The sequence below is a fragment of the Kocuria sp. genome (assembly GCF_030538595.1).
In the GTDB taxonomy this organism is placed as follows: domain Bacteria; phylum Actinomycetota; class Actinomycetes; order Actinomycetales; family Micrococcaceae; genus Kocuria.
Genome location: NZ_JAUNTS010000011.1, coordinates 57,672 through 115,342, shown reverse-complemented (window position 1 = coordinate 115,342; position 57,671 = coordinate 57,672). Strand labels below are relative to the sequence as shown.

The window sequence follows — 57,671 nt, the reverse complement described above, 5'->3', positions numbered from 1 at the left end:
AATCGCCCGTAGCGAGTTCGGCAGTGCTCCAAAATCTTCTGCCCGGCGTCCTGGGCCGTGACGTCCAGGCTCAAAGAAGCAGTCTCCAGCTCATTGGCCAGGGTGGACAGTGCTTGACCTGCGGCGGGAACGTCCACAGGCACCACGTGGGCACCCTGAGTGTGCAGCAGACGCGCAATTTGTTCGCCGATGCCGCGGGCCGCACCCGTGACCACCACAACCTTGCCGGCCAGCGGAGTCTCCCCCTGGGGTGCTTGGGCCAGCGACTCAGGACCGTCCTGCGTGCCCACCACCAGGAATTGGCCGTCCACAAACGCGCTACGGCCTGACAGCAGGAAGTCCAGGCTGCCCGCCACGGACGGTGCCGTGACGCTGACGCCATTCGCCACCACCACACCGTTGGCGGTGGCGCCGCCGCGCATTTCCTGGGCCGTGGAGCGCAGGAACCCCACCACCCCTTGTCGTGCGGCATTGACTGCCACCGCGGCGTAGTCCATCCCGGAGGCCTCCACCTCGGTCTGGGGCAGATTGGCAGCTGAGCCCAGCGCCACTCCTGCCGCGGGCCGCGACACCGTGATCACCCGACCCCCCGGCACCAGTTTGCGCAACACGGCACCCAGTTCCAGCGCGGGCGCCGTGAGATCGGCGGGGCTGCGAATCTCCGTCAAGCACAGTACGACGGCGCCCACCTTCCGCACGTCATCTCCGTGCCGGTGGACTTCAAGGCCTCTGCCCAGAAGATGGGTTGCCAGCTGGTCAGCCTCCGTGACCGATGACTGGCCGGAAGCCTGACTGGTCTGAGCACTCACAGCTGGGCCCAGCACCACCACGGGAGCGGTCACGGTGGGGCGTGCGGGATCGTGCCGACGCAGTTCCACGGGGGCCGGCAGCCCCAAAGCTGTTGCCACTTTCCGGCCGGGCCCCTGGGAGACCAGTCCCAGGTAAGCATCGTCAGAGGCCGTGACGGGACGCATGGTGGTTGAAATTTTGGCTGGGAATTTGGGAAGTGACGGGCTCATGGACAGGTCCTTTCGCGCGGTGCCGCCGGTGCGGCCCGGTGAGGTGAATCAACGGGCCGCACGCTGCGACGTCGTGAATGGTGAAGGTGCGGGTTGGAAACAAACTGCCAGAAGATCAGTCTTGGGGGTAAGCGCGCAGCAGAGCCACCGCACCCTGCCCGCCTGCGGCACACACTGAGATCAGGCCGGTTACGGGACGGTTTTCTGCGACGGCGCGCGCCTTGAGTTCCTTGGACAAGGTGGCAACAATGCGGGTTCCGGTGGCAGCAAAGGGATGCCCGGCCGCCAACGACGATCCGTGCACATTCAGACGGCTCCGATCCAGCGTGCCCACGGCGGCTTCAAGGCCCAACCGGTCACGGCAGAAGTCCGGGTCCTCCCACGCCGCCAGAATGCTCAAGACCGTGGAGGCAAAGGCTTCGTGAATCTCCACCAGGTCAATGTCCTGCAGGCTCAGCCCATTGCGAGCCAGCAACCGCGGGGCGCCGTAGGCCGGAGCCATCAGCAGGCCCTCTTCCCCGTCCACAAAGTCGACGGCGGCCGACTCCGTGTCCACCACCTCAGCCAGCAGGGGCAACTTGTGTTCGTTGGCCCACTCTTCGGTGGCGATCAGAATGGCGGAGGCGCCATCTGTCAACGGGGTGGAGTTACCGGCGGTCATGGTGGCCTCAGCCTCCAGAGATTTGCCGAACACGGGGTTGAGCCCGGCCAGCTTCTCCGTGGAGGTGTCCGGGCGGAGGTTGTTGTCCTTGGTCAACCCGCGGAAAGGGGTCACCAGGTCGTCCAAAAAGCCCGAATCCCAGGCCTTGGCCAAGTTGTGGTGGCTGTTGGCTGCAAGTTCGTCCTGAGCCTCACGGGTGATACCCCAACGGGCCGTGGTGATGGCCTGGTGCTCGCCCATGGACAACCCGGTCCGGGGCTCAGCCACCCCGGGAGCCACCGGCGCAAGATCGGCCGGGCGCAGCTTGGACAGCGCCATCAGCTTGTCCTTGGGGGACTTGGCGTGGTTGAGCTTCAACAGCACCTTGCGCAGCCCTTCACCCACCACGATCGGGGCATCCGAGGCGGAATCCACACCGCCGGCAATGCCCGCCTGGATCTGACCGCACTTGATCTTGTTGGCAATCAGAGAGGTGGTTTCCATGCCCGTGGCGCAAGCCTGCTGAACGTCAATTCCCGGCGTGTGGGGATCAAGAGCAGAGCCCAGAACGGACTCACGGACCAGGTTGAAGGACTTGGGCTGCTTCAACACAGCTCCACCTGCCACAGCACCCAGCCGCTCCCCGGCAATGCCGGTCCGGGCCACCAGTCCATCCAGCGCAGCGGTGAACAGTTCCTGTACGGAGGTGGAGGCATAAGGACCACCTGCGCGGGCAAACGGCGTGCGGTTGCCTGCCACCACCCATGCGGTGGTCTGCTGGCGGACTTGCGGGCGATCGGCGTTGGCTGCGGCCTGCTGGGGGGTGGTTTCAGAAGTCATGGATGAAGCTCCTTCGAGTGGGGCTGATCGGAATGATGTGGCTGATCCGGCGCATGTGGCCGATCGGGTACTTGGAGTCGATTGCATGGGACTGATCAAGCCTGAGCCGATCAGGTGACTGGTATCACTTTTTCCAAGAGTAACTGATACTCTCGGTATCGTGAACACGACGAGCACTTCACTGGCGCACGCAGTCCGCCATGACAAGGACCGGACAGATGGACGGTCTCGCCGGTGGCGCCTGCACCGTGAGAAGCGCCGTACCGAGTTGCTCAAACTCGCGCGTGGCGCCATTGCGGAATGCGGAGCCACGGCCTCCATGTCTGAGATAGCCACACATTGCCGCACGTCAAAGTCGGTTTTTTATCGGTACTTCGATGACAAGGACGGGCTCAAACGCCAACTGGGCGAGTACGTGGTGGCCCGTATGGGTCAGCGCATGACAGAGGCGGTGGCAGAGGCCGGTTCCTTCCAGGAAACCGTGCGGGCCCTGGTGACCCAGTACCTCTGGCAAATTGAGAACTCCCCGGAGGTGTATCTGTTCGTGGTTTCAGAAACCGCCCCGGCAGATGAAAGCCCCGTGGACCGGTTCTGCCAGGCCGTGGCCCAACTACTGGTCAATGCGCACCAGCAGCACGCCCCCACCGACCTTCAGATTCCAGAGACCACCGCCGGGTACTGGGCCGCCGGAGTGGTGGGGCTGGTCCGCGGTGCCGGTGAAGCGTGGATGGCACCCCGCAACGGGACCACCGCCAACCGGCCCAGTCTTGACGAGTTCGTGGACACGGTCACGGCCTGGGTGGTCAGCGGTTCCAGACCTCCCCAATCACCATGAAACCCCACCCGCAACAACCCCGCTGCCCGCATGACCGCAGCACCGCGGAACCTCCCTACGGAGGCCTTGCGCCACGGCAGCACGTGAACATCCCAGAAACCCGAATGATCCGGGCACCCCGGACCCAACCAGCACAGGAGGACACAGACCATGGCTACCTCAACGCCCAACACTTCACCCCGCAACCGGCTGAGCCGCCGCGCGGGACGCGCCCAGACTCACCAGGACACCCGCACCGTGGACCAGGAATTTGCCGGTGAATCTCACGATCAGGTGCAGCTTGACGTTGCCGAGCTGCGTGACCTTCTGATGGGTTCCTACGCCCAGGAGCGCCGCGCCTCCCGTGAGTTGATCAAGGAGAGCAAGTTCCACCACGTGCCCGGGCGCACCAAGGAGGAACAGCGCGAACGGACTTTTGAAGCCCTGAAGGCCCTGGCCGGAAGCGATGCCGTCATGGCGGGTCTGCCCACCTCCCAGGGTGGCGGCGGGGAGCCCGGTGCCTACGTGGCTTCCTTTGAGGAGTTCGTCCTGGCGGATGCCTCCCTCCAGATCAAGGCCGGCGTCCAGTGGGGTCTGTTTGGTTCGGCCGTGTTGAATCTGGGCACCGAACATCACCACAACAAGTGGCTGGCGGACATCTGGTCCCTGAAAATCCCGGGCTCCTTTGCCATGACGGAAATTGGCCACGGGTCAGATGTGGCTTCCATCGCCACCACCGCCACGTACCACCCCGAAACCCAGGAGTTCGAGATCCACACGCCCTTCCGCGCGGCGTGGAAGGACTACCTGGGCAATGCGGCGGTACACGGGCGGGCCGCCGTCGTCTTTGCCCAGCTCATCACCGGTGGGGTGAATCACGGGGTCCATGCCCTCTACGTCCCCATCAGGGATGACAACGGCGATTTCCTCCCCGGTGTGGCCGGTGAGGACGATGGCTACAAGGGCGGCCTCAACGGCGTGGACAACGGGCGCTTGTGCTTCACCAACGTGCGCGTTCCGCGGGAGAACCTGCTGGATCGCTACGGGCATGTGGACCCGGACGGCACCTACAGTTCCCCCATCGCGTCCCCGGGCCGCCGGTTCTTCACCATGTTGGGCACGCTGGTCCAAGGCCGTGTGTCCCTGGACGGCTCGGCCGTGGTGGCCACTCGCGCAGGTCTTGCCATCGCCCTGACCTACGCCAACGAGCGCCGCCAGTTTGCACCCGTCCCCGGCCAGCCCGAACGCGTGCTGCTGGACTACACGCGCCACCGCCGTCGTCTGTTCCCTTACGTTGCCCGCGCCCTTGCCGCAGGATTCGCGCACGAAGAGCTGCTGGAAGCCTACGACGACGTCTTCTCCGGGCGCACCGACAACGACGACGCCCGCCAAGACTTGGAGACGCTGGCTGCGGCCATGAAGGCCACCTCCACCCGCCTGGCGTTGGACTCCCTACAGGAGTGCCGGGAGGCCTGCGGCGGTGCAGGGTTCCTCTCCGCCAACCGCATCACCGATCTGCGTCAGGACATGGATGTCTACGCCACCTTTGAGGGCGACAACACCGTGCTGATGCAGCTGGTGGCCAAGCGCCTCCTGGGGGACCACGCCAAGGAGTTTGCCCGCATGGATGTGGGCGTCATGGCGCGGTGGGTGGCCGACCGCGCAACGGAAACCGCCGTCAACCGGTCCGGGCTGCGTGGCCTCTCCCAGGTCTTCCGGGACTCGGCCGATCCGCGCCGTTCGGTCAATGCTCTGCGTGATCCGGAAACTCAGCGGACGTTGTTGACGGATCGTGTGCGCTCCATGATCGGCGAGGTGGCCGAAAACATGCGAGGTGCGGGCAAGGGATCACCGGAGGCCACTGCGGAGGCTTTTGATCGCAACCAGCACCGCCTCATTGAAGCCGCCAAGGCACATGCCCATCTGCTGCAGTGGGAGGCTTTCACTCGCGCACTGGAGAAGGTTGAGGATCCCGGAACCCACCAGGTCATGCTGTGGCTGCGGGATCTGTTCGGACTGTCCGTGATCGAAGCTGACCTGGACTGGTACCTGTCCCACGGTCGGATGTCACTGATGCGTGGCCGCATGGTGGAGTCTTATGTGGACCGGCTGGTCACCCGCCTGCGGCCCCACATCATGGATGTGGTGGAAGCCTTTGACTTTGCCCCCGAGCATCTGCGGGCAGAGATTGCCACGGGAGTTGAGGCGCAACGTCAGACGGAAGCCGCGCAGTGGATTGCTGCGGAGCGTGCCGCCGGACGTTGGCCCCGCAGCGAGAAGAACTGACCCTCCCGGTCCCCCGCACAGCCGTCGCCGCGTCCGCCGTCGCACCCACCGTCGGCGCGAGTGCGGCCCGCCGCCCGCCACCCCGCGTGAGATCACCGGTTGTTGTTGAGAGCACCTGTTTTAGGCGGTGCTCTCAACAACAACCGGTGATCTCACGTATCGGGGTGCGCATCGCGGGGTTCACGACGGCGCTCCGCGTGGGTCGCTGGGACGTTCAGGAACCCAGATCGTGGCGCATGTCGATGGGGACGAACGTGGTGGTGTCCTCATCCGCCGGGCGGGAAGCCACGGCGTCGGCCACGATCACAGTGACGTTGTCCCGCCCACCGGCGCGCAGTGCAGCGTTGACCAGGACATCTGCGGCTTCCTTGGGATGCGGCACGGAATGCAGGACTCGGGCGATATGGGCGGTGGCCACCTCCCCGGTCAAACCGTCGGAGCACAGCAGAAGGCGATCACCGGGTTCCGCCGGCACCACCCAGATGTCCGGCTCCCAAACCTGCCCGGTCCCCAACGCGCGGGTGATCACGTTACGGCGTGGATGCACCAAAGCCTGCGCGGGTGTGATCTGACCGATGGACACCAAATACTGCACCTCAGAATGGTCCACCGTGATCTGCTGGACCTCCGGCTGAGGACCGTCCTTGGGGGTGGGTGCCACGGGAAGTGGCCGTGTGGTGGTCACCTCAAGACCTGGGGAGTCGGCATCCGCGACTGCTTCATGGGCCGGCTCCACCGGCTCATCCGTTGCCACATGAGCGGTGAACTCCCCGGTGGGGTGATGTGCCACGGAGGCGTGATCCGGGGCGGGGGCTGATCCCTGCGGACGCACCAGCCGGTAGGTCCGGGAATCCCCCACGTTGAACACCAACCACAGGCGCGTACCCTCAACATCCACCAGCCAGGCGCCTGTGACCGTGGTACCTGCCCGGCCCCCCAGATTCTCCTGAATCGCGGTGTCTGCAGCACTCAAAACCGCGCGCAACTTGGCAAGCAACAGCAGTGTGGCGTCTGGAATCTCAGGATCGAGTTTGAGTTCGCGCTCCACCCGCGCCCGAAAACGAGCGACGTCTTCCAACGGCGCAGGCTCCGTGGGAACTTCCACGCTCCAGGGGTCCATGGCCGTGAAAAGCTGCGAGCTGCCCAGCGTGCGCACCGCCAAGGCGGAGGCCACTTCACCGGCCTCATGACCACCCATACCGTCGGCCACCGCGCACATGGTGCGGGTGACCACCAGGGAGTCCTCGTTGGTTTCGCGTCGCAATCCACGGTCCGTGGCTGCTCCTGCGCGAATCACCAGTTCAACGCTCACGCGTAATCCACCTCAAGTTGTGGGCCGGGCCCTTGCGAAAGTTCAACGGGTTGCACGTCTCCAAACCCCCGAACATTGTGCGTTTGCTTGGGAGTCAACACAAAACGGTCATCACCCCGGAGGACCGATGCGGTCGACGCATCCACCAGGACGCTGCCCGGCGGGGTCAATGCAACCAGGCGCGAAGCCAAATTAACAGTTGGACCGTACAAATCGCCCAAACGTGGCAACACACGACCCCACACGAACGCAACACGCGATTGAGGAAGGTCCGTGTCATCTTGAATGATGCGGGCCAGTGCCAACGCCATCAAGGCTCCTTCCTGCGGGGTTTCGGCCATGAACATGACTTCATCACCGATGGTTTTGATCAATCGTCCGCGCCCCACGGCAATGACTTCTGCGCACCGCTGTTCAAACCGCTGGACCAGGGCGGCCAGAGTTCGTTCATTCATCTGCCGCGACAGGGAGGTGTAGGAAACCATGTCCGCAAACCCAATGCCCCGGGCCAGCGGGAGGTTCTTGGAGTCATCCTCCTGGGAGGCGTCCCGCAGTCCGCTCATGGTGGAGCCATCGGGGCGTTCCTGGCGCATGGCCAACCGTTGCACGGCCGCGTTGAGCTGGCGCCGCCACGAGTAGATCAGCAACTTCTCCAGGACGGGCATCAGCTTGGGCAGTAGGTTGAGCAGTTCCCGCCGGGCTTGTGCATCCGTGTGCTGGCTGTTGGCCACAAGGTCCTCCACCAGCGCCTCAACCTGCCACACCACCATGCGATCCGTCATCTGGGCCATGGAACGCACCAGGGACAGTGCGCCTTCTTCCGTGACGTCCCCGCCAACCACCAGCGCGGAGATTTCCCGCAGCGCCTCCGCGTCCTGTTCGGTGAAGTACACCTCCTCATCAGAGAGGTTGGGAAAGCCCATTGCCCGCCATATCTTGCGGGCATTGAGCAGAGACAAATCCCCTTCACGTGCTGCTTCACGCCGGGTCATGCTCCGTTCGGAGCCCAGTAGCAAATCCTCCAAGGCGTGAAAGGCATCCTGTGACTCCGCCGAGCCATACACATTGGATTGGACCGGGTTACGCAGATTGAGGTTGATCTGCGCCGTCTGGGGTCCTACTTCCGGATTTTCGACGACGCCGTGGTCCGGTACCTGCCCACCGTTCGCCTGTTGCTCGCCCGAGTTCTCCAATTCACCCCTGTTTGATCTGTCTCTTGCCGGATCAGCGCGCTTTCTTGGCAGATCAGCATTCTCTTGCCGATTTTCGCGTTCCTGCGGGAACAGTCGCCACGGTGTCATGACCGGCCCACCCAGCTTCCGGGGACTTGGCCGTGGTGGAAGGCTCCGTAGGCTGCATAACCCTGAGAGCCAGAACCTTGCGAGAGAGGCCGTTGGTTTGCCGCTTTGCTGTCAATGAGCTCGGCGAACTGTTCCACTCTGGGCGCGTGATGTAGCCGCAAGACCCCGGATTGACCAAAGTCAGCACTCAACGTACCAATTCCAGCTCGCCCCAGGGGACCGCGAGCACGCTGGGCATCCACGCGGAGCAACCAGGCCAAGTTGATCCGTACACCACCGCGGGGTGCCGCACCACCCACCAACATCAGTCGCCTGTTGGTGAGGACAAAGCGGGTCAGTGCCCAACGAATCACGGGGCGGATCACAGCCAGAACCACCACCAAGAGCAGCAAGAGGGACAACCCCGTGCCCAGCACCGAATGAACCGTGGTCCACGGTTGGTCCATGGGCCGCCACCGCACCTCCAGCATGCGCTGCAAGAGCCCGTGGACAAAGACTGCAATCACCAGGATGACAGCAGGTTTCAACAGCTTGGAGGGATGGGCCAGCGTGGAGACCACCACGTGCTCGCCGGGTTCAAGGCGCAGTTTCTTGCTCACACATCCTCCTGGGCACCGCGCAGGTGCACAACGTCGGCTGCGCTGAGGTGGTGCCGGGCACCGGCGTCGTCGTCCAGAAGTAACGCACCGTACTGATCCAGTCCGGCCGCCACCCCAACCAGGGGCGGCTGATTCCCGGGCAGCTGCGCGCGGACACGGCGCCCCAGAGTCCCCAGCAGCGCCTCCACATCATGGCGTAGTGACCCATGCGGTTGAGCCAGTTGGGTTGGGTCCGCGCAAAAACTGCGATACAGCGGCAGGAAGCACTGCACCACCTGGCGCAGAAGCTCTCCGCGATTGGGGTCGCCGCCTTCACGCAGCACGGAGGTGGCGGTGTGCACGGGAAGTTCAGTGGTACTGACATTGATGCCGGCACCCACCACCACGGCTGGTGGGAGATGGTCAAAGGGCACCAGTGAGGCCAGGACCCCCACCATTTTGCGGTCCCCCACCAGAACATCATTGGGCCACTTGACCTGAGCTGCAATGCCTTGCAGGGACAGTGCCTGAGCCACCGCCGTGCTCAACAGCATGGTCAGCCATCCGAACGTTTGGGTGGCCAAGGGCGCACCGCTGGGACCGGAAGGCCGCAGCAGCAGCGAGAATGTCAGCGCCTCACCCGGAGCCACCACCCACGAACGATCCAGCCGTCCCCGTCCGGCACTCTGGTAATCCGTGGCCAGCAGGCTCAGATCCGGCAGGCCACCGCCGCGCACGGCGGCTTCCCGGGCGCGTTCAGCCAGTTCTTGATTGGTGGAACCCACTTCCGGCAGAACCTCCACGGGCGCACCCAGCAGCGTGGAGAGTTCGGCGTGGAGCGCATGCTCGGCGGCCAGTGCGGGCGTGGTCCCACCGTCAGCCCCGAAACGTACGGTGCTCATCCACTCTCCTGTTTCCGCGCCTGGCGCTGCGGGGTTATCGTCGTCGTGTTGATGTGTTGCACATCAACAGTAATAGCCGCCGCCCCCGGGAGAACCCTGAACTGGCCGGGAGTTGCCCCGAGTGGGCATCTGGGAGGCGCCGGACGCGGCAGCCAGGTCATGGCCGCGAACAGCACACATGCCCCTTGATGACGTAAGGAAAAGTCATGACACTGCAGGCTGTGACCTATGTGTACGGCGGTTCGGCAGAGGCTTTGGCCGAGCACCGCCCCGTCCACCGCCAGTTTCTGGGCGAGTTGGAGGCTGCGGGCGTTCTGCTGGCCGCGGGACCGTACGACGACGACGCCCCCGCCGGTGCTCTGCTGATCGTCCAGGCCGACTCCCCCGAGCAGGCCTTGGAGGTTCTGGATCCTGACCCGCTGCTGGTGGAGCAGGTCATCACCGAACGCACCGCGCGCCCGTGGAAGGTGACTGTGGGCCGGGTCCGGTGACTCAGATTTGTAGATGTCATTTGTAGATGTCACACAAGGGGCAAGTGCCATGGCCTTACCTAGACTGGCCAGGTCCTTCTCCTTGACCGTCCGCTGAACTACGAGGTGCCATGAGCCACGACTTGTCCACTACCGCTGGAAAAATTGCCGATTTCCGCCAGCGGCGGGAGCAATCCATGGCTCCCGCGGGGGAGGCTGCCATTGAACGGCAGCATTCCCGGGGCAAGAACACAGCCCGCGAGCGCGTGGAGATGCTGCTGGACCAGGATTCTTTTGTGGAGCTGGATGCGCTGCGCACACACCGCACCACGGCCTTTGGCATGGACAAGAAGAAGATGCCCGGCGACGGTGTGGTGGCCGGTTACGGGACCATTGACGGACGTTTGGTGGCGGTGTACTCCCAGGATTTTGCTGTGCTGGGTGGATCACTGTCTGAAGCCAATGGCGAAAAAATCGTCAAGGTGCAAAAGTTCGCGCTGAAGAACGGGTGCCCGGTCATTGGGATCAACGACGGCGGTGGGGCCCGGATTCAGGAGGGTGTGGCCTCCCTGGCCATGTTTGCGGATATTTTCAACATGAATGTCCGCTCCTCCGGTGTGGTCCCCCAGATTTCCTTGATCATGGGGCCGTGTGCCGGTGGTGCGGCCTACTCCCCCGCGTTGACGGACTACATCATCATGGTGGATGAGACCTCCCACATGTTCATCACCGGCCCGGACGTGATCAAGACCGTCACGGGTGAAGATGTTGACATGGAGACCCTGGGTGGCGCGCGTCAGCACAACGAAACCACGGGTACCGCCACGTATCTGGCCACGGACGAATCCGATGCCCTGGACTTTTTGCGCGAATTGCTGGAGTTTCTGCCCTCCAACAACCTCACGGAACCGCCGCTGCTGGATCACGACCAAGAGTTTGAAGTCACTGACCATGACCTTGAACTGGACACCTTGATCCCGGATTCAGCCAATCAGCCTTATGACATGCGCGCCGTGATTGAAGCCGTGGTGGATGACGGGCACTTTTTGGAAATGCAGGCGCTCTACGCCCCGAACGTGATGATTGGTTACGCCCGGGTGGAGGGTCACACCGTGGGTATCGTGGCCAATCAGCCCATGCAGTTTGCCGGCACCTTGGACATTGCGGCTTCTGAGAAGGCTGCACGGTTTGTGCGCCACTGCGATGCCTTCAACGTGCCCATTCTGACTCTTGTGGATGTGCCGGGCTTCCTGCCGGGTACGGATCAGGAATTCAACGGCATCATCCGCCGCGGGGCCAAGTTGCTCTACGCCTATGCGGAGGCCACTGTCCCGTTGATCACCCTGATCACGCGCAAGGCATACGGTGGTGCCTACATTGTGATGGGCTCCAAAAAGTTGGGTGCGGACATCAACCTGGCCTGGCCCACCGCTCAGATCGGCGTGATGGGCGCCCAGGGTGCGGTGGAGATTCTGTACCGCCGTGATCTCAAAGCAGCCGCTGAGGCCGGTGAAAACGTTGAGGCCAAGCGGGCGGAGTTGGTGCGCCAGTACGAAGAACAGCTGCTCAACCCCTACCAGGCCACCCAGTTGGGCTACGTGGACGCGGTGATTGCGCCGTCGGAGACCCGGGAGAACATCATCCGGGCACTGCGCGGTCTGCGGGAGAAGCGGGCTTCAACCCCCGCCAAGAAGCATGGGAACATTCCCCTGTGAGCACCGCATCCCATTCCACCTCAGCCCATGGCACACCGGATCTGCCGGAAGAGCTGCAGGATGAGAACTGCGTGGTCCAGTTTGTGGGTGGCAACCCCACGCCGGAGGAGATCGCTGCCGTGACTGCCGTGGTGGTGGCTGCCGCTGCAGAAACCGAGGAAGCTGAGACCACGGGTACCCGGCGGGCGCAAAACCGACGTGCTCGCCTGGGCCTGCGTCTGCGCCCCGGATTGGGTGCCTGGCGACGCACCTTGCCCTTCCGCTGACCCGTTGAGCACACCGGCCAGAGCCGGCGGATACCGGGAGATGTCGGCAGACGGGCGGTGTTCCAGGGGAGCACGTAGGCTCATTAGGATCGGGAGGCATGACTCGATCCACCGGAGCACCCACCCCAGACCACGCCGTGGTGACCGCGCCCCACGGTGAGCGTGCGGAATCGCCGATTGACGCGACTGCCAATCGGTATCTGGATGCCCTGCTGACCCACGACCCGGCGTGGGCCATTGAGCTCAATGCCCCCACCCACGGATGGGGATACGCCGATTACGGGCCGGATGGGCTGGCCGCCGAACACGAGTTGCACCTGGCCGCACGGCAAGAGTTGGACTCCGCGGAGCCTGCCGACGACGTCGACCGGGTGACCGCCCACGCGCTGCGCGAGCGGATCGGGGTGGCCACCGAGCTGTTCGACAACGGCTGGGGCGGTAGCCGGATCAACGGGATTTCCTCCCCCGTGCAGAGAATCCGTGAGACTTTTGACAACCTCCCCAAGAACACGGATGAGGACTGGGACGTGGTGTTGGCTCAGCTGGCGGAAGTACCGCAAGCAGTCCAAGCTCTGGTCAGGGGCGTGGAGTACCGCCAGGAGCAGGGCCCGGTCACGGCACGTGCCCAGCTGCTGGGCGCAGCCGAACAGGCCCAGAACTACGCCTCCCTCCAGGGCTCCTTCATGGGCTTGACCCACCGCCCGCACGTGGCCCTGCTGCCTGCCACCGTGCGGCAGCAACTCCATGAGCTGGTGGAAGGCGCCCGTGGCGCCTACACCGAGTTGGCGGGTGGCCTGCGCCGGATTGCCGTTGCCGCACCGGAGTCCATGGCAGTTGGCCCGGAGGAATACCGCCTGCGTCTACGCCAACACAGCGGTGCGGACCTTGACCCGCAGGAGAGCTACCTGTGGGGCATTGAGCAGGTGGAAGCTGTCACGCACCAGATGGAGCAAACGGCCCGGCACATTGTGCCCGATCATGCCGGTGATGATTCTGTGCACGCAGCCATGGAGGCTCTGGATGCAGACCCTCACCGGCAGTTGCACGGGCGTCACGAACTGACGGCTTGGATGCAGGGCGTGACCGAGCAGGCCATCCAGACTCTGGCCGACACACATTTTGAGATTCCTGAACCCATGCGGCGGCTGGAGGCCAGGATCGCACCCACCACGGACGGCGGTATCTACTACACACCACCTTCCCAAGACTTCCAGCGCCCCGGGCGCATGTGGTGGTCAGTTCCCCCAGGCACGGAGGTGTTCCGCACCTGGAGTGAACGCACCACGGTGTATCACGAAGGCGTGCCCGGCCATCACCTGCAGATGGCCACGGCCATTGCCTCCGCCCACACGTTGAACCGCTGGCGCAGGATGGCGCTGTGGGTCGCCGGGCACGGTGAAGGGTGGGCGCTGTACGCGGAAAAGCTCATGGCTGAGTTGGGGTTTCTGGATGATCCCGGTGATCGCCTGGGAATGCTCAGCGCCCAACGCATGCGTGCGGCACGAGTGGTCTTTGACATCGGTTTCCACTGTGGATTCCCCATCCCTGCTCAGCTGGATCCGTTCCTGGGCAAGGCCGCTGGTGCGCGGGCCTGGACGCCAAATGTTGGGTTGGAGTTCCTGCGGGAGAACTTTGTGTTGACCGAACCGTCCTTGCGCTTTGAATGGATGCGCTACATGGGCTGGCCAGGCCAGGCCCCGGTGTACCAGCTTGGCCAGCGGGTCTGGGAGGAACAGCGCGAGCGCTGGAAGGCTGCCACCGGGGCCGGCTTCTCCGTGCAGGACTTCCACCGCCATGCTCTCTCCCTGGGCTCTTTGGGGTTGGACACCCTGGAATATGCACTCGACCTGGTGCAAAGGAGCGCACCGGCCAGCACTCAGCGAACGCACACCTGAGATTGCTGCGAACAGCCACGGGCTGCAGTACCGTGGTAACCAGACGTGTTCCACGTCACATGGCTGCGTGAGTGACCGCATCCCTGTGGCACCGCGTCCAGCCAGGGGGCTCGATCCAAGCCGCCTGGGGGAAAACCTCAGTAACCGCTGAACACACGCGACAAAGGAGTCCACCGTGACGGTTTACGCACAACCCGGTCAGGCTGATTCACCCGTCAGCTTCAAGTCCCGCTACGAACACTTCATCGGCGGCCAGTGGGTGGCCCCGGCCAAGGGTGAGTACTTCGAGGACATCTCCCCCGTCAACGGCAAGGTCTTCACGGAAGTGGGCCGCGGCACGGCGGAGGACATTGAGGCCGCCCTGGATGCAGCCTGGGCAGCAGCCCCCAGCTGGAACACCACCACCCCGGCCGAGCGCGCACTGCTGCTGAACAAGATTGCCGACCGCATGGAAGAAAACCTGGAGACCTTGGCGGTTGCCGAGACCTGGGACAACGGCAAGCCCGTACGGGAAACCCTGGCGGCAGACATCCCGTTGGCCATTGACCATTTCCGCTATTTTGCCGGGGCCATCCGCTCCCAAGAGGGTCGCCTGTCCCAGATTGACGAAGACACCGTGGCTTACCACTACCACGAGCCTCTGGGCGTGGTGGGCCAGATCATCCCCTGGAACTTCCCCATCCTGATGGGCGTGTGGAAGCTGGCTCCCGCACTGGCTGCGGGCAACTGCGTGGTGCTCAAGCCCGCTGAGCAGACTCCGGCGTCGATCCTGGTTTTGATCGAATTGATCCAGGACCTACTCCCGGACGGCGTGGTGAACGTGGTCAATGGCTTTGGTGTGGAGGCCGGCAAGCCACTGGCCTCCAACAAGCGGATTCGCAAGATCGCTTTCACCGGGGAAACCACCACGGGCCGCCTCATCATGCAGTACGCCTCCGAGAACATCATCCCGGTCACCCTGGAATTGGGCGGCAAGTCCCCCAACATCTTCTTTGACGACGTCGCTGCCGAAAAAGACGACTTCTACCAGAAAGCGCTGGAAGGCTTTGCCCTGTTCGGCCTGAATCAGGGTGAGGTCTGCACCTGTCCGTCCCGCGCACTGGTGCAGAAAGGCATGTACGACGACTTTGTGGCCGCCGGTATTGAGCGGGTCAACAAGATGATTCAGGGCAACCCGTTGGACACCGCCACCATGGTCGGCGCCCAGGCCTCCACCGATCAGCTGGAGAAGATTCTCTCCTACCTGGACATCGGCAAGCAGGAAGGCGCCAAGGTGCTCACCGGCGGCGAGCGACTGGTGCTCGACGGCGACCTTGCCGAGGGCTACTACGTCAAACCCACCGTGTTCGAGGGCAACAACTCCATGCGCATCTTCCAGGAGGAGATCTTTGGCCCCGTGCTTTCGCTGACCTCCTTCAGCGATTTTGACGAGGCCATGACCATTGCCAATGACACGCTCTACGGGTTGGGCGCCGGGGTGTGGGCGCGTACCGGGAACACCGCGTACCGCGCCGGGCGCACCATTCAGGCCGGACGGGTGTGGGTGAACAACTATCACAACTACCCAGCTCACGCGGCCTTCGGCGGGTACAAGTCCTCCGGCATCGGGCGGGAAAACCACTTGATGATGCTGGATCACTACCAGCAGACCAAGAACCTCCTGGTCTCTTACTCGAACAGTGAGTTGGGGTTGTTCTAGTGCCAGATTCTGACCGGGCGGCTGAGACCGCACCGGGCCGTGACGACGTCGTCCTGGAGGCCACCGCTGGCCCCGAGGACGACGTCGTGCGCGTGGCCTACACGGGTGCCGCCGTTGACCTGCTGCGGGAGTTGTGGCACCGGCACGGCCCCCTGATGTTTCACCAGTCCGGCGGTTGCTGCGATGGCTCCGCGCCCATGTGTTTCCCAGTCGGTGAATTCCGCACGGGGGACGCTGACGTTTTGCTGGGTTCCGCCGAGCTGACCGATGCAGACGGTGCGGTATTGGGACCGTTGGAGCTCTACATTTCGCGTGAACAGTTCAACGCGTGGAAGCACACCAAACTGACCATTGACGCTGTTGCCGGACGTGGCTCCGGCTTCTCCCTGGAAGCCCCCACGGGTCAGAGGTTCCTGACCCGCAGCAATCTCTGCACCCTCTGACCTGACCCATCACCTCATCCACCCACTACCGAAACCTCCGTGACAGCCCGAAAAGCCCTTCTGCGGACAAGTTCCGTAGAGGTCTCGGGCCGAGTACCCCGGGGTCAATGCGGGCCCCAGGCCAACTGAAAGGAAGTGAGAGTCATGGGTGAAAACACCATGACAGCAGCTGTCGTGACCGCCCTGGGAGAAGAACTTGCCGTCAAGGAGGTTGAGCTACCTCAACCGGGACCGAATCAGGCGCTGGTCAAAGTGATTGCTTCCGGCGTGTGCCACACAGATCTTCATGCGGCGCACGGAGATTGGCCCGTCAAACCCAAAGTCCCCCTGGTTCCGGGGCATGAAGGCGTGGGGGAAGTCGTTGCCGTGGGAGGCGACGTCACCCGAGTGGCGGTGGGCGATCTGGTGGGCAACGCCTGGTTGTGGAGTGCTTGCGGCGAATGTGAGCATTGCGAATCCGGCTGGGAGACCCTGTGCGAACAGCAACAAAACGGAGGCTACTCCGTGGATGGCTCCTTTGGGCAATACATGCTGGTGGACGCCACCTACTGTGCGCTGATCCCCGAGGGTTCAGACCCTTATGAAATTGCCCCGGTGCTGTGCGCCGGTGTCACCGTCTACAAGGGTCTCAAACGCACAGAGGTCAAGCCCGGCCAGTGGGTGGTGATCTCCGGAGTGGGCGGCCTGGGTCACATTGCAGTTCAGTACGCAGTGGCCATGGGCATGCGAGTGGCCGCTGTGGACGTTGCCGATGACAAGCTGGAACTGGCCAAGCGCCACGGGGCAGAGGTGGTGGTCAATGCCTTTGCAGCCGATCCCGCGGAGGCAATCCTTGAGGCAACCGGCGGAGTGCACGGTGTACTGGTCACGGCTGTGCACCCTGACGCTTTCGGGCAGGCCATCGGCATGACCAGACGCGGCGGAACCATCGTGTTCAACGGGCTGCCTCCCGGTGACTTCCCAGCACCGATCTTTGAGATCGTCCTGAAGGGCTTGACGATCCGAGGGTCAATCGTGGGAACCCGGCGGGACATGGAAGAAGCTCTGGACTTCTACGCCCGGGGGCTGATCCACCCCACCTTCACCAAGCGGCCTCTGGAAGACATCAACGCAGTGTTTGACGAGATGGTGCACGGCAAGATCGAAGGCCGCGTGGTCATCGAATACTGACCCACCCCACTGAGCGTGCGGTGTGGTGGTCTCGCCGAGTCTGAGGCCACCACACCGCACGTTTCCCGCAAGGCCCGGGGTCACTTGACCCGGTGGGTCCAGGCCTCCGTAGCGAACTTGGTGTCCACCAGTGTTCGGGCCGCTTCCAGTTCCTCCGGCCGGTAGTCACCTTCATGGGAGCGGTAGTGCTCCAAGAAGTAGGTGCGGAAAGACTCGATGATGGCTTCCCGGGCCATACCCGTTTGCGATCGCATGGGATCCACCCGCTTTTTGGCAGACTTGATGCCCTTGTCGGAAAGCTTTTCGCGGCCGATGCGCAGGACTTGCAGCATCTTGTTGGCGTCGATGTCGTAACTCATGGTCACGTGATGCAGCAAGGTACCGTCCGCAAAACGACGCTGAGCTGCCCCACCAATCTTGCCCTGATCTGTGGTGATGTCATTGAGCGGAACGTAATGTGCTTTCACGCCGATCTGCTCCAGGGCACCCATGACCCATTCGTCCAGGAAGGCGTAGGCCCGCTCCGGGCTGAGTCCTTCCACCAGGCCCGCAGGAACCATCAAGGAGTAGGTCACGCAGTTGCCCGGTTCCATGAACATGGCACCACCGCCGGTGATGCGACGGGTGACACCCACACCGTTCTGCGCAGCCGCTTCCAGATCCACCTCATTGCGCACGGACTGGTAGGAGCCGATCACCACCAGAGCATCGTCCCAATCCCAAAAACGCAGGGTGGGTCCACGGCGTCCGGCCGCCATCTCGGCAGCCAGAACCTCATCCAGCGCCACATGCATGGCCGGGTCCATGGTTCGCATGGGGATGACTTCCACGTCCAGATCGCTCCAGGACTTGGCCGCCCCTGCCGCCCGGCGCACGGCGATGGCCACGGCTTCGGCGTTGAAGCCGATCATCTGGACTTCTTGCCCGCTGGCAGCCGCCCGTGCTTCAAACTTGGCTTCGACGGCACGGGAAATGCGCTCCACGCTGGAGGACGCCGGCAGTCCCGCCAATGCTGCGTTGAGGTCTTCAAAGGCTTCATCCGGTTCCAGGAAGAAATCGCCGGAGACCACCACATCGGTGAACGTGGCCAGGTCTCCCTCGCCAGTCACCTCCAGATCAACCACCACCAGCTTGCCGCCACGTACCTTGTATTCACCGTGCATGTTCGCCTCACTTGTCCGCGCCCGCCAGGGGCGTCGTCGTTGTGCATCCTGTGCCATCCACCCAGCGCAACGCGGTGGACGGTGGGGTTCTTCCGCGCGGGTGCGTGGGTGATGCCGTGGGCCGAGCGCTTACGGCGCATTGCGCCCGGGAGCGTTTACGCTGCTTTGCATGTCAGATACGCCGCTACTCCTCCTGGCCTCGCAGTCCCCGGCGCGCGCCAAACTGTTGACGGACTCGGGGATCGGTTTCACTCAGCTGAGCTCCCATGTGGACGAGGACGCCGTGACGGCGGCTTCAGGTGCCGTGGAACCCGGGGAGATCGCCGTGACCTTGGCACGCGCCAAGTGTGAGGCCGTTGCCGCCCTTCCCCAAGCCAAAAACCGTTTGGTGATCGGGTGCGATTCGGTCTTCGCCTTTGACGGGGAGGTCCATGGCAAGCCCCTGAGTCCCGAGCGCGCCACTGAACGCATCAGCGCCATGCGCGGGCGGACCGGCCACCTGCACACCGGTCACTGGCTGATCGACACCCGCCCCCTGGACCACGGTGGCACCGGATTCGCCGGCGGTCTGGAGGCCGGTGCGGATGTGACTTTCACCCAGATGACCGACGACGACGTCGCCGCTTACGTCAGCACCGGCGAGCCCCTGTGGGTAGCGGGTTCCTTCACGCTGGACGGTTACGGGGCGGCGTTCATCGAACGCGTGGAAGGGGATCTGCATGCAGTGATCGGGCTGTCCGTCAACGGACTGCGGCTGCTGGCCCAGGAGGCAGATGTGACAGTGTCCCAGCTGTGGGAATCCGGTGGCGCCGCGGGCTGAGATGAGGGGCATGCGGCGTCGTCATCCGTTGAGAACACCGGGCAGCGTGCGCACCACAATGAGCACACCCACAATGCCCACCACCCAAGCCAGTGTGGTGGGGGTGCTGCGGATGGCCCAATCTCGCAGCCGCGCCACGGGGATGTCCAGACGCGCACCCAGGCACCACCGTGCCAAGCAGAGCAGCAGCGCCGGTGCCACCATGATCACGCAGTAGACCGCCAGCACGGTGGCGGCCTGAATGGTGCTCAGATCCGCCTGCACCAGGCCCCCGATCGCTGCAAGGTAGGGCAGCATGGTGGCCACTTCAAGAACACCTGCCGCCAAGGCCAAACCCACCAGCCCGGGCCAAGAGCGAATGGCGTTCTGGGCACGGCCCACCCAGCGACGCGTGCCGGCTTCAGGGTCACCACCGCGATTGCGAATGGTTTTGGGGTCGATCCACCAGCTGAGCACCACCAGGCCGATACCCAGTGCCACCAGAGCGATGCCACCGCCGCGGGAACTGAAGAACTCCCCCAGTCCGCCCCAGGCAAGCCCCGCACCCAGTAAAAGGACAATTCCCAGCCCCCAGTAGAAGGTGGCCACCATGGCCAGGTACGCCAGTACCCGCGGGAGCACCCCACCGGAACGCACCTGGGCAGGTGAGGCTGTTGGACTGACCCCAGTGGGCGCTTGCTGGTCTGCACCTGGTACAGCAAGTCTGGCTGCAGGCATGAACAGCAGCAACAACAGCGGGATCACCAAGGTGCCTGTGCTGGTGGCATCCACCAGGGCCAGCACGGTCAAGGTGGCCGCATCTGTTGCGCTGATGGCGGCGGTGAGATCGGTGAAAAACTCCATGGCTTCATGATGCAAAGCCGGTGCGCGCACCACATCGGCCAACGGTGCCGCTTTCCCGCTGACCCACCCGGTGCTTTCGGATGAGATTGGGGGCTGGGTGGCGCATACGGCTTGTGTTGTCTGCGGTGCCGGATAGATTCACCCCCATGAGCACAACCAGGCAGAGTTTGGACTACCAATCAGCCGGACTGTACGTCCTGCTGGTGGTGCTGCTGTGGTTGCCGAACTGGTCCGTGGCCCCGCAACTACAGCTGGGTTGGGACCAAGCGCGGTGGTTGTCGCTGGTTCTCCTGGTGGCAGCAGCCATCAGCACCCTGTGGCGCAAGCAGCGGCCTGGCCTTGTGCTGCTGGTGGCGGGGTTGGGTGCAACGGCCGCTTTGCTGCTCTCCGGTGAACTCGCTGCGTTGTTCCTCCACTTTGAGGCGATCCTCTGCGCCGTTCTTTACGGCAGCCGTGCCTTGGCCCGGTTCACCACGGTGCTGTGTCTGATGCTCACCACAGCCGTGGGGCTCCTGGCGGTCAGCGTGCCCGCACTCCAGGATTTTTGGCTGGCGTTGGTACTGCAAACCGCCGTGGTGCTGATCCTGCCGCTGCTGTGGGGCTGGGAGGTCCGCCACCACCGGCAAGCGCGTACAGAAGCTGAGAAAGCTGCTGCCACCCAAAGGCAACTGGCCGTCCGGGAACAAGAACTGGCGCAGGCCCGCACCGCCCTCCAAGTCCAGGAACAGCGGCGCAGGATTGCCCAGAATCTTCACGACGGCGTGGCCGGTCACCTCTCCGCTGTGGCTCTGCAGACAGCGGTGCTGCGCACAGATGGCATGCGCACGGCAGATCCGGAGACCCGGGACAAAGTTCTGGATTCGATTCGCACGGCTTCGGTTGATGCCCTCGCGGAGATGCACAGACTGATTGATGTCCTGCGTGATGATCACGGTCTGGACGGTGAACATCAGCAGTTGGACCACCAGCAGTCCTGGAGCACACTGCGGGCCCGGCTGCACGCCTCCTTCCCGGAAGCTCAGGTCACCACCGTTCAAGACGCTGCTCGTCTCCTGGACGGTGTCTCACCGGATGTGGCGGAAGCCGTGGTGCGGATAGCCCAGGAGAGCGTGACAAACATCCTGAAACACGCCGCCCCCGGGGACGTTCAGGTTCGCCTGCAGCAGGAGCAGGACACCGTGGTGTTCACCGCAGACTCGGCCTACGGGGCTGGTTCACAGCTTCCGGGCGCCCAGTTGGGTGTGCAATCCATGGCGCTGCGCGCCCAGGAAACCAACGGCAGGTTCCACGCGGGCCTGGACACCACCGGGTCCCGATGGCGCGTGGAAGCCACCTGGCCGGTGACCGCTTCAGCGGTCACACCCACCTATCAGGAGGCAGTGGCATGACCCGGATACTTCTTGCCGACGACCACGCGGCCATCCGAGCCGGAGTACGGCTGATTCTGGAAACAGCATCACCACCGTGCCAGGTGGTGGCTGAGGCCTCCACCGCCGCCGAAGCCGTGACCCTGGCCCGCCAGCAGCAACCGGACGTGGTGCTGCTTGATGTCCGTATGCCCGGGGGCAGTGGGCTGGGTGTGATTTCCACGTTGCGGGAGACCGGGGCAGCCGTGATGATGTTGACCTCTTTTGCCCTGGATGAATATGTCATGGCGGCACTTGAAGCCGGTGCAGATGGATTTTTGGTCAAGTCGGCGGAGCCGCAGGACATTGTGCAAGCCGTTCGGGATGTGGCCAACGGAGATGCAGCGCTGTCACCGGAGGTCCTGCGTTCGGTCATCAGACGCGCCGTGGGCCGCCCGGACACCCTCGCAACACCCGACCAGCACAGCACCTCCGGGGTGGATTCGCCACCGGCTCCGGACTCGGGAGGTGCGGCGGCTGCGTCGTCGTCGGACAGCGCGCTCAGCGGTACCCATCCCGGCCAACCTGGGCATCATGCCGCGGAGGCGCCTGATCTGATTGATCCTCTGACCCCGCGGGAACAAGATGTGCTGCGGCTCTTGGCGGAGGGTTACTCCAATCACCACATTGCTCAGGAACTTGTGGTGTCCGAATCAACAGTCAAAACTCATGTGTCCCATGTGCTGGCAAAGCTCCAGGTCACATCCAGGGTGCAGGCGGCTCTGTGGTGGGGCCGTTACGGTGCAGGGCGGTGAGTTTGTGGATGTCCTACAGGAAGTTACGCACATCGGTGTGATCGAATGGGCGTTGACGTGCGCCTGAGACCCATCACCCCATACAGTGCTGTGGTTCAGCTGGACGCATGAGTTCAGTCAAGCGCACTGCGAAGCGGACGAGGAGATCAATCACGTGACCGGAGCCCACCAGGCATCCAACGCCACCCCACCCATGCTTCGGCGACTGTCGAAAGTGTTGATTGCCAATCGCGGTGAGATCGCGGTGCGGATCATCCGTGCTGCCCGCGACGAAGGCATTGCCTCCGTGGCCGTGTACGCCGATCCTGACCGGGATGCCATGCACGTACGCATGGCGGATGAAGCCTTTGGGCTGGGTGGTACCACCGCTGCAGATTCCTATTTGGTGATTGACAAGATTTTGGATGCCGCTGCCCGCTCCGGCGCAGATGCCGTGCACCCCGGCTACGGCTTCCTCTCCGAAAACGCGGACTTTGCCACCGCTGTGATCAACGCAGGTTTGACCTGGATCGGCCCTCCTCCACACGCCATTGCCTCCCTGGGAGACAAAGTGGCTGCTCGCCGCATCGCGGAAAAAGTGGATGCCCCGCGGGTACCTGGCACATCCGCGCCGGTGGAATCGGCGGATGAAGTGGTTGCTTTTGCCGATGAGCACGGACTGCCAATCGCCATCAAGGCCGCCTTTGGTGGCGGTGGCCGCGGCATCAAGGTGGTGCGCGATTATGAAGCCATCACCGAGCTCTATGAATCTGCGGTCCGGGAGGCAACGGCTGCCTTTGGCCGCGGCGAATGCTTTGTGGAACGTTTCCTGGATGCCCCGCGCCATGTGGAAACCCAGTGCTTGGCGGATGCCTACGGCAACGTGGCCGTGATCTCCACCCGTGACTGCTCCTTGCAGCGCCGCAACCAAAAACTGGTGGAGGAGGCTCCCGCACCGTTTCTGACGGACGAGCAAAATCAGCGCCTCTACGAATCCTCCAAGGCAATCCTCCAGGAGGCCGGCTACCAAGGTGCCGGTACCTGCGAATTCCTGGTGGGTACGGACGGCACCATTTCCTTCCTGGAGGTCAACACTCGGCTTCAGGTGGAACACCCTGTCTCCGAGGAAGTGACCGGCATTGACCTGGTACGCGAACAGTTCCGCTTGGCTCGCGGCGAGGAACTTGGGTATTCGGACCCTGAAGTTCGTGGGCACTCCATTGAGTTCCGCATCAACGGGGAAGATCCCGGGCGCAATTTCATGCCGGCACCGGGCACGCTGTCCACGCTGCGCCTGCCCACCGGTCCCGGCGTGCGCGTGGATTCCGGGGTGGAAGCCGGCGAGACCGTGTCCGGCAATTTTGATTCCATGATCGCCAAACTCATTGTGACCGGCGCAAACCGTGATCAAGCCCTGGCCCGCTCCCGCCGTGCCCTTGCCGAACTGAAGATTGAGGGCATGGCCACCGTGGTCCCGTTCGACCGCGCGGTTGTTGCTGATCCCGCCTTTGCCCCGGCAGATGGTGCACCGTTCACCGTGCACACCCGGTGGATCGAGACTGAGTTCCAGAATGAGATCGCGCCCTTTGCCGGCACACCCGAGTCCTCCGCTGACCCGGAAGAGCGGCGCAGCGTGGTGGTTGAGGTGGCTGGAAAGCGTCTGGAAGTGGTGCTCCCGGCCTCCGTCTTGGGCTCCACCAAGGCCTCCACCGGCACCACCAAACCACGCCGTGAACGTTCCGGGCGTGGCGGAAGCACCAAAGCCACCGGCGATGACCTCACCTCCCCCATGCAGGGCACCATTGTGAAATTGGCCGTGGACAACGGCGACACCGTGGAGGAGGGAGACACCATCGTGGTCATCGAAGCCATGAAGATGGAACAACCCCTGAAGGCTCACAAGGCCGGCACCGTCTCCGGGCTGGACTTCAACCCCGGGGACACCGTCTCCGCCGGAGCGGTCCTGGCCACCATTGCCTGATCACGCGTCCTGAATCCCCCTCCTGAGTCACGACGGCGGTGGGCCCGGTTGCAGAACCGGGCCCACCGCCGTCGTTGTACCCGCGTGTATCGCCGACTGCGCATTTTTGCGGCTCCTGGTGCGTTCAGGACACCTAGAACTGGCGATTCGACGGCGGAGGTGCGAGGGGTGAGGGACGTCCACATAGTGACCGCATAGTGAGACAGCTGTCCCGGGATATGACACAAGGTGTAATCTCCCCGTGATATTCGCTGCGGTCTGACCACGTGTCACAGCAGCACCCAAGCGGCGGCCCCACCGCCCGGATCACAGAGGAAGCCCATGTCAACAAGTGTTGGCCGGTCCACGTCCCCGGAACCGGAAATCACCGATCCCATCACCACGGCCAAGACGCTGCGTAATCGCGTGCGTGCGGCCTCCCTGGTGGGCACCACCATTGAGTTCTACGACTTCTACGTTTACGCCACCGCCGCCGTGGCTGTGTTCCCCGCTCTGTTCTTCACGGGCGAGGATGAAACAGCCAAGCTACTGGCCTCCATGGCCACCTTTGGCGCAGCTTTCATTGCCCGCCCGATTGGTTCGGTGCTCTTTGGGCATTTTGGCGACCGCGTGGGGCGAAAGGTGACCCTGATCGGCGCCTTGCTCACCATGGGTATTGCCACCATTTTGATCGGCCTGCTGCCCACCTACTACTCCATTGGGTTGTGGGCGCCCATCATCTTGACCATCCTGCGTTTCTGCCAGGGTCTGGGACTGGGCGGCGAATGGTCCGGCGCTGCGCTGCTGGCCACTGAGTACGCGGAAGAGGGCAAACGTGCCCGAGCGGCCATGTGGCCGCAGCTGGGTGCACCGTTCGGTTTCATCCTTGCCAACGGGTTTTTCCTGATCCTGACGGTACTCATGGGCTTCACCACCCTGGCCGACAGCGGCGACAGCCACGCCTTCCTGGTCTGGGGATGGCGTATTCCCTTCATTGCCTCCATTGTGATGGTGCTGGTGGGGCTCTATGTCCGGTTCTCCCTGGAGGAGACACCGGTCTTCAAGACCGCCGTTGAGCGCTCCGAGCCGGTGAAGTCCCCCGTCATCGAGGTGTTCAAGACCTCTTGGCTGCAGATCATCCAGGGCACTTTCATCATGCTGGCCACCTACGTGCTGTTCTACCTGATGACCGCCTGGATTCTGTCCTACGGCATTGGCTCAGGCGAAGTGGGTGGTTTGGGGATTCCTTACCGCAACTTCCTGGTTGTTCAGCTCATTGCCGTGGTGCTCTTCGCCGCCACCATTCCGGTCTCCGGGTGGTTGGCTGACAAGTACGGCCGCCGTTCCTCCCTGTTGGTGATCACCGGTGGCATTGTGGTGTTCGGGTTCCTGTTCGGGTGGTTTATCAACCCCGAGAACTTGGGTACCGGTGATGATCTGAGCATGGTCCGCCTGGTGGTGTTCCTGGGCCTAGGCATGGCGCTGATGGGCTTGACCTTCGGGTCCATGTCCGCCGTGCTGCCTGAGTTGTTCCCCACCAACGTCCGCTACACGGGCTCTGGCATTGCCTACAACGTGGCCTCCATCCTGGGTGCCGCCCTGACCCCCTACGCTGCGGTGTGGCTCAACGCTTCCTATGGCGTATCCGCCGTGGGCATGTACCTCTCCGCGGCGGCCGTGATCACCTTTGTGGCCTTGTGGCTCTCCCCGGAGACCCGCCACGTGGACATGGTGGAAGTGGGCAACAAGTAGCACCCGCCAGAGATGTTCTGCCCCGTGCCGAGTGCGCAGTTGCAGGCCGCCTGAAGGTGTGAAACGGCCGAGTGCTCAATTGTGTGGCTCCTGAATCAGTCAAGGGCCACACATTTGAGCACTCGGCGGAAGAGGCGCCTGCATGAGGGTACTGAGCACCACCGGCCCGGAGCCAGCGGTCAGCTCTGCAAGTGGTGCAGCCTCCGCGCGGCCTCGGAGATGGAGCCGGACAGGGACGGGTACACCGTGAACGTCTCTGAGAAGTCATCCACCGTCAGGCCCTTGGACACGGCCACGGAGATGGCGAAGATCAACTCGGAGGCACGCGGGCCCACCACCACGCCTCCCACAATGGTGCCGGGGCCCTTCCGGGCAAACAGCTTCACAAAGCCGTCTTCCACCTTCATCATCTTGGCTCGGGCGTTGGTGGCCAGATCCAGTTTGATCACGTCCGCGGCAAAGGTGCCGTCCTTGATCGCCTGCTCGGTGATGCCCACGGAGGCGATCTCCGGAGAGGTGAAAATGTTGGAAGCCACCACTGCCGTCCGCAAGGGCTTCACGGCATCTCCCAGAACGTGGGCCATGGCAATGCGCCCCTGCATGGCGGCCACGGAAGCCAGCGGCAGCACACCGGTGCAGTCCCCCGCTGCGTAGATGCTGGGCACCGACGTCCTGGAGACACGGTCCACGGCAATGTGCCCGGATTCCTCTAACTTGACGCCCACTTCCTCCAGACCCAGACCATCTGTGTTCGGCACGGAACCCACAGCCAGCAAACAGTGCGACGCCGCAATCTTGCGTCCGCCGGACAGGGTCACCACAACGCCGTCGTCGGTGCGCTCCACGGCCTCCGCGCGGGAGCGGGAGACCACGGTGAGCCCACGGCGTTCAAAAACGTTCTCCAGCACTTCCGCAGCGTCAGAGTCCTCGCCGGGGAGCACCTGGTCCCGGGAAGAAACCAAGGTGACTTTGGCCCCCAGCCCGTTGTAAGCGGAGGCGAACTCGGCACCGGTCACACCGGAACCCACCACCACCAGGTGTTCGGGAATCTCCTCCATACTGTAGACCTGGGTCCAGGTGAGGATGCGCTCACCGTCTGGCTGGGCACTGGGCAGGGTGCGCGGGTGGGCACCGACGGCCACCAATATGGCATCTGCGGTGAGGTCGTACTCCATGCCGTCCTGGGCCACCACGTGCACGGTGTTGGGGTCCGCGATGGAGCCGGTGCCGTCCACCACCTGCACGCCTTCCTTCTCCAATCCGCGGCGAATGTCCCGGGACTGGGTGGCGGCCAGGCGCAACAACCGTGCGTTGATCGTTTGCAGATCCGCACCCAGACCTTCGATCTCGGTTCCGTCCTGCGGCCCACCCACCAGGTGAACACCCAGGTCACGCACTTCATGGAAACGGTGAATGGTGTCTGCGGAAGCGATCAGGGTTTTGGATGGCACCACATCCGTCAGCACTGCGGCACCGCCTGTGCCTTGACGTTCGATCAGGGTGACTTCCGCCCCCAGACCCCGGGCATGCAGTGCGGCTTCGTAGCCACCAGGGCCCGCTCCAATGATGACAATTTTCTTTTTGAGGCTTTCGGTGACTGAACTCACGGTTGCATTGTGTCAAAAAATCCACAGAGCGGTTGACCCTTGCCTGGGCCAGGCCCGGCGCACCTGGCAGCGTTGCCACATCCCCGTTTCAAGAGCAAACGCCTGGGTATTTCCCATCAATATCTGACAAATCAACTTGAAAGTCTGCTTCTGTCTGACCACAGTGGTGAGGTCCACCTCTACTTCAGATGGGATTCTCATGTCTTCTTCCGACGCATCACCGCCCTCAGCGGAGGGCTCGGCCACGAACGACGCCGTACACTCCACCGGCACCGCCACCTCCGTACACGCTGGCTCCTCCCAGGTTGACGGAAACTCCGGTGAAAGCCAGTTCGACGAGACCGCTGACGGCAGCTCATTTGCCCTCCACCAAGAATTGGCCGTTCCCGAAGCCGAGCAGATCCAGGCGGAGGACACCGACGACCAGATCACCGCCAAGCTGCGTCAGCAGGGCGTGAAGATCGGCAAGTTCGGTGTTGCCCCCCGGGTGTTCTGGCCGGCCATGATCGTGATTCTGTCCGTGGGTCTGGTGGGCGTCTTGGCCCCGGACTTCACCGGCGAGGTTTTTGAAACCACCCAGTCCTGGATTGTCTCCAACCTGGGCTGGTACTACATGCTGATCATCGGCGGCTTTGTGGCCTTCACCGTGGTCCTGGGGTTCTCCCGGCTGGGCAATATCCGCCTGGGCCGCGATGACGAGGAACCCGAATTCGGCGTGCTCTCCTGGTTCTCCATGCTCTTTGCCGCAGGCATGGGCATTGGTCTGGTGTTCTACGGTGTGGGTGAACCGCTGACTTACGCCACGGTGTCCCCCAAACCAGGCTGGGTTGGGGATGAAGCTCAGATGCAGGGCCTTGCCATGGCCCAGACCTTTGTCCACTGGGGTCTGCATCCCTGGTCCATTTACGCCGTGATCGGCCTGGCACTGGCCTACGCCATCCACCGCCGTGGGCGTCCGGTGTCCATCCGCTGGGCCTTGGAACCGCTGTTCGGCGATCGGGTCAAGGGCTGGCTGGGCGATGCCATTGACGTCCTGGCGATCTTTGGCACCGTGTTCGGTGTGGCCACCTCTCTGGGCTTGGGCGTGCAGCAGATTTCTGCGGGCATGATCGCCATGGGTGTGGTGGACACCGCAGACAACACACTGCTGGTGATCCTGATTGTTGTGATCACGTTCTTGGCCACTCTCTCCGTGGTCAGTGGCCTGGGTGCGGGCATCAAGTGGTTGTCCAACATCAACTTGTCCATGGCCGGTCTGCTGCTGATCAGCGTTCTGCTGCTGGGCCCCACCGTGTTCTTGCTCCAGAACTTTGTGGAGTCCTTGGGCATGTACTTGGCCAATCTGATGCAGATGACCTTTGATGTTGGCGCGCATCAGCGCAGTGAGGACGCGCAGGGCTGGTTCACCGGCTGGACGATCTTCTACTGGGGCTGGTGGATCGCCTGGTCCCCGTTCGTGGGTGTGTTCATTGCCCGCATTTCCAAGGGCCGCACCATTCGCCAGTTTGTGGCCGGCGTGCTGCTGGTCCCCACCATCGTGGGCTTCATCTGGTTCTCCGTGATGGGTGGCATGGGCCTCTACCGTCAGTTCTACGGTCAGGGCGACTTGGTGCAGGACGGTGCAGTTTCTGTGGAGTCCGCGCTGTTCCAGGTTCTGGACGGCCTGCCCCTGGGCTCGATCCTGTCCGTGATTGCCATCATCCTGGTGGCTGTTTTCTTCATCACCTCCTCCGACTCCGGGTCCCTGGTGGTGGACATGCTGGCCTCTGGCGGTCACCCCAATCCCCCCGTGTGGTCCCGCATTCTGTGGGCCGCGTTGGAGGGCTTCCTGGCGATCGGCCTGCTGTTGGCCGGTGGTTTGGGCGCACTGCAGGCGGGTTCGCTGATCACAGCACTTCCGTTCAGCGTGATCCTGCTGCTCATGTGCGTTGCCACCGTGCGCGCCCTGGTGGCTGAAGTCCGCGTCCGCGACCGCATTGTGCGCCAAGAGGAGATCAACCGCATGCGCACCCTGGTCACGGAGGAAATCACCGGGAACTTGTCCGAGTTCCCCGAGTTCGAGTCCTACGTTGATCGCCGCATTGACTACCGCATCAACCGGACCCGGTCGGGCTTCCCGCGCCCCAACCTGGGACGTCCCCGCAATCGCGGGACGCAGAACCCGGAGTAGTCCGCGGTCGGACGGTGATCAACGACGCCGGCCCTCACCCACCTGCCTTGGCCTCCCTACCCCGGACTCACCGGGGGCATCGGGAGCATCGGCGCGGACGGTGAGGGCCGGCGTCGTTCTGTCCTGAACTGCGCTGCTGTGACCGCTGATGCAAACATTGCACACAATGGCGCTATATTTGCATCCGTTAACCACTGGGGTGTGCAACTCTTTGTCACGGTCATACGATTGCAAACGCATGTGCGGGATGATCGGAACGTCACACCGCGCCCCGCGAACAAGGAGTTCCATGTACCCCCTGAGCATCGAGGTGAACGGCACCATCCGCACCTTGGACCCGTGGCGCCCGTGGACGGTGGGCGCTTCCCCCTATGCGGACATTCAGGTTTCCTCCGCAGCGGTTCAGGACATCCACGTGATTCTGCGCTGGAGCGGTGACTGCTGGACAGTTGAGGACCGTGGCACGCGCACCGGCACTGCACTGAACGGTTACATGCTGATGGCCAACATGGCCGCGATCATCAGCGGCCCCACGCGGTTGAGTGTGGCACCGAACACCGGAGCCGGTGCGGAACTGGTCTTGCGACCTCGTGAACAACCCGCACCCCAGGGGGAAGCGGAGACTTCGCCTCCCGCTGCGAACAGCTACGGATTTGTACCACCGTCAGATCACCCGCAGGAACAGCCCGGGCACACCTACGGAATTGTGCTCCCCGTTGAAGACCACAAACAGACCGGGTCTGCGGCGGAGCACGGGTCGGCAGAGACGGCACGTTCCGCTCAAGCAGATGGTGGGGCACAAACGCCACCTTCCGCGAACACCGCTGACCGCATCCACTCCGGTGACATCCCCGTGGCCTCGGCTGAACCCACGGTGGCCGCCATTTCCATCAATCGGTCCTCCGCCGGATTGGATGCCGTCCCCGGACAGCCGGGACAGAGCACACGAGATGATTCGGCCCATGATCCTGATTCGCAGGGCAAGGGGACCTCCGGTGCCCAGCAGGTAGATCCCTCCGCTCCCGTGGTGGAGGCACAAGCCCGGTCCTGGGTGAATCGCATGGACAATGCGGAGGTCATGCCCGCTCCGCACAGCCCGGAGGATGAACGCTCCGGCATGACCCTCTCCCCTGCCGTGCGGGCCGCGGTTCCCGGCGGTTCCATTGTTTTGGGCCGTGATGCCTCCGCAGACGTCCTGATTGATGGCTTGCTGGTCTCCCGGCAGCACGCTCGCATCACCCGAGCCCCGGACGGGGCCACCATCACCGACCTGGGCTCCACCAATGGCACGTGGGTGGATGGTCGCCGAATTTCCAGCACCGTTGCACTGCCCGTGGGCTCCCAGGTGGTGATCGGCGGTGTGCCGTTCCGCCAAACATCTGTGGGCCTGTGCGAACTCATCCGCGCCACCGGCAACATGTCCATTGTGGTCCAGGATCTGACGTTCTCCGTCCCGGACCGGATCAACCCCAAGATGAAGCGCACCTTGGTGGATGACATCTCTCTGGAAATCCCCGACCGTTCACTGATTGCAGTCATTGGCCCATCCGGTGCCGGTAAGTCCACGTTTCTGAACTGTCTGCTGGGGGACATCAATCCGGACCGGGGCCGCATTGAGTACCACGGTCTGGACATGTCCCAGTTTGGCCCGGTGCTCTCCTCCCAGATCGGCATGGTGCCCCAGGAGGACGTACTGCACCGCGATCTGACGGCGCAGCAGGTCTTGGAAGCCACCGCCGCCCTCCGCTTGCCGGAGGACGTGGACAAGCAACAGCGGCAAGCCCGCATTGCTGCAGTCATTGACTCCCTGGGACTGACCGAACATGCCCGCACTCCGGTCAAACAGCTCTCCGGCGGTCAACGCAAACGCGTTTCCACTGCCATGGAGCTCCTGACCGGTCCGCGCTACCTGTTCCTGGATGAGCCCACTTCCGGTTTGGACCCGGACATGGACTTTGAAGTGATGGATCTTCTGCGCCGGATGGCTCACGGGGAGGTGGGCGGCCGGGAGGGTTCAACCGTCGTCGTGATCACCCACTCCACCGCCAATCTGGATCTGGCAGACAAGGTCTTGGTGCTGGCACCGGGCGGTTCCGTAGCCTACTTTGGCGATCCGGACGGCATGATGCCGTACTTTGAGCGCTCGCAACAGTTGGGCCCGCAGGTGCGTGAGATTTACAAGGGCCTCAAGGAGGACCCTGCCTCTGCAGCGGCGGCGTTCCGCACCGAGGTTTCGCACGTCACTCACGAACGACTGGCGGCACAAACGCCTGCCGGAGCGCAAAAGCAGGTGACCCGCCGCGGAATGTTCCAGCTGGGCGTCCTGCTGCGCCGTCAACTGCACCTGATGCGCACCGATCTGCCCTCGGTGATCGTGACCACCTTTGTGGCGCCGGCCCTTCTGGCGTTGCTGGTGCTGGTGGTTCCCGGGGAGCACGGCCTGAACTACCCCGAATCCACGGATTCTGAAATCAATCAACCGCAGATTGTGCTGATTGTGATTCTGCTGGCAGCCGTGGCCATTGGGCTGTTCCCGGCCTGCCGCACCTTCCTGGATGAAAAACGAATCTTCCTGCGGGAAGCCAGAACTGGCCTGGGCGTGTGGCCCTATGTGGGGGCCAAGACCCTGGTCACCATTGTGATCTCCCTGATCCAATCGGCCATTCTGGTGTTCACCGTGCTGGCTCTGGTCCCGCATGATCCCTTTGCGTCCTGGGGTCCCATGTGGTTGGAACTGTGGATTGTGACTTTCCTGCTGATCCTGACCTCGTGGCTGCTGGGCTTCCTGGTCTCCGCCCTGGTGGGTCGCTCGGACGTTGCCATGAACACCGCTTCCCTGCTGGTTGTGGTGCAGTTGATCTTCTCCGGCGGACTTTTTGCCATGGAGGGGGCCTCGGATGCGGCTTCCCGCATGGTTCCGACCCGCTGGGCCTATGCCGCCATGGCCCAGTCCGGTGACCTCAATGACATTGTGCGCACCGCAGCCGTTGCCCTCCCCCAGGAGGAGGCCAACCAATCCGCACAGGAGACTCACGACGACGCCGCTGCCTCCGCCCGGGCGTCCGGCCTGCCCGAACCGCCTGCACCGAATCTGCCGGCGGTGGACACCTCCTCCGCTGTGTTGGATCCCCTGTGGAAGCAAGGCACCGTGAATTGGTGGGGGTCCACCGCGTTGACCGGGGGCTTTGGGCTGGCCTTCCTGTTGCTCTCCGTGTTGGCCATCCGCAGGGTGAAAAAACGCAAGCACTGAGTCGGTCCCCGGTACCCGCAGACCGTCAGCAAGTGGGGCTGCGGATGGCAGGATGGGTCAGGGTGGCGCACGCCACTCTGACCCATTTCCGCGCTGCGGTGTGCTGAAGCCACCGCGCACATCCCCCAGGAGGCCCAGACCGTGGTGCACCGCACTGACGTCCAAGACCCGTTCGATCTGGCGCAGGAGGCAGCCACCGCATTGCGCGAACGCACGGGAGTTGAGGTGCACGACGTCGCTCTGACCCTCGGCTCCGGATGGAGCGGTGCCGCCGATCTTCTGGGCGAAACCGTGGCGGAGATTCCGGCCACGGAGATCCCCGGGTTCTCCAAGCCGGCGTTGGAAGGTCACGTGGGCACCCTGCGTTCGATTCGGCTGCGCGACGGCGAATCCGGCGGGCAGCCGCGTCACGCGTTGGTGATCGGGGCTCGGACCCATTTCTATGAAGGCCGTGGAGTCCGGGCCGTGGTGCACGGTGTCCGCACCGCGGCAGCGGCCGGTGCCACCACCATGGTGCTGACCAACGGGTGCGGTGGTTTGAACACGGATTGGGCCCCGGGCACACCGGTGTTGATCTCGGATCATCTGAATCTCACCGCCACCTCCCCGTTAGAAGGTGCCACGTTCGTGGATCTCACGGACCTGTACTCGCAGCGTCTACGCGGCATTGCCCGGTCCGTGGATTCCTCCTTGGCGGAGGGCGTGTACGCCCAGTTCCCAGGCCCGCATTACGAAACCCCCGCTGAAGTGAAGATGGCAGGGATTTTGGGTGCCGATCTGGTGGGCATGTCCACCGCGCTGGAGGCCATTGCGGCACGGCAGGCCGGTCTTGAAGTCTTGGGCATTTCCCTGGTGACCAATCTGGCTGCGGGAATCCAGAAGACTCCCCTGTCCCATCAAGAAGTGGTGGAGGCCGGTCAGGAAGCTGCACCCAGAATTGCCCGGTTGCTGGCTGAAATCGTAGGAGCCACTCGATGAACCCCGAACCATCCCCCAAGTCATCCCAGCAGTCTGCCTCCGGCCCGGAATTGTTGGAGGCTGTCCGAGCGTGGATCGCCCAGGACCCGGATGCCGAAACCCGCCGCGAACTCCAAAAACTTCTGGACACTACAACCGATGCCAGCGCCGGTGAAAAGGCGGCGATTGCAGCAGTAACGGATCTGACCGAGCGATTCTCCGGCACTCTCCAATTCGGCACCGCTGGCTTGCGCGCCGAACTGGGTGCTGGTCCCATGCGGATGAACCGCGTGGTGGTTCAGCGGGCTGCTGCCGGTGTTGCCGCTCATGTGTTGGAGGTTGCCGGCGGTGATGCCGACCATGCGCCGCGGGCCGTGATCGGCTTTGATGCCCGGAAGAATTCGGAGATTTTTGCCCGCGACACCGCAGCGATTTTCACCGCAGCCGGCCTGGACACCCTGATCATGCCGCGTCCGCTGCCCACCCCCGTTCTGGCCTGGGCTGTGCGCGAGTACAACGCTGAGGTGGGGGTCATGGTCACTGCCTCCCACAATCCCGCCGCAGACAATGGTTACAAGATCTACTTGGGTGGCCGCGCGGTGGAGGAAACCGGGCGCGGTTCTCAGATTGTCCCGCCGCATGACACGCAGATAGCGGCCCAGATCGCGGCAGTGGGAGATGCCCGGGACATTCCCATGGCGCAGGACGGGTGGACGGTACTGCCGTATCTGGTGGAATCGCACTACCTGGATGCCATAGTTCCAGGCGGCACGGGTGGTTCGCGGGACACCGCCGCCACACCAGCCCAGGGGCAGACGGAGACCACTCCCCGGATTGTGCTGACTGCCATGCACGGAGTGGGCGGCCCCACCGCTGTGGAAGCGTTGGCCCGTGCCGGTTTCACGGACGTGCACCCCGTACGAGAACAACACACCGCAGACCCCAGCTTTCCCACGGTGGCCTTCCCCAATCCTGAAGAACCCGGCGCCCTGGACCTGGCCCTGGCAACAGCCCGGGAAGTTGGGGCAGACCTGGTGATCGCCAACGACCCAGATGCCGACCGCTGCGCCGTAGCCATTCCCGACGCCGACCACCCCGCCGCCACCGATGGTTGGCGCATGCTGCGCGGCGATGAAGTGGGTGCGCTACTGGGCCTGGTTGCCCTGCGCGAACATGCAGGCAAACCTGGGGCCGTGGTGGCCAACTCCATTGTGTCCTCCCGGCTCTTGGGGCGGATGGCAGCCGCAGCCGGTGTGGAACACCGGGAAACCCTGACGGGCTTCAAGTGGATCGCCCGCGTGCCCGGCATTGTCTACGGGTACGAGGAAGCCTTGGGCTACTGCGTCCAGCCGGAGACTGTCCGGGACAAGGACGGTATTTCCGCAGCGGTGGAGGTGGCCCGCCGGGCGCATCAATCCGCTGCACGCGGTGGCTCCCTCCCGGATGAGTTGTCTCAGTTGGCTGTGCAGCACGGGCTGTTCAGCACGGGGCAGCTGTCCATCAGGGTTGCGGATCTGGCCATGATTCCAGCCATGATGGCCACCTTGCGGGAGCACACTCCCACAGACTTGGCTGGCTCTCCTGTGGTGGAGGTGCGTGACTTGGCCAACCCTCCCGCGGACTCCCCGCTACCTCCCACCGACGGGCTGCTGCTGCTCACAGAGGATGACACCCGCGTGATCGTGCGCCCCTCCGGTACCGAACCCAAGCTCAAGTGCTACCTGGAAGCGGTGACGGAAGTGGACGACGTCGTGAATCTTCCGGCAGCACGGGCAGCCGGTGGCAAACGTCTGGAGGCCGTGGTCGCCCAGTTGAAAGACCTTCTGGGCGAGTAGGCGGGTCGCTCAGGCCGCGGCGGTGGCTTCCCGACGGCGCGCTGTCACAAACACCCTGCCATCGCGGACCTCCACCGGATGTGTGACCAGATCGAACTCCGGGTTGGTCAAGCACCGTCCGCTGACCAGGGAGTAAACCTCTTTGTAGAGCGGAGCGGCCAGAGTGGGTTCCCCATTTTTGGAGCCCACAATCCCGCGGGCCATGGTGCAGGAGCCCGTCCGCGGATCTTTGTGGTCCACGGCGTACACGCTGCCATCGGGGAGCCGGACCACAGCGATTTGCACGCCGTCCACCCGTGCGGCCACTGCCACCGCCGGTTCCAGCGCGTTCAGCAGGCATACCGCAACCGGCTCTCCGGTGACCATCAACGTGATGGCCGAGGGGCACTGCACGGGTCCACCCTCACGGGCGGAGCGCTCTGCCGCATCCAAGCCTGTGCCTGTGGCTGTGGCTGTGGGGAGTTCTGTAACGGTTGCCATGGTGAAACTCCAATATCCGGACCGGTGGGTGACACAACAGGTGTCCACTGTTTTTGGGAACCCGGGCGAACCACTGCCCCCGAGCTTCTACACAGGGTGGCCGTACCACGTTGCACAGACCTGACCGAGCTGTTGCCGCAAGGCAACGGTGGCCTCACACCCCACGCGGTGAGGTAGGAACGGCCTGCAACACGGCTGCAACATGGGAGAAAGCCCCCAGCAATTCCAGCCTCCTAGCGTGGTGATGTCCGGGAGAGGCCCGTGGCGCCAGGAGGTAGTTGTTGTGTCTCGTTCACCATTTACCGAGCGCAATCCGCAACGCATTGCCGTGGTGGGAGGTGGACCAGCTGCCCACCGCTTTGCTGAGGCGATCCTGTCTGCCCAGGACCATCATGTCCGGTTGGAGGTTTTTGCCGATGAACCACACATGCCCTATGACCGCGTTCAACTCTCCAAAGCACTGGCTGCGGATGTTGACCTGACACTGGGCGCCGGTTCCATCTGGGCAGATCCGCGGGTGACCCTACACACAGGATGCAAGGTCCGGGAGATTGACCCTGAGCAACGCACGCTGCGCACAGACCCACCCGCAGGATCCGGCACCAAGGGCGAGGTTTTTGGCTGGGATGAGCTGGTTCTTGCCACGGGCTCCGATGCCGCCCGGTTGAACATTCCCGGAGCCCAGCGCGCTTTTGTGTACCGCACGTTGGAGGATGTTGCGGCCATCCGTGCTGAGGTTGAACGTTTGCGCTCCAAGCTGGGCCGCACTCCCCTGGCAGCCGTGGTGGGGGGTGGCTTGCTGGGCTTGGAAGCCGCAGGGGGTTTGCAGGAACTGGGCGCTGAAGCCACGGTGGTTCATTCCCGCGGCTGGCTCATGAACGCACAGCTTGACCAGGGTGCCGGTCAGGCTCTGAATGCTTTGATCTCACAGCGCGGTGTGCAATTGCGCATGGGCGAGCGCCCCTCCGGCATCACCCTGAACAAGAAGACCAACGAGGTCAGCGCGGTCGAGTTCAAAGACTCCCCTGATCTGCCTGCGGACATGGTGGTGGTTTCCACCGGAATCCGGGCGCGGGACCGGTTGGCGTTCAACGCCGGGATTCACACGGCACCCCATGGAGGGGTGGTCATCAGCAGCTCCTGCCGCACCTCCGCACCGCATGTCTGGGCCATTGGTGAGGTGGCCAACTACGACGGCGAATGCGTGGGTTTGGTGGCACCGGCCAATGCCATGGCCGAAATTGTGGCGGACCGGCTGGCAGGAGGCGCTTCAACCTTTGCCGGTTTTGACACCGCCACCAAGCTGAAACTCTCCGGTGTGGATGTGGCTTCCTTTGGTGATGCCTACGGCACCGCGGAGAACTGCTTGGAGATTGTCTATGCGGACCCAGCCCGCGGCCTGTACCAGAAAATTGTGACCACAGCGGATGCCAAGACATTGCTGGGCGGAGTTTTTGTGGGAGATGCCACTCCGTATCAGTCGCTGCGTCCGCTCTTGGAGCGGGAACTACCCACCGAACCCGGGGTGTATCTCTCCGCTGCCGGCGGTCAAGCCCCGGACACCGAACTTCCGGATGATGCCGAACTGTGCTCTTGCAACGGTGTGAGCTTTGGTGATGTCCGTGAGGCTGTCAGCTGCGGGGTGCATGACATCACGGAACTGAAAACCTGCACGCGGGCTGGGACTCAGTGCGGTTCCTGCCTTCCCATGCTGAAAAAGACCATGGACCAGGAACTGTCAAAAGCCGGGGTGGCCGTCTCCAAAGCGCTGTGCGAGCACTTTGAACTCTCCCGTGCTGAACTCTTTGAAGCGGTCCAGGCCTTGAACTTGAACTCCTGGGATGCGGTTCTGGAGCGCTTTGGCACGGGCTTGGGCTGCGACATCTGCAAGCCGGTGGTGGCTTCCGTGTTGGCCACGCAGCAGCACGATTACGTCCTGGATGACGGCCGCGGCGGCTTGCAGGACACGAATGATCGGGCCCTGGCCAACATGCAGCGCAATGGCACCTACTCCGTGGTGCCCAGGATGCCTGGTGGGGAAATCACTCCGGACAAGTTGATTGTGATTGGAGAGGTGGCCAAAAAGTACGGGCTCTACACCAAACTCACGGGGGCTCTGAGGATCACCATGCTGGGGGCCAGGCTGGATCAGCTGCCGGAAATCTGGAAAGACCTGGTGGACGCCGGCTTTGAGTCCGGGCAGGCCTATGGCAAGGCCCTGCGCAACGTGAAGTCCTGTCTGGGTTCCACCTGGTGCCGCTATGGTGTCCTGGATTCAGTGGGCATGGGTATCCGTTTGGAGCTGCGGTACCGCGGCTTGCGCTCCCCGCACAAGTTCAAGATGGGAGTCTCAGGTTGCGCCCGTGAGTGCGCAGAGGCCAGGGCCAAGGACGTGGGGGTCATAGCCACCTCTGATGGCTGGAACCTCTACGTGGGTGGCAATGGCGGCGCAAATCCGGTCCACGGTGAACTCCTGGCCCAGGGGTTGGATGATGAAACTCTGATCGCCTATATAGACCGCTACCTGATGTACTACATCCGCACGGCCGACCGCTTGCAGCGCACAGCACGGTGGCAGGAAGAACTGGACGGCAAGATTGACCATGTGCGCAACGTGGTTGTTGAAGACTCCCTGGGCATTGCCGCGGATCTGGAAACGGCCATGAGCGAGCACGTGGAGACATATCAGGATGAGTGGGCGGCCACTTTGAAAGATCCCGACCGTTTGGCCCGTTTCCGCGGATTCGTCAATGACGTTGAGGTGGATGACTCCATCCGATGGGTGGCAGAGCGCGACCAACACCGCCCGGCCACCCCGGAGGAAATAGCCGAAGGCCTGGGTGAGACCATTCCGCCGGCGCTGGCCAACACTCCAACCGGGTCGGCTAGCACTGCAACCGGGCCGGCTCAAACTCCAACAATGCTGGCCGGACCATCGCTGCGGGTCGGTCCGCCGTCAACGGTCTGAGCATGGAAACAGCTCATCCGGAAAATCTCACCCATGACACCACCGACACCGCCAACACCACCACCAACACCACCGACGTGCCTGACGCCGCCGCGCAGGAACTTTTGGGATGGCGGATCGGGGTCACTGCTGCACGGCGCGGCACGGATCTGTGCCAGGCCCTTGAACGCCACGGCGCACAGGTGGTTCACGCCCCAGCATTGAGCCTGGTCCCAGCCGCACATGATGTCCCGGTGATCACTGCCACCCAAGCCATCCTGCAGCGCCGCCCTCAAATCTTGCTGGTGGCCACGGGCTACGGCTTGCGCCGCTGGTTGGAAACGGCCGATGCCACCGGTCTTGGCGAAAACCTCCGTGAGGTCATGTCTGCATTGGACATGATTGTCCGAGGCCCCAAGGCGGCCGGCCAAGTGGCTGCCCTGGACCTTGAACCCAAGAGCCTCACGGTGGTGAATCACCTTGACGACGGGGTGCGGCACATCTTGACCGATCCGAGCCAGTCACTGCGGCGCTGCCCCGTGGTGGCGCTGCAACTTGCTGGTACCCAAGACCACACCGCCGTCCAACAATTGCAACGCGCTGGGCGGGAGGTGCAGGCGGTGGTGCCGTATCGCTTGCAGCAGGCTGATCGACCCACCGTGACTGCGCTCATTCAGGAAACGTGCGCGCGACGATTGGATGCAGTGGTTTTCACTGCCGCCCCGTCGGTGGACTCCGTACTGGCGGTGGCACGGGAGACCGGGTTGTACGGCGAGTTCCTGCGAGCGCTGGGCGGTGGCTCGGTCTTGCCCGCCGTCGTCGGTGAGGTCTGTGCCCGTCCCCTGCGGGAGGTGGGGGTGGAACCGCTCATACCGGAGCGCCCGCGCATGGCTGCGGTGGTACGGAAGCTGTGCGAGCATGCGCAAACGCAGCGGCTGGACGTGCTGACCGCGCACGGTCCGCTGCAGTTGCGGGGTTCACACCTGTGCATCAATCACCACGACGTCTGGCTGACTCCTCAGCAGAGTGCTGTCATTCGGGCCTTGGCCCTGGCACAGGGGGCAGTTGTGTCCCGGTCGCAACTCATCAAGGCCGTTCCGGGGTTGATGGGCTCCCATGCTTTGGAGATGACGGTCTCGCGGTTGCGGCGCAAACTTCCTGCGCCGCTGGTGCGAACCGTGGTCAAGCGCGGTTACCGCTTGGACGTTCCCCTGGCATAGCCGTGGTGGTTCACGGGGGTGGCCTCTGAACCACGCACGACGGCGCCGCGGTCGCCTCTGCGCCCCGCTCAGCTCAGTGCGCCACCCGTGAGTCCAGCAACTCTTGAACCTCCCGGGTGCAGGTCCCGCATCCAGAGCATGCTCGGGTGGCTGTCCGGACCTGGGCAACATCTGAGGCTCCGTCATCCATGGCCGCAGTGATCGCACCCCGCGTGACACCGGCGCAGCGACACACCACCGTGTCTGGACCTGCCTTGGTTGGTTCCGGTGCTGCCCAGGAGGAGTCCAGTGCCATCAGATAGGTCAAGTCACCACGTAACGCAGACCTTGATCCCAAGGTTTCCGTCAGATGGGCAACAGCCCGGGGACGGCCCATGGCCACCGCACGGCGCAGGTGCCCGTCCTCTTCCAGCTCCACGCGCAGATCCTGGTCCATGGCGGTGTCCGTGAATTGGATGGTGCGCGCAGGTTCACTCGGCACCCGAATGCCTGCCTCCAGGACCACCAGGTCCAGATCGTGTGCTTTCAATCGCAAGACCGATGGTTCGTGGGCGGGCAGCGGTTCCACCGGTTGCACCACTGATGCGCCTTCCAGCAATGCGTTGAGTTCAGCACTGATGCGCGCCGCCAAGTATTCGGCCTGGCGCCATCCCGGGGCGATCAATCCAGCAGGCCCGGGCGGCAGATGTCCCGCCGCGCGCAACGCACATGGTTCGCAGGCCGCATCCCGGCAGGCCACCTCCGCGCAGTCGCCCATGGCGAACACGCGCCCCTCCACATCAGCCTGAAGTTCGTGGTCCACCACAATGCCGTGCCGCACGCGCAGCCCGGCACTTTCGGCCAAGTCCGTGCGCGCCTGGACACCGCAGGAGAGCACCAGAAGATCCCCCGCCACAGGCCCCACCTGTGCCACCTCCAAAGCCTGAAAGGTGTGGTCTTCTCCTAGAGTCACGCCCACAGCCCGCCCGGAAATGCAGGTGACCCCGGCAGAGGCCATGCGCTGCCCCAACATCTTTGCCGTGCCGGAGTCCAGGACTCGTTCCATGGGATTCTGCCCGGTGTGCACCAAGGTGGAAGCTCCTGCGGTCTCGGCTGCCGCCAATGCCGCCTCAACTCCCAGTACCCCGCCCCCCAACACCACCACGTGCCCGCCGGATGCCACCACGGGACGCACGTGGTCGGCGTCGTGAAGATCTCGCAGCGTCAAAACTCCAGATGGGAGAGTAGCGCCATCGGGTGAAGGGTCCAGCCCCCGGATGTTGGGGCGCACGGGGCGGGCCCCCGTGGCCAGCACCAAACGATCCCATTCCAGGATTTCCAGGGCCTCCGCCGGCCCCCCGGGCTCCCCTGTCAGCCGCACGGTTCTGCGCGTGCGGTCCAGCCCCACCACACGCGCGCCCAAGCGCACCCGCACCCCTGCCGCCGTCCACCGCTGGTGCTCGGACAGCTGCAGGAGTTCACGCGGTACCCGCCCCATGGCGTACTCCCCCACCAGCACCCTGTTGTATGCCATGTGAGTTTCGGCGCCGATCACGGTGACGCGTAGGTGGCCGTTGCGCGCCCACGGCAAAAGGTCTTCCACCAGGCGCGCCGCCACCGGACCGCACCCAATGACCACCAGGTGCTCGGCAAGCTCGAACGGAACTTTGGCGCGGGCACGGCGCATCCACACGGCGGCCTGCTCTTGCGGGTCAAGGTTTGGACTCATGCCGGGGTCTCCTGTGTTCTTGATCGACCATGCTCACTGCGGACGGTCTGCGCCGCCCGGGCCACACGGACCTGGACCGCTTTGAACTCCGGCATGCCGGAAACCGGGTCCACCACCGCCGTGATGAGCCGGTTCACCGTGTACTCGCCGCCAAAGTGAAAAGGCAGGAACACAGTGTGCGGTGGAATTTCTGGATCAACCGCCACCGCCGCACGGGCTTGACCGGCCTGGGAGGCCAACACCAGGTCATCGTCCTGGGAAACGCCCAGTCGTGCGGCCACGGTGGGGTGCAGATGTGCCAGGCACCGTGGTGCTGCCGCAGTCAAACTGGCCACCCGCCGAGTCTGCGTGCCGGATTGGTAGTGCTCCAGAAGCCGTCCGGTGGTCATGGTCAGTTCCAGGACGGGACCGTTCGTGTCTGTGGGGGCGGGCGGTGCTGTAATTGCCGCTCGGTCGTGACGGACACCCAGCGCAGCACGTTGTGCGGGGGTGCGTGGCTCAACGGGCTGCATGTGTGCCTTGCCGTCCGCGTGGGCAAAACGTTGGAGGAACATTCGTGGGGTTCCTGACGGGGCCTGCGCGGTGACCGGCCACTGCCGTGCCTGGTGGGCCCGTGGACCCTCCAAAGCATCGAGGGTCTGGTGACTCAGGCCGGAGTAGTCCGCTTTTCCACCGGCAGATGCCCGGGCGAGTTCGGAGAAAACCTCCGCCGCATCCGTTGAAAAGGTGCCGGGGGCCTTCAGCCGCCGGGCCAATTCAGCCAAGATCCACAGTTCATCACGTACGTCCCCGGGAGGTTCACGTAATTGACGACGCCGCAGGACACGTCCCTCCAAGTTGGTCATGGTGCCCTCCTCCTCCGCCCACTGCGGCACGGGAAGAACCAGATCTGCTTGCAGCGCGGTTTCGGAGAGGAAGAAGTCGGAGACCACCAGGAAGTCCAATCGGCCCAGGCCCCGCTGAACCTCCAACGCGTCCGGAGCAGAGACCACAATGTTGGAGCCGTTGACCCATAGCGCCTTGACCCCTTCCGCCGTGCCCAACGTGGTCAAGAGCTGTGCTGCCGGTATTCCGGGACCGGGAATGATGCTGGGGTCAACACCCCAGACCGCCGCCACATGCGCCCGGGCAGTCGGATCGGAGATGGAACGGTAGCCGGGTAGCTGATCCGCCTTCTGGCCGTGTTCACGTGCCCCCTGACCGTTGCCCTGACCCGTCAAGGTGCCCCAACCCGAGCCTTCCCGCCCGGGCAGTCCCAACAACAAGGCCAGATTGATGGCGGCCATGACCGTGTCCACGCCGTCCACGTGCTGTTCAGCCCCACGCCCCGTCAGCACGTAGGTTCCACGGCGCTGCCGGCAGAGCAGGTGCGCTGCCTGATACAGGTCCGCAACGGCCACACCGGTCACGCTCTCCACCCGCTCCGGCCACCACTGGGCAACGGCAGCCCGGACAGCCGCCTGGCCGGTGGTCCGATCCTCCAGGAAAGCAGTGTCCGCACGGTTCTCCCGCAGAATCACGTGGGCAAGCCCCAACAACAGGGTCACATCGGTTCCGGGCCGTGGCGCCAGGTGGACCCCACCGCCGTCGTCGGTCAACGCGGCTGTGGCCGAATGGCGCGGATCAATCACCACCAGTCCCCCGCACTTCCGGGCCTGAGCCAGGTGCCGGATCAGCGGCGGCATGGTCTGAGCGGGATTGGACCCGATCACCAGGACCGTATGCGCATCATCGAGGTCCTGAAGCGGGAAAGGTAGTCCCCTGTCCAGGCCCAACACCGCGTTGGCTGCCGCCGCAGCGGAAGACATGCAGAATCGGCCGTTGTAGTCGATGCGGGAGGTCCGCAGAGCAATGCGAGCAAATTTGCCCAGCTGATAGGCACGCTCCGTTGTCAACGATGCCCCACCGAAAATCCCCACGGCATCCAACCCGTGACGGTGCTGGGCTGCCGTGAACTGGGCGACCATCAGATCCAGGGCGGCAGCCCATTCAATGGCCTCCCACCGCGGCTGGCCCTCCGGACCAGTGCCCACCCGCCGCAGCGGACGAGTGAGCCGATCTGGATGATCCAAGAGTTCCGCTGCGGTCCAGCCTTTGCGGCACAATCCCCCGCGATTTGTGGGGAACTGGCGGGCTGCCAGCTCCACACCGTCACGGCCCCGGGTCAAGGTGATGGCACATTGCAATGCGCAGTACGGGCAGTGACTTGCCACGGACTTCCCAACACCGGCGGGCTCAGACATGTTCACGAGCCATGGCGGTCCCCGGACGCAGGTAGAAGGCCCATGTCACCACAAGGGCCACCGCGTAGAAGGCCACGAATCCATAGAAGGCAACTTCATATCCGCCGGTGGCGGACTTGGATGCGGAGAGCACCTGGGGAATCAGAAACCCACCGTAGGCACCCACCGCGGAAATCAGCCCCAGGGCAGCAGAGGCCTTACGCGCCGTGGACACTACTCCCGGTCCACCCTCCTGAGCAGCACTGCGCTCGGACTGAGCCACTTCGCCACGAATCCGGTAGATGGTGGGAATCATGCGGTAGGTGGAGCCATTGCCCACACCGGCGCACACGAACAAGGCAAGGAACAGCATCAAGAACAGCCAGAAGCTACGCAGCGGCAAGGTCAGCACAACGGCCAAGGCAAGGAAGCCCATTCCGGCAAAGGAATACACCGTGATGCGGGCGCCCTGGAAGCGGTCTGCCAATTTTCCGCCGTACGGTCTGGCCAGGGAGCCAACAATCGGGCCCAGGAAAGCCAAGGTCAAGGAGGTGGCGCCCACGTGGAAGGTGGAGAACTGCGGAAAGGTATCGGCAATCAATTTGGGGAAAACTCCGGCAAAACCAATGAATGAACCAAAAGTCCCGATGTACAAAAAGGACATGATCCAGAAATGCGGTTCCTTGGTGGCAGCCAGTGACCCCACAACATCTCCCTTGGCATCGGAGATGTTGTGCATGTACTTCCAAGCGCCCCAGGCCGCCAGGATGATGAAGGGAACCCAGAACCACCCGGCCATGGGAAGGTTCAGGGCTGCGGCACCACCAATGGTGATCACCAACGGCACCACCAGCTGCGCAATACCAGCACCCAAGTTGCCGCCGGCGGCATTCAGCCCCAGTGCGTAGCCCTTTTCCCGCGCCGGATAGAAGTAGGTGATGTTGGCCATGGAGGAAGCAAAGTTTCCACCCCCAAATCCCGCAGTTGCGGCAATGAGCAGCATGAGCCAGAACGGAGTGGCAGGATTGGCCACCGCCAGGGCCAGCCCCACAGACGGGATCAGCAATAGCAGCGCGGAGGCAATGGTCCAGTTCCGCCCACCAAAGCGCCCCACCATGAAGGTGTATGGGATACGCAACGTGGCCCCTACCAGGGACGGCATGGAGATCAGCCAGAACAGCTGCGAATCGCTGAACTCAAATCCGGCACGTGGTAGGAAAACCACCGTGATGGCCCACAGCTGCCACACGGCAAAGCCCAAGAATTCGGCAAAGATGGACCACCGAAGATTGGTCCGCGCAATGCCCTGGCCCTGGGCTGCCCACTGCTGGTGATCCTCCGGATCATAACCATCCAGCCATCTGCCTGGACGTTCCCGCAGCGCGAGCTTGAGTGGCGGTGTTGTGTGCGAAGAATCGGTGGAAGTGCCGTGGTGTGCCACATCAGTGGCGGGGCCGGAACCGTGGAGTTCGGTGCTCAATGGGTCCTCCAGGTGTCAGTGGGGCGCGCTGTTGCTTGTGCACGTGCGCGCGGACACCTTGAACCTAGAAATCTTGTGTTGCGGTCTACGTGGCGTAGGCGTCAAGCCGCGGTGACCGTTTCCTCACACCCCGGGCTGAGGGCAGTGAGAATGCCGTCAGCCCGGCATTCTCACTGCCCGGAGGCGAGTTGGGCGCGGCCTTGCTCCCACCGTTTGATCACGACGGCGACCACTTCTGCGGGCACCTGTGTTCCATCCACGAGCAGTGGTTGGGTGACACGCCCTCCAATGGCGGCGTGTGCGGAGGGTGCTCCCTGGACGGGGGTTTGGGCAGCCCGCACGGCATCGCGGTGGAACACTCCGGGGGCCACGTGGAAAGACACCGCCGTCACGTGGTGGGCACCCGCATGCCAGGCCTCCGTCACCGCCTGATGCGCTGTGGGTTGGGCTGCGGAGATGAACCCCGCGGTCACGGGGCGGCCTGTGAGTTCTTCCAGATCGGCTGCTTGTTTTCGGACCGCGCGGACGGCGCGGGCATCAGAGGAGCCCGCTGCCACCAGAACCAGCGACGGAAGCCTGGGGCTGGAGTCTGCCGGCTCCACCTCCCGGATTCGGCGAGCCATGAGCTCGGACAGACCTCGATCCGGTCCCAGGGCTTCCGTGACCACATGGTGCGGACGCTGGGCAACGGCCTGGGCAAGGTCATGGTGGACGTGGTAACCCGCAGCCAGGAGGAGAGGCACAATCACCACCGGCCGATGAGCGAACTCGGCGCAGCGCGCCACCACATCCGGCTCCTGCACGTCCACCCACGTCAAAACAACTTCGGTGTCCGGTAGTTCCTTGGAGACCGCTGCCGTGATTTCCTCCGTGGCCACCTGAGCCGAGCGCGCCGTGGATCCGTGGGCGCACAGCAGCAGGACGGGGTTTGAGCTCTCAGTCACGATCCCAATTCAACCAGCACACGCCCGTTGTCAACGGTCACGGTGTGTACCGGCAAGGTAAAAGCTGCACCGCTGCGGCATGCCCCGGTGCGGAGGTCATAGACCTCTTTGTACAGCGGTGATGCCACTGTGGGGACCCCGTCCACCGTTTCCCCCACGATCCCGCGGGCCATGACCAAAGCACCGGAGTTGGGGTCGGCGTGGTCGCAGGCATAAACGGTGTCATCCGGCATACGGAACACCGCCACTTGGTGCTCACCGATCAGGGCAACCTCTCCCCAATCCGGTTCCAAATCGGACAGGCTGCAGATCTCCACCGGCCCATGCTCTGCCTCCCGTGCGCCACCGGTGGGCTCCGACTCCGTGGTCACGCTTGCACCTGCCGATTGTGTGCTCATGGCACTACCTTCCGTTTGCACTGTTCGCCCAAGCATCCTGCGGCAACCGCATGACCCCGGGGTGAATCCGGTGATTCCATGGGATCAAAGCTCCGGTGTTTCACCCAAGACGTTGCCGCAGTTTCCATGTGGCGGGTAGATCAGGGCTTGGACCAGGACAGATCTGACCAGTAGGAAGGCCCATCATGCCCGCCACCCCAGCCCCTGGAACCGGACGCAAGATTTTGGTGATCGGCGGTGGGCCTGCGGCACATCGGTTTGTGCAAAAGATGGTGCAGAAGGGGTTGGGTCAGGACACCATCACGGTGTTGGCAGAGGAACCGTGGGCTCCGTACGACCGCGTGGCGTTGGAAACCTTGTTCACTGACCCACAGCGGGATCTGACCCTGGGCGATACTGATTTCTGGGATCACCCGCAGCTGGACCTGCGCACCGGTACACGGGCATCAGATCTTGATGTGAAGAACCAGGTGGTTCACACCCGCCAGGGTGAAGACTTCCCGTACCACGAACTGGTCTTGGCCACCGGGTCCAGCGCGGCCACCCTCAACATCCCCGGCGCCCACCGCGTTCACGTGTTCCGCACCATCAAGGATGTCCGCGGGATCGTGGAGGAGGTGGCACGGCTGCGGGAGGCGCTGGGGCGGACCCCCCGCGGCGTCGTGGTGGGTGGTGGTTTGTTGGGTCTGGAAGCAGCCGCCGGGCTGAAGGACCTGGGGGCGGAGGCCACCATCCTGGATGTTGCCGAGTTCCTGCTGTGCACCCAGATGGACCGCGATGGCGGCCTGGCCGTGAACTCGCTCATGCGCGAACAAGGCTTGGACGTACGGTGCCAACGGTTCATTGCCGGTGTGGAGCTGGACGACGACGACAACGTCACCGGCGTACTGGTCAAGGACGGTCCCGGTCCGGATGCCACCGTGGAGCGAATTGACGCTGACATGGTGGTGCTGGGAATCGGCATCAAGGCCCGGTCCGGGCTGGCCCGCCGGTCGGGTTTCCACCTGGGCGCCCGTGAGGGTGTGGTGGTGGATGAAACCTGCAAGACCTCTGTGGCGCATGTGTGGGCCATCGGGGAGGTTGCCGATGTACTGGGGCAAACCTGGGGGTTGGTGGGCCCGGCCAACATCATGGCTGAGGTGGTGGCTGATCAGCTGTTCGGCGGCAATGCCACGGTCAGCAGCTTTGACACCTCCACCCGCTTGAAGTTTTCGGGCGTGGATGTGGCCTCCTTTGGTGACGTGTACGCCAAGACCCCGGGCTGCATTGAGGTCAATTACACGGACCCGGTGGCCGGGATCTACCAGAAGATTGTGGTGGACAAGGACCAGGAGACCCTGCTGGGTGGTGTGTTCGTGGGCAATGCAGACCCATACGATGCCCTCCGACCGCTTCAGGGCCGTCCTCTGCCTGCCGAGCCCGCCCGCTACCTGTCCGCGGCGGGCGGGGATGCCCCGGAGACCGAACTTCCGGACGATGCCATCCTGTGTTCCTGCAACAACGTCTCCTTCGGCACCGTCCGTGACGCGGTCAAGGACGGCAACCATTCCGTCCCCGAACTCAAGAAGTGCACCAGCGCCGGCACCCAGTGCGGCTCGTGTGTTCCCATGCTGCAGAAGACCATGGAAAAGACCATGCTCTCCCTGGGCCTGACGGTGTCCAAGGCCCTGTGCGAGCACTTTGATCTGTCCCGCCAGGAGCTTTACGCCGCAGTGCGCGCCAGCGGAATCCGCACCTTCCCGGAGGCCCTGGAACGTTTTGGCAAGGGCCGGGACGGCTGTTTGATCTGCAAGCCCGTGATGGCCTCCATTCTTTCCTCCCAGCCCAAGGCTTATGTGCTGGACGAGGGCCGCGGCGCCCTGCAGGACACCAATGACCGCAACCTGGGCAACATGCAGAAGGACGGCACCTACTCCGTGGTGCCCCGTATCCCAGGCGGCGAAATCACCCCGGAGAAGCTGGCCGTGATTGCCTCCGTGGCCAAGGACTACGGGCTCTACACCAAGGTCACCGGCGCTCAGCGCATCGGCCTCTACGGCGCCCGGTTGGAGGAACTGCCGGAGATCTGGAAGCGCTTTGTGGATGCCGGTTTTGAGTCCGGTCAGGCTTACGGCAAGGCGCTGCGCAATGTGAAGTCCTGCATTGGCTCCACGTGGTGCCGCTTTGGGGTCCAGGATTCCGTGGGCATGGGCATCCGGTTGGAGAACCGCTACCGGGGCCTGCGTTCCCCGCACAAGTTCAAGATCGGTTCCTCCGGCTGCGCCCGCGACTGCGCTGAGGCCCAGGGCAAGGACATCGGCGTGATGGCCACTCCCGATGGCTGGACCCTCTACCTGGGTGGCAACGGCGGCGCCAACCCGGCACATGCCAGGATCATTGCCCAAGACATTGATGAGCCCACGCTGGTCAAATACATCGACCGCTACCTGATGTACTACGTCCGCACCGCGGACAAACTTCAACGCACCGCGCGCTGGTTGGAGGACTTGGACGAGGAATACGGAGATGCCATGGCGCATCTGAAAGCCGTGCTGATTGACGATTCCTTGGGCATCTGCGCAGACCTTGAGGCCGACATGGACCGCCAGGTGGAGGGTTACCAGGACGAATGGGCTGCCACTCTGGCCTCCCCCGAACGGTTGCGTCGCTTCCGCCCGTTCGTCAACCAGCCCCAGGCTTCCGACGACGCCTCCCGCCAGTACGTTCTGGAGCGCGACCAGATCCGCCCGGCCACCCCGGAGGAAATCAAAGCCGCGGAGGATGGCAACGGCCCGGTGCTGATCTCCGGTGCCCGTATCCCGGTGGGTGCCGATTCCTGAACACCCCGCTTACAGAGACGGAGACCGCGACAAGGTGCCGCAGCAGGCCCCAAGCCAAGCAGTCCAAGGCACCCCACCGCCGTCGTCGTCACCGTCACCGTCAGGTGCAAGTTGAGCCCACACCCCGATTCAGACTCGCGCGGGATGCTCCGTGAGGCGTCGGATTCGGCGGATGTCTGCGGTGGAGCGGGTGACCACTTGCGGGTGGGATTGGGCAAATTGGGCGGTCAGGGCTCGTCCGGGTCCCACCTCCACCACAACATCGCGGCCGCGGCCGACCAAAAGGGGCATGGTGTCCGGCCAGGAGTCCTGTCCGTCCACTTGAGCCAGGAGATCCTGCCGGGCTTGGGCACCGGTGCGCAGGGGCTGCGCGGTCCCGGAGCCCACAACCGGTAGGTAGGGCTCGCGGAAATCCACGTCCGCCAGACGGTCGGCCATGCGGGCACGGGAGGTGGAAGAAACGGTTTCCGTCACCGCTTCCTGCTCTGCGGTGAGGGCTGCATGCTCGCGGACCAGGTGCAAGCCGTCGGTGAAGCTCAGGCAACCGGCGGCGGCCAGTGCTGCATATGATCCCAGGCGGTGTCCGGCCACAACGTCTGGGTGCCAGCCGGATTCCAGCAGCCCCAGGTGGGTGATCAGGCTGACGGTGTAAACCACGGCTTGGACGTCCTTGGCGGGGTGACCGGTGTTCTGGTGGTGTGGGATTTCAGGCCGGGGGCTTTCCAGAAGAAAGTCCCGGTTGGGTCGGCCTGCCACGGCACGCAGGTCAACTCCCGTGGCGCGTTCTGCTTGTTGGAAGATCTGGAGGGCAAGGGTTGGAAAAGCCTCCATCACCACGTCCGCCATGGTTGCTTTGTGCGCGCCCTGACCCGGGTACACAAATGCGCAGTGCATGTTTTCACCGTTCTCTAGTTCCCCCACATGCCCGTTGCTGTGAATCCCCATCCACCGGGCCAATGCCTTCCATACGCTCACACGTCACCACGGTGTAAACAAGGGGAAAAGCGGCTACAAAATGCTACGAACGGGCCACAGAACTTCAGGGTGGACACCTAGTGTGGAAACCATGTTCTTGGAGACAGACCTCAAAGACGTCACCGTTGTGCTGCTGGGCGCCAGCCAGGATTCCAGGACGGCCAGGCGGCTACGGGTGGCAGGGGCGGCCGTGACCACGCAGGTGGAGGCAGACGTGGTGCCCGGGTTTGTTCTGGTGGTGGGGCCCCGCGCACCGTGGGAGACGGAGTTGGCCACGGTGCATCAACTGCACGGAGCTGTTCCCGTGGCCACCGTGGAGCCCGAGCGCACGGGGGTGACTCTGGTGGGAGGTGGGCCGGGTGCGGATGACCTGCTCACCGCCCGCGGCCTGTCTGCGCTGGCAGACGCGGATGTGGTGTTGTTGGACCGGTTGGCTCCCCAGGAGGTGGTGAGCGCCCAAGCACCACACGCCCAGATCATTCGGGTGGGTAAATGGCCCGGTCACCACCCGGTACCGCAAGAGCAGATTCAGTCCATTCTGCTGAATTCCGCCCGGGATGATCGGCACGTGGTTCGGCTCAAAGGTGGTGACCCCTATGTTTTCGGGCGCGGTGGAGAGGAAGCCGCAGACTGCGAAACCTGGGGTGTCCCGGTGGAGGTGGTTCCCGGTATCACCTCGGCTGTGGCGGTCCCGGGTGCAGCTGGGATTCCGGTGACTTTCCGGGAGGTGGCTCGCACGTTCACCGTGGCTTCGGGGCATGTGCCCTTCACAGAAACTGAATTGCACGGCTTCTGCACTCTGTTGGAAACCGGCGCCACTCTGGTGGTGCTCATGGGCGTGGCCACTTTGCCGCAGTTGGTGAGCGGGCTGGTCCGGAACGGGGCCCCGGCCACCACGCCAATCGCCGTCGTGGAAAAGGGCTTCAGCCCGGACCAAAAGGTGCACACCTCCATTCTGAACAGCGCCGTGGTGGAGCTGGCTGGGGCAGGGTCCCCGGCCGTGACGGTCATTGGCCCGGTGGCCGCGCTGGCAGCGGAGGACCGCGAGCGCGTGTTGGGTGAGCTGACGCCACACCGCGCCGTTGCCAACAGCCCAGCCATCACCATGGCCCGCTCCACCACCTCTGCCTCAACTTCCCCGGACTCCACCAGTACGACGACGGAGGCGAACCCCACCGTGACCAGCACAGATCACCCCGATTCCCCGGCGTCATCCGGTGAAACCACCGAGCCACTGGAGCAGGAATCTTCCGGCCCGTTGGCGGGGAAAACTGTGGTGGTGACGGCGCATCGGCGGGCTGACGATCAAATCGGAGCTCTTCAACGCAAGGGGGCTGCCACCATTGCCGCTCCCGCGTTGAAACTGGTGCCGGTGGACCAGGATGCTGATGTGGTTTCGCAATCGCAGGCGCTGGTGAACTCCCGGCCTGATCTGGTGGTGGTCACCACGGGATACGGGTTCAAACGGTGGTGGGACGTGGTGGAAGCCTCCGGGCTGTCGCAGGAAGTCCACGCCATGCTGGCGGCCGCCGACATTTGGGTGCGCGGGCCCAAAGGCCGCGCCGCAGTACGCAACCTGGGGCTCTACGACGTCGGCATCTCCCCCGATGAAACCATCGGCCCGCTGGTGGACGAGATCTTGGATGCCTACGACCATGACCTCACGGGTGTGGTGATCGCTTGGCAGGAGAATGGGTATCACGACCGCGAACAGCGCCAACGCCTGGTGGAGGCCGGCGCGGTTGTCCACACCGTGGTGCCCCACCGGTGGGCTGATGCAGATGATGCCGGGATGATCCCCCGGGTGATCCGTCAAGTGTGTGATCGCCAGGTGGATGCCGTGACCTTCACCTCGGCGGCAGGTTCGGATGCCGTTCTGTCCACGGCATCCGAGATGGGCTTGGAAGAGCAGTTTGTGGCGGCTTTCTCCCCCGCGCCGGCGGCTCAGGATGGTTCTGAGCCAGCGGCCCAGAACAGTTCTGCGCCAGCGGCCCAGGATGATTCCGTGCCAGGCACCCAGGATGGTTCTGAGCGCTCCGGTGAAGCGACTGCTCGCACAGTGGTGGCCGCCACTGTCGGCCCGGTGACGGCAGCCCCGCTGGTGGCTGCCGGGATTCCGGCCCTGGTTCCCGAAAGGTTCCGCATGGGAGCCATGATCAACCAGTTGGCCGAACGGCTGAGAGACTGAAAGAACTGCGGGGCTGAAGCAACTGGGGGGCTGCCCCTTCCGGCTGTGGGTGTCCGGCGCACCATGCCGTCGGGGTAAGTGCGGTCGAGTTAGTTGCGGGCAAGGTAAGTGCGGCCGGGGCAGCTGCGGTCGAGTTAGTTGCGGATGAGGTGGGTGCGGACGGAGTACGCGCGGACGGGGTAGCCGGGTGTGCACCACGGGGCAACGATAAGGTGACCGATGACGCTCACTGTCTCCAGGAAAGAAGGTCACACGCCGTGCCCCAGTCCACCGAACGCCACCCTTTGCCCACCGATGTTGACCCCAGCGCCACCGAGTTGGCCGCACGGGTGGACCACACGCTGTTGAAGCCGGAGGCCTCCCGGGAGCAGATAGAGGCACTGTGCCAGGAGGCCTTGGACTTGGGCTTCGCTTCGGTGTGCGTCAACGGTGTCTGGACGGATCTGGTGGCCGAGAAACTGCGCGGTTCCCAGGTGCTGACCTGCACCGTGGTGGGTTTCCCGCTGGGGGCCTCCACACCCGCCGCGAAAGCCTTTGAGGCGGAGCAGGCCGTGGGCGCCGGGGCACAAGAGATCGACATGGTGATCGACGTCGCCGCAGCACGCGCCGGCAACCGTGGGGCGCTGGAAGCCGATGTTCGCGCCGTCGCGCAGGTTGTCCACGCCGGGAACGCCGCGTTGAAAGTCATCATTGAAGCCTGCCTTCTGAACGACGAACAGAAGGTTCTGGCTTGCCAGGCCGCTGTTGCCGCAGGTGCAGACTACGTGAAGACCTCCACGGGATTCTCCACCGGTGGGGCAACCATCCAGGACGTGACGCTCATGCGCCAAACGGTGGGTGAGCAGATCGGGGTCAAGGCATCCGGTGGTGTCCGCACCCGGGAGGCAGCCGTGGCCATGTTGCGCGCCGGCGCCTCCAGGATCGGGGCCTCAGCGGGTGCTGCCCTGCTGGAAAAAGCTGCGGAGAACCCAGATGACGCGCCCGCTGCCGGTTCCAGCGGGGGTTACTGACCGCACCCGCTGCACGCGGTGTTCTCGGCCTGATTCAAGACCCCACCGCCACCGTAGGGGCCATCACAGCGACTACACTGGAATCCAACATTGGCTGTCTCATCTGAGACGCCGCACAGCACCACAGGGAAGAGGCTCACATGGCTACCGACAGCCAAGGACGCACCATCCGCCGTCACTCCGGTGAGGGTCAATTCGTCTCCAACATCATCATCTGGATCATCCCGGTTGCAGCCATGCTGGCCAGCTTTTGGTTGTTCACCATGCCGGAGAACTGGTGGTTTGTGGTGGGCATCCTGGCTTATGGCGCTGCGTTGCTGATTCCCACCCTGATCATCTCCGGCAAAACCGCCAGCCACTCCACTGGCGGTCGTGAGCTGACCATTGATGTCCCGCATTCCACGGAGTCTGCTCCGCACCAGGAAGTGCGCGCCTGAGTTCAGCTGCTCGGTAGCCACAGGGCCTACAAGCCCTGATGCGAGCGAAGGGTCCCACACCGTCACGGTGTGGGACCCTTCTTGTCGGCTGGGCACTGCTGCCATCAGCCGGAGGCTCGAATCACACGGTGAAGATCTATCCCAGGTCTTACCGTGGATCGTGCAATCTTGACCTGGCCTGACGCGGTTGCAGCCACCGAAACCCCCAAGATCTATCGGTGACCGGGATCCAACACACGGGCTTTCAAGATTGCGCTCTCCCTGTTCCACCCAAAAACATACTTCTGCCGCGGGACAAAAGCACGCCAAATACGTCCTCTGAGCCCAACTGTCCCCACAAATAGCATGCCGGACGGGGGCTCAGACCGCAGGCACCGGCTCCTGAATCACCTGTGTGATGACATCACTGGCCCAGGCCAGAATGGCCCCGTCCACCAGGTCCTTCCCACCGATCCGTGCGGTTTTGGGTTTGGGCACCAGTGCCACACGTTGGGCGGTGCCCGGAACCGGCAGGTACTTGGCACCCGGGTACATCCGCGTCAAGCGCATCTGCCGGGATTCCGGTAGGTCCACCGGACCAAAACGGATGTTGGGCCCTTGCACCGCAACGTCTGCCAAACCGGCAGCGCGGGCCTGAATCCGAAGGCGTGCCACGTCCAGGAGGAGTTGCGCAGGCTCCGGCAAATCCCCGTAGCGATCCTTCAATTCCTCAGCCACTTCCAGCACACCCGCTTCATTCGTGGCATTGGCCAGGGTGCGGTAGGCATCCAATCGCAGCCGCTCCCCCGGCACGTAGTCATGCGGGAGATGGGCGTTGACCGGAAGCTCAATCTTCATCTCGGCGGGGGCTTCATCCTTGTCTCCGCGGTACTCCGCCACGGCCTCCCCCACCAGGCGCAGGTACATGTCAAAGCCCACGCCGGCAATGTGGCCCGACTGTTCACCGCCCAGCAGGTTCCCGGCGCCACGGATTTCCAGATCCTTCTGCGCCAGTTGCAAACCCGCGCCCAATTCATTGTGCGCAGCCACCGCTTTGAGGCGTTCCAGTGCAGTTTCCGTCAGAGGTTTTTCGACGTCGTAGAGGAAGTACGCGTAGGCGCGTTCACGTCCGCGCCCCACCCGTCCGCGCAGCTGGTGCAACTGGGAGAGGCCGTATTTGTCCGCCCCGTCCACGATCAGAGTATTGGCGTTGGCAATGTCCAAGCCGGTTTCCACGATGGTGGTGGAGACCAGAACGTCAAAGCGTTTCTCATAGAAATCCACGATGATCTGTTCCAGCTCGTTTTCGCTCATCTGTCCGTGCGCCACCGCAATCCGGGCTTCCGGCACCAGTTCGCGCAGTTCGGCAGCCCGGCGCTGGATGGAAGAGACCCGGTTGTGCACAAAGAACACCTGGCCCTCACGCATGAGTTCGCGCCGCACGGCAGCTGTGACCTGCTTGTTGGTGTAGGCGCCCACATAGGTCAGCACGGGGTGGCGTTCCTCCGGGGCAGTCGCCAAGGTGGAGGTCTCCCGGATACCGGTCAGGGACATTTCCAGGGTTCGCGGGATCGGCGTTGCAGACATGGCCAGCACATCCACGTTGGTGCGCATGGCTTTGAGCTTTTCCTTGTGCTCCACGCCAAAGCGCTGTTCCTCGTCAATGATCACCAATCCCAGGTCTTTGAACTTGATCTCCGAACCCAGGAGGCGGTGCGTTCCAATCACCACGTCCACCGTGCCATCCGCCAGCCCCTTCATGACCTCCTTGGATTCCTTGGGGGTTTGGAACCGGGACAGCGCCGCAACGCGCACGGGGAAACCGGAGTAGCGCTCGCCAAAGGTCTCCGTGTGCTGCTGGCCCAACAAGGTGGTGGGCACCAGCACGGCCACTTGTTTCCCGTCCTGGACAGCTTTGAAGGCAGCACGCACCGCCACCTCGGTCTTGCCGTACCCCACGTCCCCGGAGATCAACCGATCCATGGGGATTTCGCGCTGCATGTCTGCCTTGACCTCCTCAATGGTGGTCAGCTGGTCCGGGGTTTCGATGTACGGGAAGGCATCCTCCAACTCGCGCTGCCACGGGGTGTCTTGGCCAAACGCGTGGCCGCGCGTGGCCATCCGCGCCGAGTACAGGCGGATCAGTTCACCGGCAATGTCTTTGACGGCCCGCTTGGCGGCCTTTTTCTTCTGGTTCCAGTCCGCACCACCCATTTTGGACAGCGCCGGAGTTTCCCCGCCCACGTAGGCAGAAATCTGGTCCAGCTGATCCGTGGGAACGAACAACCGGTCCTTGGGACCATTGCGCTTGGAGGCGGCGTACTCCAAGACCAGGTACTCGCGCATGGGCCGCGGCTGCCCCGCCTTGGGCACCGCACCGGCAATCGGGCGGGCAATCAGTTCCACGAACTGCCCGATGCCGTGCTGTTCGTGCACCACGTAGTCCCCGGCCTTCAGCGCCAGGGGGTCCACGGAGTTACGACGACGCCGCTGCGGCAGTTGCCGCGAGTTCTTGGCCGCGTAAGCAGAGGACCGGCCCAGCAAATCCGATTCGGTCAAGAACGCCACTTTGAGGGCTTCCACCACAAATCCGGTGCCGGCCGTGGCACAGGTCAGTTCCACGACTCCCGCTTGCGGGTCAGCGGTCAGGGAATCGTGCCTAGCAGCGGGGATGTCGGCGTCGTGCATGAGTTCTGCCAAGCGTTGCAGCGGACCGGGGCCCTCCGTGACCGCCACCACGCGCCAACCGTCGCGCACGGACTCGCCCAGATGTTCCAGCATGGCCTCCACGTTGCCGCCAAAGGACATGGGTTCGCGGGCCCGCACGCTCAACGTGTCAGCGTCCGAATCCAGGAGGCGGATGAGCTGGGCATCCGTGTCCGCATCAACTTCAGTCAGGGAGGTGTCCACGGGCAATGCAGTGGTGGACCACCAGTTCAGTCCCGCATCCAAGGCGGTGTCCCGGGCCTGATCCAAGGTTTGGAAGGAACCCTCCGCAAGGCTGCGCCCCTCCGCCT

General features: G+C 63.7%; 41 protein-coding genes (2 of these 41 cut by a window edge). 24 read left to right on the top strand and 17 right to left on the bottom strand.

Annotated elements, in window-relative coordinates; all coding sequences use genetic code 11:
• Nucleotides 1-974, bottom strand: the 5' portion of a protein-coding gene (locus Q4G32_RS10250; RefSeq protein ID WP_303351186.1) for a 3-oxoacyl-ACP reductase. It extends 496 nt beyond the left edge of the window; only the first 974 of its 1,470 coding nucleotides appear in the window; it begins with the start codon at nucleotides 972-974; its stop codon lies beyond the left edge, outside the window.
• A gap of 160 nt (nucleotides 975-1,134) precedes the next feature.
• Nucleotides 1,135-2,499, bottom strand: a complete 1,365-nt coding sequence (locus Q4G32_RS10245) for an acetyl-CoA C-acetyltransferase (protein ID WP_303351167.1) — start codon at nucleotides 2,497-2,499, stop codon at nucleotides 1,135-1,137.
• 160 nt (nucleotides 2,500-2,659) lie between these two features.
• On the opposite strand from Q4G32_RS10245, the gene Q4G32_RS10240 reads away from it, so the two are divergent.
• Together Q4G32_RS10240 and Q4G32_RS10235 are read left to right on the top strand one after the other, a co-directional pair.
• Nucleotides 2,660-3,334 (top strand): TetR/AcrR family transcriptional regulator, encoded by a 675-nt coding sequence (locus tag Q4G32_RS10240; protein ID WP_303351166.1) that lies wholly within the window; start codon nucleotides 2,660-2,662, stop codon nucleotides 3,332-3,334.
• Nucleotides 3,335-3,484: 150 nt separating this feature from the next.
• A complete protein-coding gene (locus Q4G32_RS10235) occupies nucleotides 3,485-5,599 on the top strand; it encodes an acyl-CoA dehydrogenase family protein (protein ID WP_303351165.1) in 2,115 nt (704 codons plus the stop codon).
• Nucleotides 5,600-5,813: 214 nt separating this feature from the next.
• Here the strand turns inward: Q4G32_RS10235 and Q4G32_RS10230 are convergent, their stop codons facing one another.
• The 4 genes from Q4G32_RS10230 to Q4G32_RS10215 are packed head-to-tail and all read right to left on the bottom strand — an operon-like array spanning nucleotide 5,814 to nucleotide 9,692.
• Complete coding sequence (locus tag Q4G32_RS10230) at nucleotides 5,814-6,911, bottom strand: PP2C family protein-serine/threonine phosphatase (protein WP_303351164.1); 1,098 nt, start codon at nucleotides 6,909-6,911, stop codon at nucleotides 5,814-5,816.
• Nucleotides 6,908-8,212 carry an adenylate/guanylate cyclase domain-containing protein gene (locus Q4G32_RS10225; protein ID WP_303351163.1) on the bottom strand — a complete coding sequence of 435 codons (1,305 nt, stop codon included), beginning with the start codon at nucleotides 8,210-8,212 and terminating at the stop codon, nucleotides 6,908-6,910. Before Q4G32_RS10225 ends, Q4G32_RS10230 begins: the two co-directional genes overlap by 4 nt.
• Nucleotides 8,209-8,811 (bottom strand): PH domain-containing protein, encoded by a 603-nt coding sequence (locus Q4G32_RS10220; protein ID WP_303351162.1) that lies wholly within the window; start codon nucleotides 8,809-8,811, stop codon nucleotides 8,209-8,211. Before Q4G32_RS10220 ends, Q4G32_RS10225 begins: the two co-directional genes overlap by 4 nt.
• On the bottom strand, nucleotides 8,808-9,692 hold the full coding sequence (locus Q4G32_RS10215) for a biotin--[acetyl-CoA-carboxylase] ligase (protein ID WP_303351161.1): 885 nt from the start codon (nucleotides 9,690-9,692) through the stop codon (nucleotides 8,808-8,810). Before Q4G32_RS10215 ends, Q4G32_RS10220 begins: the two co-directional genes overlap by 4 nt.
• A gap of 206 nt (nucleotides 9,693-9,898) precedes the next feature.
• Here Q4G32_RS10215 and Q4G32_RS10210 point away from each other — a divergent pair, with 206 nt between their 5' ends.
• The 7 genes from Q4G32_RS10210 (at nucleotide 9,899) to adhP (ending at nucleotide 17,350) form a co-directional block, all read left to right on the top strand.
• The gene (locus tag Q4G32_RS10210) at nucleotides 9,899-10,183 is read left to right on the top strand and encodes a YciI family protein (protein WP_303351160.1); all 285 of its coding nucleotides are present in this window, start codon (nucleotides 9,899-9,901) and stop codon (nucleotides 10,181-10,183) included.
• 110 nt (nucleotides 10,184-10,293) lie between these two features.
• A complete protein-coding gene (locus Q4G32_RS10205; protein ID WP_303351159.1) occupies nucleotides 10,294-11,877 on the top strand; it encodes an acyl-CoA carboxylase subunit beta in 1,584 nt (527 codons plus the stop codon).
• Nucleotides 11,874-12,143, top strand: a complete 270-nt coding sequence (locus tag Q4G32_RS10200; RefSeq protein ID WP_303351157.1) for an acyl-CoA carboxylase epsilon subunit — start codon at nucleotides 11,874-11,876, stop codon at nucleotides 12,141-12,143. The genes Q4G32_RS10205 and Q4G32_RS10200 overlap by 4 nt, the downstream gene beginning before the upstream one ends.
• A 98-nt stretch (nucleotides 12,144-12,241) precedes the next feature.
• Nucleotides 12,242-14,038, top strand: coding sequence for a DUF885 domain-containing protein (locus Q4G32_RS10195; protein ID WP_303351155.1), 1,797 nt, complete (start codon nucleotides 12,242-12,244; stop codon nucleotides 14,036-14,038).
• A 175-nt stretch (nucleotides 14,039-14,213) separates the two neighbouring features.
• Nucleotides 14,214-15,737 carry an acetaldehyde dehydrogenase ExaC gene (gene exaC, locus Q4G32_RS10190; protein WP_303351153.1) on the top strand — a complete coding sequence of 508 codons (1,524 nt, stop codon included), beginning with the start codon at nucleotides 14,214-14,216 and terminating at the stop codon, nucleotides 15,735-15,737.
• Nucleotides 15,737-16,180, top strand: coding sequence for a DUF779 domain-containing protein (locus Q4G32_RS10185; RefSeq protein WP_441327491.1), 444 nt, complete (start codon nucleotides 15,737-15,739; stop codon nucleotides 16,178-16,180). The genes exaC and Q4G32_RS10185 overlap by 1 nt, the downstream gene beginning before the upstream one ends.
• Nucleotides 16,181-16,324: 144 nt before the next feature.
• A complete protein-coding gene (gene adhP, locus Q4G32_RS10180) occupies nucleotides 16,325-17,350 on the top strand; it encodes an alcohol dehydrogenase AdhP (RefSeq protein ID WP_303351152.1) in 1,026 nt (341 codons plus the stop codon).
• An 80-nt stretch (nucleotides 17,351-17,430) separates the two neighbouring features.
• On the opposite strand, the gene Q4G32_RS10175 is transcribed toward adhP, so the two are convergent.
• Nucleotides 17,431-18,513 carry a lipoate--protein ligase family protein gene (locus Q4G32_RS10175; protein ID WP_303351182.1) on the bottom strand — a complete coding sequence of 361 codons (1,083 nt, stop codon included), beginning with the start codon at nucleotides 18,511-18,513 and terminating at the stop codon, nucleotides 17,431-17,433.
• Nucleotides 18,514-18,682: 169 nt separating this feature from the next.
• On the opposite strand from Q4G32_RS10175, the gene Q4G32_RS10170 reads away from it, so the two are divergent.
• On the top strand, nucleotides 18,683-19,333 hold the full coding sequence (locus tag Q4G32_RS10170; protein WP_303351150.1) for a Maf family protein: 651 nt from the start codon (nucleotides 18,683-18,685) through the stop codon (nucleotides 19,331-19,333).
• 21 nt (nucleotides 19,334-19,354) lie between these two features.
• Here the strand turns inward: Q4G32_RS10170 and Q4G32_RS10165 are convergent, their stop codons facing one another.
• Nucleotides 19,355-20,176, bottom strand: coding sequence for a GAP family protein (locus Q4G32_RS10165; RefSeq protein WP_303351148.1), 822 nt, complete (start codon nucleotides 20,174-20,176; stop codon nucleotides 19,355-19,357).
• Nucleotides 20,177-20,322: 146 nt separating this feature from the next.
• Here Q4G32_RS10165 and Q4G32_RS10160 point away from each other — a divergent pair, with 146 nt between their 5' ends.
• The 4 genes from Q4G32_RS10160 to Q4G32_RS10145 all read left to right on the top strand — a co-directional run bounded on the left by Q4G32_RS10160 (nucleotide 20,323) and on the right by Q4G32_RS10145 (nucleotide 26,028).
• Nucleotides 20,323-21,564 carry a sensor histidine kinase gene (locus Q4G32_RS10160; protein WP_303351147.1) on the top strand — a complete coding sequence of 414 codons (1,242 nt, stop codon included), beginning with the start codon at nucleotides 20,323-20,325 and terminating at the stop codon, nucleotides 21,562-21,564.
• On the top strand, nucleotides 21,561-22,337 hold the full coding sequence (locus tag Q4G32_RS10155; RefSeq protein WP_303351145.1) for a response regulator: 777 nt from the start codon (nucleotides 21,561-21,563) through the stop codon (nucleotides 22,335-22,337). Before Q4G32_RS10160 ends, Q4G32_RS10155 begins: the two co-directional genes overlap by 4 nt.
• A gap of 193 nt (nucleotides 22,338-22,530) precedes the next feature.
• Nucleotides 22,531-24,297: an acetyl/propionyl/methylcrotonyl-CoA carboxylase subunit alpha gene (locus Q4G32_RS10150; RefSeq protein ID WP_303351180.1), complete on the top strand. Its 1,767-nt coding sequence runs from the start codon at nucleotides 22,531-22,533 to the stop codon at nucleotides 24,295-24,297.
• 321 nt (nucleotides 24,298-24,618) lie between these two features.
• A complete protein-coding gene (locus Q4G32_RS10145; RefSeq protein WP_303351143.1) occupies nucleotides 24,619-26,028 on the top strand; it encodes an MFS transporter in 1,410 nt (469 codons plus the stop codon).
• Between the two features lie 179 nt (nucleotides 26,029-26,207).
• Here Q4G32_RS10145 and Q4G32_RS10140 read toward each other — a convergent pair whose 3' ends face one another.
• Nucleotides 26,208-27,635 (bottom strand): NAD(P)H-quinone dehydrogenase, encoded by a 1,428-nt coding sequence (locus Q4G32_RS10140; protein ID WP_303351142.1) that lies wholly within the window; start codon nucleotides 27,633-27,635, stop codon nucleotides 26,208-26,210.
• Nucleotides 27,636-27,834: 199 nt separating this feature from the next.
• On the opposite strand from Q4G32_RS10140, the gene Q4G32_RS10135 reads away from it, so the two are divergent.
• The 4 genes from Q4G32_RS10135 (at nucleotide 27,835) to Q4G32_RS10120 (ending at nucleotide 35,847) form a co-directional block, all read left to right on the top strand.
• Complete coding sequence (locus Q4G32_RS10135; RefSeq protein WP_303351141.1) at nucleotides 27,835-29,805, top strand: BCCT family transporter; 1,971 nt, start codon at nucleotides 27,835-27,837, stop codon at nucleotides 29,803-29,805.
• 289 nt (nucleotides 29,806-30,094) lie between these two features.
• Nucleotides 30,095-33,055, top strand: coding sequence for an ATP-binding cassette domain-containing protein (locus Q4G32_RS10130; RefSeq protein ID WP_303351140.1), 2,961 nt, complete (start codon nucleotides 30,095-30,097; stop codon nucleotides 33,053-33,055).
• 141 nt (nucleotides 33,056-33,196) lie between these two features.
• Nucleotides 33,197-34,033, top strand: a complete 837-nt coding sequence (locus Q4G32_RS10125; protein ID WP_303351139.1) for a purine-nucleoside phosphorylase — start codon at nucleotides 33,197-33,199, stop codon at nucleotides 34,031-34,033.
• A complete protein-coding gene (locus Q4G32_RS10120) occupies nucleotides 34,030-35,847 on the top strand; it encodes a phospho-sugar mutase (protein ID WP_303351137.1) in 1,818 nt (605 codons plus the stop codon). Before Q4G32_RS10125 ends, Q4G32_RS10120 begins: the two co-directional genes overlap by 4 nt.
• Nucleotides 35,848-35,856: 9 nt before the next feature.
• Here Q4G32_RS10120 and nirD (Q4G32_RS10115) read toward each other — a convergent pair whose 3' ends face one another.
• Complete coding sequence (nirD, locus tag Q4G32_RS10115; RefSeq protein ID WP_303351135.1) at nucleotides 35,857-36,327, bottom strand: nitrite reductase small subunit NirD; 471 nt, start codon at nucleotides 36,325-36,327, stop codon at nucleotides 35,857-35,859.
• Nucleotides 36,328-36,610: 283 nt separating this feature from the next.
• On the opposite strand from nirD (Q4G32_RS10115), the gene nirB (Q4G32_RS10110) reads away from it, so the two are divergent.
• The gene (nirB, locus tag Q4G32_RS10110) at nucleotides 36,611-39,295 is read left to right on the top strand and encodes a nitrite reductase large subunit NirB (protein ID WP_303351134.1); all 2,685 of its coding nucleotides are present in this window, start codon (nucleotides 36,611-36,613) and stop codon (nucleotides 39,293-39,295) included.
• Between the two features lie 2 nt (nucleotides 39,296-39,297).
• Complete coding sequence (locus Q4G32_RS10105) at nucleotides 39,298-40,494, top strand: uroporphyrinogen-III synthase (RefSeq protein ID WP_303351132.1); 1,197 nt, start codon at nucleotides 39,298-39,300, stop codon at nucleotides 40,492-40,494.
• Nucleotides 40,495-40,567: 73 nt separating this feature from the next.
• Here the strand turns inward: Q4G32_RS10105 and Q4G32_RS10100 are convergent, their stop codons facing one another.
• From Q4G32_RS10100 to nirD (Q4G32_RS10080), 5 genes are all read right to left on the bottom strand, one after another.
• The gene (locus Q4G32_RS10100; protein ID WP_303351131.1) at nucleotides 40,568-42,202 is read right to left on the bottom strand and encodes an FAD-dependent oxidoreductase; all 1,635 of its coding nucleotides are present in this window, start codon (nucleotides 42,200-42,202) and stop codon (nucleotides 40,568-40,570) included.
• On the bottom strand, nucleotides 42,199-44,445 hold the full coding sequence (locus Q4G32_RS10095; RefSeq protein WP_303351130.1) for a molybdopterin oxidoreductase family protein: 2,247 nt from the start codon (nucleotides 44,443-44,445) through the stop codon (nucleotides 42,199-42,201). The genes Q4G32_RS10100 and Q4G32_RS10095 overlap by 4 nt, the downstream gene beginning before the upstream one ends.
• Nucleotides 44,438-45,865 carry an MFS transporter gene (locus tag Q4G32_RS10090; protein ID WP_303351178.1) on the bottom strand — a complete coding sequence of 476 codons (1,428 nt, stop codon included), beginning with the start codon at nucleotides 45,863-45,865 and terminating at the stop codon, nucleotides 44,438-44,440. The genes Q4G32_RS10095 and Q4G32_RS10090 overlap by 8 nt, the downstream gene beginning before the upstream one ends.
• A gap of 209 nt (nucleotides 45,866-46,074) precedes the next feature.
• The gene (locus tag Q4G32_RS10085) at nucleotides 46,075-46,848 is read right to left on the bottom strand and encodes a sirohydrochlorin chelatase (RefSeq protein WP_303351129.1); all 774 of its coding nucleotides are present in this window, start codon (nucleotides 46,846-46,848) and stop codon (nucleotides 46,075-46,077) included.
• The gene (gene nirD / locus Q4G32_RS10080) at nucleotides 46,845-47,246 is read right to left on the bottom strand and encodes a nitrite reductase small subunit NirD (RefSeq protein WP_303351128.1); all 402 of its coding nucleotides are present in this window, start codon (nucleotides 47,244-47,246) and stop codon (nucleotides 46,845-46,847) included. The genes Q4G32_RS10085 and nirD (Q4G32_RS10080) overlap by 4 nt, the downstream gene beginning before the upstream one ends.
• 185 nt (nucleotides 47,247-47,431) lie before the next feature.
• Here nirD (Q4G32_RS10080) and nirB (Q4G32_RS10075) point away from each other — a divergent pair, with 185 nt between their 5' ends.
• Nucleotides 47,432-50,065, top strand: a complete 2,634-nt coding sequence (gene nirB, locus Q4G32_RS10075; RefSeq protein WP_303351127.1) for a nitrite reductase large subunit NirB — start codon at nucleotides 47,432-47,434, stop codon at nucleotides 50,063-50,065.
• 129 nt (nucleotides 50,066-50,194) lie between these two features.
• On the opposite strand, the gene Q4G32_RS10070 is transcribed toward nirB (Q4G32_RS10075), so the two are convergent.
• Nucleotides 50,195-51,040, bottom strand: a complete 846-nt coding sequence (locus Q4G32_RS10070) for an ACP S-malonyltransferase (RefSeq protein WP_303351125.1) — start codon at nucleotides 51,038-51,040, stop codon at nucleotides 50,195-50,197.
• A gap of 91 nt (nucleotides 51,041-51,131) precedes the next feature.
• On the opposite strand from Q4G32_RS10070, the gene cobA reads away from it, so the two are divergent.
• The 3 genes from cobA to Q4G32_RS10055 all read left to right on the top strand — a co-directional run bounded on the left by cobA (nucleotide 51,132) and on the right by Q4G32_RS10055 (nucleotide 54,675).
• Entirely contained in the window at nucleotides 51,132-53,228 is a 2,097-nt protein-coding gene (cobA, locus tag Q4G32_RS10065) for a uroporphyrinogen-III C-methyltransferase (protein ID WP_441327490.1), read from the top strand.
• Nucleotides 53,229-53,485: 257 nt separating this feature from the next.
• Nucleotides 53,486-54,238 carry a deoxyribose-phosphate aldolase gene (gene deoC / locus Q4G32_RS10060; protein WP_303351123.1) on the top strand — a complete coding sequence of 251 codons (753 nt, stop codon included), beginning with the start codon at nucleotides 53,486-53,488 and terminating at the stop codon, nucleotides 54,236-54,238.
• A 140-nt stretch (nucleotides 54,239-54,378) separates the two neighbouring features.
• Complete coding sequence (locus Q4G32_RS10055; RefSeq protein ID WP_303351122.1) at nucleotides 54,379-54,675, top strand: hypothetical protein; 297 nt, start codon at nucleotides 54,379-54,381, stop codon at nucleotides 54,673-54,675.
• Between the two features lie 360 nt (nucleotides 54,676-55,035).
• Here the strand turns inward: Q4G32_RS10055 and mfd are convergent, their stop codons facing one another.
• Nucleotides 55,036-57,671 carry the 3' portion of a transcription-repair coupling factor gene (gene mfd / locus Q4G32_RS10050; protein WP_303351121.1) on the bottom strand. It continues 1,060 nt past the right edge of the window, so 2,636 of the gene's 3,696 nt are visible here — the last part of the coding sequence; its start codon lies beyond the right edge, outside the window — the gene reads right to left on this strand; it ends in the stop codon at nucleotides 55,036-55,038.

Excerpts from the sequence above, each read along its gene's own strand:
- Q4G32_RS10245 (WP_303351167.1), bottom strand. The coding sequence starts at position 2,499 with ATGACTTCTGAAACCACCCCCCAGCAGGCCGCAGCCAACGCCGATCGC.
- Q4G32_RS10235 (WP_303351165.1), top strand. The coding sequence starts at position 3,485 with ATGGCTACCTCAACGCCCAACACTTCACCCCGCAACCGGCTGAGCCGC.
- Q4G32_RS10225 (WP_303351163.1), bottom strand. The coding sequence starts at position 8,212 with ATGACACCGTGGCGACTGTTCCCGCAGGAACGCGAAAATCGGCAAGAG.
- Q4G32_RS10215 (WP_303351161.1), bottom strand. The coding sequence starts at position 9,692 with ATGAGCACCGTACGTTTCGGGGCTGACGGTGGGACCACGCCCGCACTG.
- Q4G32_RS10210 (WP_303351160.1), top strand. The coding sequence starts at position 9,899 with ATGACACTGCAGGCTGTGACCTATGTGTACGGCGGTTCGGCAGAGGCT.
- Q4G32_RS10205 (WP_303351159.1), top strand. The coding sequence starts at position 10,294 with ATGAGCCACGACTTGTCCACTACCGCTGGAAAAATTGCCGATTTCCGC.
- Q4G32_RS10195 (WP_303351155.1), top strand. The coding sequence starts at position 12,242 with ATGACTCGATCCACCGGAGCACCCACCCCAGACCACGCCGTGGTGACC.
- adhP (WP_303351152.1), top strand. The coding sequence starts at position 16,325 with ATGGGTGAAAACACCATGACAGCAGCTGTCGTGACCGCCCTGGGAGAA.
- Q4G32_RS10175 (WP_303351182.1), bottom strand. The coding sequence starts at position 18,513 with ATGCACGGTGAATACAAGGTACGTGGCGGCAAGCTGGTGGTGGTTGAT.
- Q4G32_RS10170 (WP_303351150.1), top strand. The coding sequence starts at position 18,683 with ATGTCAGATACGCCGCTACTCCTCCTGGCCTCGCAGTCCCCGGCGCGC.
- Q4G32_RS10165 (WP_303351148.1), bottom strand. The coding sequence starts at position 20,176 with ATGGAGTTTTTCACCGATCTCACCGCCGCCATCAGCGCAACAGATGCG.
- Q4G32_RS10160 (WP_303351147.1), top strand. The coding sequence starts at position 20,323 with ATGAGCACAACCAGGCAGAGTTTGGACTACCAATCAGCCGGACTGTAC.
- Q4G32_RS10155 (WP_303351145.1), top strand. The coding sequence starts at position 21,561 with ATGACCCGGATACTTCTTGCCGACGACCACGCGGCCATCCGAGCCGGA.
- Q4G32_RS10150 (WP_303351180.1), top strand. The coding sequence starts at position 22,531 with ATGCTTCGGCGACTGTCGAAAGTGTTGATTGCCAATCGCGGTGAGATC.
- Q4G32_RS10145 (WP_303351143.1), top strand. The coding sequence starts at position 24,619 with ATGTCAACAAGTGTTGGCCGGTCCACGTCCCCGGAACCGGAAATCACC.
- Q4G32_RS10135 (WP_303351141.1), top strand. The coding sequence starts at position 27,835 with ATGTCTTCTTCCGACGCATCACCGCCCTCAGCGGAGGGCTCGGCCACG.
- Q4G32_RS10130 (WP_303351140.1), top strand. The coding sequence starts at position 30,095 with ATGTACCCCCTGAGCATCGAGGTGAACGGCACCATCCGCACCTTGGAC.
- Q4G32_RS10120 (WP_303351137.1), top strand. The coding sequence starts at position 34,030 with ATGAACCCCGAACCATCCCCCAAGTCATCCCAGCAGTCTGCCTCCGGC.
- nirD (WP_303351135.1), bottom strand. The coding sequence starts at position 36,327 with ATGGCAACCGTTACAGAACTCCCCACAGCCACAGCCACAGGCACAGGC.
- Q4G32_RS10105 (WP_303351132.1), top strand. The coding sequence starts at position 39,298 with ATGGAAACAGCTCATCCGGAAAATCTCACCCATGACACCACCGACACC.
- Q4G32_RS10100 (WP_303351131.1), bottom strand. The coding sequence starts at position 42,202 with ATGAGTCCAAACCTTGACCCGCAAGAGCAGGCCGCCGTGTGGATGCGC.
- Q4G32_RS10095 (WP_303351130.1), bottom strand. The coding sequence starts at position 44,445 with ATGTCTGAGCCCGCCGGTGTTGGGAAGTCCGTGGCAAGTCACTGCCCG.
- nirD (WP_303351128.1), bottom strand. The coding sequence starts at position 47,246 with ATGAGCACACAATCGGCAGGTGCAAGCGTGACCACGGAGTCGGAGCCC.
- nirB (WP_303351127.1), top strand. The coding sequence starts at position 47,432 with ATGCCCGCCACCCCAGCCCCTGGAACCGGACGCAAGATTTTGGTGATC.
- cobA (WP_441327490.1), top strand. The coding sequence starts at position 51,132 with ATGTTCTTGGAGACAGACCTCAAAGACGTCACCGTTGTGCTGCTGGGC.
- Q4G32_RS10055 (WP_303351122.1), top strand. The coding sequence starts at position 54,379 with ATGGCTACCGACAGCCAAGGACGCACCATCCGCCGTCACTCCGGTGAG.